The following is a 45,559-nucleotide window of genomic DNA, read 5'->3' on the forward strand; positions in this document are numbered from 1 at the left end:
GGTGGTTTCGCCGGCCGGTTCGTCGTCTGGGCCGCCAGTGTCGTGAAGACCACCGTCGAGATCGTCCGGAAGAAGGAAGGCCAGAAAGGCTTCCAGCCACTCCCGAGACGCTGGGTGGTGGAACGCACCCTGGCGTGGATCACCGCACATCGCCGCCTCGCCCGTGACTACGAACGCGACCCGGCCAGCTCCACGGCCTTCGTCCACTGGGCCATGATCCGCACCATGGCCCGCCGCCTCGCCCGCCACGCTCCCGTCCCACGCTGGACCCCCCGAAAGACAACCGAGAGCTAAACAACATCAAGATTCAGGACAGGCACTGAGACCGACCGCTGAGACCGGCCGCGGCGACCGCTGAAGCCCGCCGCGGCCCCGGGGCCCGCGGAGACCCCGCCGCGGAGCCACCCACCGCCGAGCCTTCGCCTCGAGGACCATCACTCCTCGACGGCTGCTGCCGGGTCCGCTGACCGGCAGCGGAGCGGGCCCGGGACCAGTCCGGTCCCGGGCCCGCTCCCTCTTCTCGACTCCGACCTTCTCGACCCTGGCCTCCGCGGCCCTGACCTTCGTGACCATGGTCTTCGTGAGGTGGTCCTCGCGGTCGTCCGCCGTCCCGGCTCGGCTGCTCGCTCTTTTGTTTCTTCCTCGCCGTTTCAGGCTCGATCTCGCCGAATTCCGACCCGGAAGGGCGAGCAGGCAATCAAACGGCGAGCAGGCCGCCCGACGCTTTGGGAAAATTCATTCGATAAATGACGGTTTGGCGATCAGGGGTGAGCCGACAGCGTGGGGCGGGCGTTGAGCTGCCGCAGCACCCGGTTCTCATGCTCGAACCCGAGCTCGGAGACTCCCGCCGGCTCGATCACGAAATGTGCCCCGGCCGTCGGGGGCAGACCCAGCCACCGCGCCACCAGTACCCGGAGCATGTGGCCGTGCCCGACCAACGCCACGTCCCCGTCCGCCAGCAGCGGCACCACCCGGCCGAGGACGAGGTCGGCGCGCCGCCCCACCTCCTCGGCCGTCTCCCCGCCCGGCACCTCGCCGGAGAAGACCGTCCAGCCGGGCTGGTCCTCACGGATCCGCGCCGTGGTGACGCCCTCGTAGTCCCCGTAGTCCCATTCGGCGAGCTCCGGCCAGACGACGCAGCCCTCAGCTCCCGACGGGCACAGGCCCGAGATCTCGGCGGTACGCGTCGCCCGGCGCCGCGGGCTCGTCGCGACCAGGGCGAACCGCCGGCCCGCCAGCACCGCCCGCAGCGCGGCGGCCTGACGCTCACCCGTGGCGGTGAGGGCGATGTCGGTGTGCCCGGTGTGCCGGCCGGTGCGACTCCACTCGGTCTCGCCGTGCCGAATCAGCGTGACCCGGCCGGCCGGAACCTCCGCCGGGGTCACCGCCGGGGTCACCGCCGCCGGCGCCGGCGCCGGCGCGCCCCCAGGAGCAGCACGACCACCCCGGTCACCAGCGCTACCCTCTCCCAGCGAACCGTCCGCACCACCTGGGTCGGGCCGCTCTCGGCCGCCGGCGCGCCGTCCGCGCCCGGTGCCGGGCCTGCCGGGCCCGGCAGGCCACCGCCGAGCGTGCCGCCTTCGATCACGCCGGCCTCGACCGCCCGGCGCCCGGTGAGCGCCGAACCGAGCGCGGACGGCGCCCCGCCGCCCGGGGCGAACCGCTCGCGCAGCTCAGCCACCTTGGCCCGGACCTGCTCGTTCGCTCGTTCGGCCACCCGCTTCGGACTGACGATCTCCGCGATCGCGTCAACGGTCTCGGCCAGCTCGGCGCGGGTCTGTTCGATCTGACGCTGGATGACGGCCGGATCCTGCGGCACCGATGTCGCCCTCTCGGTTCTCTTACTGGGTGGACGGGGCGGGCTGACGACCCGACTCGATCGTGCCAGACCAGCACCTCCGCAGCGCGACGAAACGGCGGACCATCTCCGCGGACCTGCGGGTTCCGGATGACCGGCGCCGCGCCGCCGGCGCTCACGGACCTGGTCAGCACTCCGGCCGGGCCGCCCCAACCGTTCCGTGTGAGTTGTGCCCGTCGGCCCCTTATCGGTCGACCCCCCTCGTGGGAGGACGACCCTCCCGCGGGACGACGTGCCGCCGGCCGGACAGACATGCGCCAACCCGGGCAGACGTCCGGCAGCCTGAGCAGACGTCCAGCGGGCTGGGCGCGGACCCGGACGGGCGTCAGGCCCGGTCCGGTCGGGCTGGGGCCGGCACTACGCTGGAACCGTGCACGTCGGCCGGTACGGGGCGCGGTTCACCGGCCTGGCCCACCGCCTCCGGTCCGCGGTGCTCCCAGGTCTCGCGTTCGCCGTGCCCATGGTCGCACTCGCCCTGCTGGCCCACCTGCCGACCGTGCACACCGGGGCACCCGCGCCCGCCGGCGTCGCGCTGTCCGTGGCCGCCCTCGTCGCGCTGTGCGCCGCGAGTGATCTCATTCGCACGGCCCGCACGGCCCGGTCACGGGGCGGCCCGCCTGACGCCACGGACCCGCGCACGGGCGGATGGCGCCGGGTCGGTGGTCCCCGTTCGTTCCCCGCGCTGCTCGGTATCCAGGCCGGGTTGCACATCGTGCTCCTCGCCGGACCCGGGCGCCCCGGGCCGCCCGGTGCCAGCTCACTCGGCGGCCTGCTCTGCGCGCCCGGTGGCACGCTCGCCTCCCCCGGCCAACTCGCGGCGGCACTCGCCGGCCGGCCACTCGGCGCCCCGCCGACCACCGGGAACGGCGACTGGGCCGCCGCGGCGGCCCGACTGTCCCGGTACGGCCTCCACCGCCACGAGCTGACCGGCCTTTATCCGCAGGGCCATGGCGTGGCGGTGCTGCTCGGCCACACCCTCGCCGCCGCCGCGGCCTCCTGGTGGACCAGCCGCGGCTGCCAGGTGCTGCGGGCGGCCTGCCTGGCACTCGGGTCCTGCCTGTCCGCGCCGCGGTCTCCCGTCTCCCCGGCGCCGTTCCCGCGCCGGATCGTCCGCGCACCGCGCCTACTCACGCTTCGGGTACTCGACCGCCCGTGGGCGGTGACACCCTCCCGAGGCCCGCCAGCCGTCGCGAACTGCTGAAACGGCGCAGGCCACGCGGCCTGTGCCGGATGCCGCGGGCCGGCCCTGATCCGTTCGCGATCCGTTCGCGATCCGTCATGGGCTCGGCCCCGAGTACTGGTGCGCCGTCGGCGGTGCCCGCGCGTCGACCGTTCCGACCCAGCCGCCCCAGCGGCATGGTTCGCGCCGGTATCACCCAGATCTTCGCAGGAATCAGGTGTCCGTGACCAGGAATTCATTCACTATCAGCCACCTAAAGACTACACTCCGCAGGCGACCGTCATCCGCACTGTTGATCGGGATCGTCGTCGCCATCAGCGCGACACTCGGCGCGTGCTCCAACGGCGGTGACGGTACCGGGGTGACGATCGTCGACGCCGGCGGAACCGACGGGGGCCTACACGGCGTTGTCCCAACCGAACGCTTCGCGAAGCCGGCGCTCAACCTGACCGATACCGACGGGCGCCCTTTCGACCTTCGCGCCCGAACGCAAGGGAAGATCACTCTGCTTTTCTTCGGCTACACGATGTGCCCGGACGTCTGTCCGACCACCATGGCCGACCTCGCCGCGGCCCTGGACGAGGTCGACCGGTCGGTGCGGGACCAGGTCTCGGTGGTGTTCGTCAGCACCGACCCGGACCGTGACACCGCCCCGGTCCTCGATCGCTGGCTCAACCAGTTCGACGCGAGCTTCGTCGGCGTACGCGGGCCGTTCGAGGACGTGCGGGCCGAGGCCGAGTCGATCGGCGTCCCGTTGGAGGCGCCGAAAGTCCAGGCGGACGGATCGGTCCTGGTCACCCACGGCAGCCAGGTCATCGCCTTCGGCCGGGACGCCCGCGCCCGCGTGCTCTACCTGGCCGGCACCCCGGTGGCCGACTACGTCGCGGACCTCCCCGTGCTCACAGCCGAGACCCTCGGTACCGACCAGCGCGACGCGACCGCGACGCCCGGGGTGACCAGCTCGCCCAGGATGACCACTTCACCCGGGGCGACCGCGACCCCGAGGACGACCGGGGCGACCGGGGCGACCGGCACCACGAACGCCGTCCAGCGAGCCGGTGTCAGCCGGCCGGCCCAGGCCGCCGCCGGATGACCGGAACCACCGGAACCACCGGAACCACCGCGGTCACAACGGCCACCGCCGCCACAGGGTCCGCCGTCGGCGGGGACGCCGGGCCGCCGCGCCCGCGCCGGTTCGCCCGCGTGGCCGGCACCGTGCTGCGGGTGGGCCTCGGGATCGTCTGGCTCACCGCGGGCGCACTGAAGATCAATGACCCGGACGGCATGGTGCGGTCCGTGCGGGCGTTCCGGATCCTGCCCGAGGCGCTGGTGGACCCGGTCGCCTACGCCGTGCCGTTCGTGGAGATCGCGCTCGGTGTGCTGCTGATCGTCGGCCTCGCCGTCCGGCTGGTCGCCGCCATCTCGGCGGTGCTGTTCGCCGTCTACATCGCGGCGATCGCGTCCGCGTCCGCCCGCGGCCTGCGCATCGACTGCGGCTGCTTCTCCTCGGGCGGCGATCTGACATCCGAGGCACCCACCCACTACACCCAGGAGATCGTTCGCGACAGCGTGCTGCTGCTGGCCAGCGGGCTGCTGGCACGGTGGCCCGCGGGCTACCTGTCGGTCGACCGGCTCCTGAACGGACCCGCACGACAGCCCCTCGACGACGAGGACGACCTTCTCGGGAGCACCCATGGCATCGCGGACGAGGAAGACAGCGCGGACGTCGGCGCCGACCGGCCGTAGTTCCGGCGACACCGACGCCGACAGGACCAACGCCGCCAGAACCCCACCCGGCGGGACTCCGCCGGGGAAGACCGCGGCCGGCGGCACACCCGGCACCCCGTCGGGGTCGGGGCAACGCATGACGGCCGCGGCTCGGCGGGAGAAGGTCGTGGCGGCCCGCGCGGCGACGGCCGCCCGGGAACGACGGCGCAGGCAGCTCATCATCGGCGCGGTCGTCGCCGCCGCGATCGTCCTGATCGGGGTGATCGGCTTCGCCGTGCAGAACTCACGGGAGGAGTCCAAGCCGGTCGTCCTCCCGGCGAGCGCGACGGGACCCGACAACGCGATCGTCGTCGGGCAGGCCAACGCGCCCGTCACCCTCGATCTCTACGAGGACTTCCAGTGCCCCGCCTGCGGGGCACTGGAGAGCACCACCGGCTCGACGATCAGCGACCTCGTCGACTCGGGCGACATAAAGATCAACTACCATGTCATGTCGTTCCTCGGCGACGAGTCGAAGCGGGCGGCGAACGCCGGCGCCGCCGCGGCCAACGAGGGCAGGTTCAAGGAGTTCCACGACGCCCTGTTCGCCGACCAGCCGGAGGAGCACACCGGCGGCTACCAGACCGACACCCTCATCCAGAAGGGCGCCTCGGTGGGCCTGACCTCGGCCGCCTTCGTCAACGCGGTGCGGGACGGCACGTACGACGGCTACGTCGCGAAGGTCGACGGGGACGCCTCCCGCAGCGGCGTCACCTCGACCCCGACCGTGCTCGTCGACGGCAAGCCGCTCTCCGCCGACCAGCTGACCCCCGACGGTCTGCGCGCCGCCGTGTCCGCGGCGGCCAAGGACTGACCGGGACCTCCGAACTCCTCGGCCGGCCAGCCGATCGGCTGGCCGGCCAGTGGTCTGCTGGAGGGTCAGTGGTCTGCTGGAGGGTCCGCCTCCCGGGTGGCCTGCCGGCCGTGGGGCCCGCTTCGCTCGCGATGCCACTGCCACGTTTGCCGGCCCGCCGGAGCCACGACTAGCTTCTCGGTCATGACCGAGACCGAGACCGCCACCGCCGCCCGGCTCTCCCCCGGCAACCCCGCCCCGGAATTCACCCTGCCCGACGCCGACGGCAAGGACATTTCGCTGGCGTCGTTGCGCGGACGCAAGGTCGTCGTCTACTTCTACCCGGCCGCGTCCACGCCCGGCTGCACGAAGCAGGCCTGCGACTTCCGCGACAACCTCGCGCTGCTCAACGACGCGGGTGTCGACGTCCTCGGGATCTCCCCGGACAAGCCGGCCAAGCTGGTCAGGTTCCGGGACAACGAGGGCCTGACCTTCCCGCTGCTCTCCGACCCGGAGCGGACCGTGCTCACGGCCTACGGAGCCTTCGGCGAGAAGACGATGTACGGCAAGAAGACCGTGGGCGTCATCCGCTCGACGTTCGTCATCGACGCCGAGGGCAAGATCGAGAAGGCGCAGTACAACGTGCGCGCCACCGGCCACGTCGCGAAGCTGCTGAAGGAGATCGGCCTCGCCGGCTGAAGTCGGCCGGCTGAAGTCGGCTCTCGCCGGCTGATCGCCGGTCCTCCCCCGTCACTCACGTCACTCAGCTCGCGACCCGCAGGTCCCATCGCAGCAGCACGTTGTCCGGGCGGGCGGGATCGACCAGGACGGGCACCCGGCGGCGGAGCTGGCTCGAAATACCGCCCCGGGCGTCACCCACCGGGCTCGGCCCCGCCTCGTCCGCGGGAACGACCGCCCGGCGCATGACCGGGTAGGGCTCCTGGCCCGGGCGCTCCACCAGCAGGTGCACCTCGGCGACGGTGCGCCCGTCGACGCGCACCCCGGTGTCGCTGACGGTGTCGATGACCGCCATGGTTGCCCGGCCGTTGTCGATCAGACGGCGGGCCCGGTCCCGTTCCTCCCGCACGGCGGCGGGAGACTGGTCGAGGCGATCCAGCGAGGCGTCCGCGATGGTCGTCATGAAGATCTTCCCCCAGAGGCATCCAGGCGCCCACCGGCGCAGGTACACCCTGCACCCGGACGGGGCTGCCTGTCGGTCGCGTCGGCGACACCCGCCCCCTGGGGGCACTGTTGGGTCGACGACACCTGGTCCGGCTCGTGCTCCGTGGCAGCACCGTGCGCTACTCCCTTGGGCCAAGCGGTCATCGGCGCTGGTCACAGTCCTGTCCAGCCCACGCCATCCCAAACCCGACGAAGCCTCCCAGATGCGACGAGGCAAACGTCGACCCCGATGAATGTGATCGAAGACATCGCCCCGGACCCCCACGGCAGTCAGCCGGAGCCGGCCATCTCCCCGCCCACTCCGTCCTGGCCTCCTCCGCCCTGGTCTCCATCAGGCCGGCGGCAGGATCCGACCCCCGCTCCCCCATCCCGTCCCGGGGACCGTCCCGCGACTCGCTAATCTGGAGGGACGCGGGAGTGGCGGAATGGTAGACGCAGCAGACTTAGGATCTGCCGCCCTAGGGCGTGGGGGTTCGAATCCCCCCTTCCGCACCCCCTTCCGCCCTCGGGGCTCCGGGCGGCGGTTTCCCTTTGTTCGCGGCGGTCAGGCGACCGGCGTGATCGTCCGTCGACCGCTTCGCGGTGTCCGACGGCGTCCGATCGTGTCCAGCGGGGTCCTGTAGTTCGCGGCACAGCCCCGGCATCCGTTCTGCCAGCGCCCGGCGCGCCCGGGACGACGGGACGTTCCGGAGCGCCCCCGCACGTGGATATTGGCGCTGTGTGGATGATTGCTCGCTATGAGCGTCAGCGGGGGACGTAGAGCGGCACAACGCCTGATCTGGCGGACAACCGGCGGCGCGGCCGTGGCCGACACGGCCGCCACCCGCTCCGGAGACCGGGGTATCGAGAAGGCCGCCGACCGGCTCGCCGACCTGGTCCGTGACCAGTGGGACACCGAAGCGACCCGTCTCGGCGTCGGCCACCCGCCGCTGGAGGTGTTCTGGCAGGCCGCCGACGCCGATCTGGTCCACACCTGGGCGGAACTGCAACAGCAGGCCGCCGGTGGACGAACCGGACCGGTGTCTGACCCCCCGGACAGCGGACCGGGCGACCTCGCCGGTAGTGGCGCGTTGCTCGCGGCCTACGACCGCAGCCCCTGCGGGCGCCTCGTCGTGCTCGGGGAACCCGGGGCCGGCAAGACGGTCCTGCTGGTGCGGTTCGTCCTGGATCTGATCGCCCGCCGCCAGGCCGGCGAGCCGGTGCCGCTGCTGGTCCCGCTGGCCTCCTGGAACCCCGACTGGCAAAGCCTGTACGACTGGCTGGAAGCCCAGATCCTGCGTGAGTACCCCCACCTGTCCGCCGTCGACGCGGCTACCGGTGACACCCGAGCTGGAGCGCTGCTGCGCGCCGGGCTGATCCTGCCGGTCCTCGACGGCCTGGACGAGATCCTCGCCGGCGGCAGTGACCAGGCCCTCGCCTCGATCAACGACGAACTCCGCAGCGACATCGGGCTCGTCCTGAGCTGCCGCACCGACGAGTTCCGCGCAGCCGTACATCCCGACCCCGACCGGCGACCGATCCACCTCGACGGCGCCGCCGGCATCCGCCTCACCCCCCTCACCTCGACGGCGATCAGGGGCTATCTGCTGGCCGGCGCCCGCGACGACGGCCCAACCCGATGGGCACAGACCCTGACCGCGCTGGCTGACCCGACGTCGTCCGTCGCCCAGGCGCTCACCACCCCGCTGACCGCCTTCCTCGCCAGCACCGCCTACAACCCGCGGCCCTGGGAATCCAGCCGGGGCCTGCCCAGTCCCACCGACCTGTGCGCCCTGCCCACCGCGGCCGCCGTCGAACAGCACCTGCTCGCCGGGTTCATCCCCGCCGCCTACCGGCCATACCCCGGGCAGCCGACCCGCTGGACCATCGAGCAGGCCACCCGCTACCTGACCTTCCTCGGCCATCACCTCGAACACCGCATGTACACCACCAGCCTCGCCTGGTGGGAAATCCCCGACGCGACCCCGGGCACCTACCGGATCCTCACGGGCGGGCTCACGGGCGGGCTCACGGCCGCACTCACGATCGCGCTTGTGGTCGGGCTTGTGACCGGGCCCAGGGACTGGCCCACGGCCGGGCTCATGTTCGGACTCCCGTTCGGACTCGTGGCCGGGTTCGCGGCCTGCCTCACGTTCGCGCTCGCGGGCGGGCTCGGGCTCGATGCCCCGGTGGGCACACGATCGAGCGTCGATCCCACGTACACCCTGAGCCAGGACCGCACGAGCGCCCTCGCGTTCGGACTCGCGTTCGCCCTCGCGATCGGACTCATAACCGGACTCATGACCGGACTCATGACCGGACTCGCGGCCGGGTCCGTGATCATGTTCGCGTTCATGCTCGCGATCGGACTCGCGGCCGGGCCCGCGTTCGTGCTCGCGATGGGGCTCGCTTCAGCATGGGGACGACTTGGGCTGGCCCGACTATGGCTGGCCGCCCGCCGCCAGCAACCCCTGCGCCTCATCGCCTTCCTCGAAGACACCCACGCCCGCGGCGTCCTGCGCCAGGCCGGCGCGGTATGGGAGTTCCGCCACGCCAGCCTCCAGCGCTACCTCGCCGGCCCGCCCTGAGCCGCGTCACATGCCCCCGCCGGCCCCGCACCGCGTGCGATGGGACATGAAGGCCCCCTCTCGCACTGCCTGACCAGGAGCGGAGGCCCCGCCCCTCATCTCGTCAGACGCCCGCCCACCGCCCCCCCCTTCCCGATCGTCCGGGCCGATTGGTCACGGATTGGTCACAGCGCCGCGGAAGCCGCGGCCGGGCCGGGGCCGGGGCCGGGGCCGACGGGCGCGGACGTCGCGGCCCGGTGGCCGGGCCGGCCGCCGGGCCCGGCGGCCAGCCCGTCACACCCCTCGTCCTGCCGGGTTGTTTATCGGGTCGGGATCGCCACGATCACGCTGGTGCCGGTGTGCTGCGCCGTCGGCTGTACCTGCGGTCCGGGGGCGGGCTGGCGCAGGCCGATGAAGTATGTGACCACGCCCTCGAAGTCGCCACCCGACCGCACCTGGACGACATTGGTGGTCGCGCGGACCGGGAACAGGTTGCGCGGAGCCGTGGCCCTGCCCTCCTCGTCATGGGCCGCCGCGTTGCGGAAGACCACCTTGACGAAGGACCGGCCCCGCACGGCGACGGGAAGGCCGGAGCCATCCTGTAGCAGTTCCGAGGCCGGCACGTACTGGACGGTGACCTCGGCGGGGGCGGCCGGCTGGAAGTGGAACCGGACGAGGTCCACGCGGGCACTGGCCGCGTGTGCCGCGCTGATGCCTGTCAGGACCGGCGTGACCGGTGTGACCGGTGTGACCGGAGACACCGGTGCGGCCGGAGTTACCGTTGGCCCTCCGGCTCGCGCCGGAACCGCCACGAACAGCAGACCCAGGACCAGTGCGACTGTCGCACCAGAAATCGCGTGTGCCATCCTCATGATGCACCACCCATTCCTTTTTCCTGGAGCGGAGAACACTGCTCTGGTGTGCGGACGGGCCGATCGGGTTGTCGGGCCGTCCGGCTGATCCTGATTGCCACGAGAAATCCGCGGAGGACAAGGCCGGTCGGATCGGAGGAAGTCGGTTTCAGCTCGCTGGCCGGAAGTCGGATGGATGGCGAGTGGTGATGGATGTCGGCATGGGCCCACCCCCGTTCGTTGCCGACCAAGCATGCGCGAGCGCCGGGCGGCGCGCCATCGCTGCCGACCTTCGGCGGCCACCCCACCGGCTTCTCGCCAGCCAGATCACCCGCACCGGGGCTTTACGTACGCGGAGTCGGCGCACGTGGTCGGCGACTGCTTCAGTCGAACTCGTTGTCCACGTCCGGGGGCCTAAAGGGATCCGAACCATTGCCCCACCTGTACTCTGCGGCAGATATCGTGAACCCCGTATGGCAGCGCCTCGCCCGGGTCCCGGGAACCGCAGCGTTCGCGTATCCGCCGCTTCGAACGCGTGGTTGGCGGAGCCCGGCACCGGGATCCCCCTCCCGCGCCCTTCGACCAGGCGCGTTCCCGCGGGTCGGGGCCGTCCGGGGGCGAGGCGGCGCGGGTGGGATTCTGGGCGGGTGAACGCCCTCGCGATCCGGGTCGCTCGGCCGGACGACTACGACGCCATCGCGGCGGTCGCGGACGACTGGTGGGGCCGGCCCGGCGGCGCCGCGCTCTCGCGGCTCTTCCTCGACCACTTCCACGGTTCAAGCCGGGTCGTCGAGGACGACCACGGCCTGGCGGGCTTCCGCCGCCGCCTCGGCTTCGCCGTCGACGGTCCCGTCCCTGACTACAACGGCCCAGGACGACCCATGATGGTTTTCCGGCGCTTTCTGACGGATGATTCGTAGCCCGGCAAGGGACGCCCACTCACATCCAGGCCGAGAACTGGAGCTTCTCCAGGATGCTCCTGGCATGGTTTTTCACCGTGTTCTCGCTGATCAACAGGCGGCGCGAGATCTCCTGGTTCGCGCACCCCTCGACCATGAGCCTGAGAACGTCCAACTCACGGACGGTAAGGCCTGGGATCACCGACGGCTTGTCCGAGCGTGCCACGGCGGCGAATTCGCTCATGATCCGCGATGCCACGCTCGGACCGATGATGCTCGCCCCGTTGTGAACCGACTGGACGGACGCGGTGAGCTCGTCCATCGACCGCGGTTTCAACAGGTAGCCCATGGCACCCGCCCTGACGGCACCGAAAAGGTGGTCCTCATCGTCACTCGCCGTCAATATCAGGATCCGCACGGACCAAAGAGCACGCTTGAGCACGCTCACCGCCCGAATGCCACCTTCGTAGGGTGCCTCGACGCCCACCAGCGCGACATCCGGGCGGGATTCGGCGGCGAGTGTCACGGCCGCCGGGCTGTTCGCCGTGCCGCCCACGACCTCGATGTCGGCCTCGGCGTCCAGCGCCGCCTCCATCTCGCGGCGGGAAAGGACGTGGTCGTCGACGACAAGCACATGAATCGGCACGGACACGGGAGCATTCTAAAACAGGTAGTCGGGCGAGTCGGCGCGTTCGACACGCGCCCGACACGCGCGCCCGGTCAGGTCGACGCAGACGGGCAATGGCGACTCAGCCCACCACCTGGACGTCGACCGTGTGGCCTTCCGGGTCCTGGAGCACATGACGACCCGGCGCGAATCGCGGATCGCCCAGGTCCGCTCGCCGTATCGTGAGCCCGATCCGGACCCGTCCCGTCGACCCCCGGGTTCCTGCCGGGTAGAGCTCGAGAACAGTTCCGTCAGCGAAGGTGGCGGCGTAGTGGTCGGGGCCGGTCCCATGACGCTCCCGGCTGAACTCCAGACCGAGATCTCGGTAGAACCCGTGACAGGCGGGGAGGTCGGAGCAGTACAGGACGATCAGATTCATCCTTGCGGCCGGGGAGAGTCGCCGCTGCCAGGGGTGGGTGGCGGCGAGTGCGTCACTGAGCCAGCGTCGCCGATCTGTCGCCAGCAGCGGAAGCACGGCGGCGAAGTCAGTCTCGTCTTTCGGGCGTGACGCCTGGGACTTGTAAAGGAGCTGCACCTCCGGCGCGACATAGGGGATGCCCGTGGGGCCGGCGTGCCCGAACGAGGAGACCGGACGGCGGATCCGGGGGTCACGCCGCGACACCCAGTCCGTCCCGGCGGCTTCCTCCAGCATGACCTGGATCCGCCACGGCCCATCGGGAGTTTGCCGGCACCAGATGTCGTGGATGCCGAACGGCAGCGTCTCGCCCGGTTCCCAGCGCCGCAGTGTGCCGGGAGGATCGGCGGCCCACCATTCCCACCCGGCCAGAACCCGCTGGACGGCCAGGTGGTCCCGGCGGAGCACGGCGACGTCGATATCGGAGTGCCCGCGGAACCGGTGGCCTACCGCGAGTTCGATCGCGTATCCGCCGGCGATCCACCATGGGGCGGGAAAGGCGGCGAAGACAGCGGACGTCTCGGTCAGGCTCGCGGGTTCCCAGTGGCCCGGGGGGCTGCCGGCCCTTGTCACAGGTCGTCGCCTTCTTTCCGGGTCTTCCCGGGTCCGGGCTTCCCCTGCCTTCCCGTGTCCGGGCGTCTGCGCCCCGACAGGGCGTAGTCTGCCCCGATGAAGTTCGGACTGCACCTCGGCGGGGTCAATCCCCGGTTATGGAACGAGGTCACGGAGGAGGCCGATCGGCTCGGGTACGAGTCGATCTGGGTACCTGAGCATCTCGTCGTGCCGATCTCCTCGGCGGGCAGCCCGCACCAGGGCTCGGATCATCCGCCGGTCCCGTCCAACGTCCCGATCTTCGACGCGTTGGCGCTTCTCAGCCACCTGGCGGCGCGGACGACGCGGATCCTGCTCGGCACGAACGTCTACAACATCGGCCTGCGGCATCCGTTCGTGACGGCGCGGGCGGCGACGACCGTGGACGTCCTCTCCGGCGGGCGGCTCGCGCTCGGGATCGGCGCCAGTTGGCTTCGTTCGGAGTGGGAGGCGATCGGCCTCGACTTCGACCGTCGCGGCCCGCGGGTGGACGAGGCCATCGAGGTGTGCCGGCGGCTGTGGAGCGAGGACGTCGTCGAGCACCACGGCGAGTTCTTCGACTTCGGGGCGGTCGCGTTCGAGCCGAAGCCGATCCAGCGGCCGGGCCCGGCGCTGCACATCGGTGGGGACGGGCCGGCGGCGCTGCGCCGCGCCGCGACCGTCGGCACCGGCTGGATGCCGATGAACCACAAGTTCGCCGACCTGCCCGGCTCGCTGGCCCGGCTCGCGGAGCTGGCCGAGCGCGCGGGGCGCACCACCCCCGTCGAGGTCACGTTCAACGGCGAGGTGAGCCGTCCGTCCGACGTCGCGCCCTACGCCGAGGCCGGCGTCACCCGCCTGATCGTCCGGCCGTGGACCCGTTCCCGCGAGGCGATCGACGGGATGCGACGATTCGCCGACGAGGTTCTCGCCCCACTCCAGACCGCCGACTGACCGGGCGACGGATGCGCGGGGCCGGCGGCCGCGCGGCGAAGTGAGAAGTGAGTTGTCGCAGCCTCCCCATACACCGCTGGGACAACTCACTTCGGCCGAGACACCTGAACGGGGACCCCGGGGCCTGGCCGAGGGCCGAGGGCGGGGGCTGGGGCGGCTGGCCGGGACGTCGAGGCGTGAGGGACGTCGAGGCGTGAGGGACGGGGAGGCAGATGGCCGAGGAAGCCTCCGGCGGGGTGACGGCGGAGGAACGGGAGTGGCTGCGGGTCCGCGGCGAGCTGAAGCGGCGGCGGTACCCGCTGGCCGTCCTGGCGGCCCGGGAGTACCCGCCGACCGCGCGGGTCGTCGGCACGCCGCTGCTGGCGGCACCGGGGTGGATCCCGCCCGAACCGGTGCCGATCGACGCGGTGATGATCGATCTTGACCCGGGTCGGGAGCCGCCCGCGGGGATGACCGGGCGGGAGCCGGTGAGTGCGGGCGTCCGGCCGCTGCGCGCGGACGGCAGCCGCTACGGCGGCTACGCGGCGGCGGTGGCCCAGCTGGACCCGCCGGCGCTGTTCGTCGATCTTCCCACCTACCGGCTGTACGACGCCGACCTGTCGCTGCCGGGGGCGCGCGGCACCCTGCGGTTCGGGCTCGGCCGCTATTTCGACGGACTCGACGTCGGCGAGGCCTGCGCGCACGAGTACGCGGCCGCCACGCGGGATTCGGCCGGGACGTCACCCGGCCGCCGGGGTGACCTTCCGCTGCGGCGGGCGGTGGGCCTGCCGTGGGAGCTGCACCGGCGGCCGGCGAGCATGGCCATCAGCACTCTGACAGTCCGCTGTGACCGCCGCTCTGGGACGGCCACTGTGCTCCTCCACCGCCGGGACCCGGCGAAGGTCGGGCATGCCGGTGGCCTGCTGCAGGTGGTTCCGGTCGGAGTGTTCCAGCCTTCCGCGCCGGCGGAGTGGAACATCCGCAACGACTTCGGCCTGTGGCGGTCGATCACCCGCGAGTACGCCGAGGAGCTGCTGGGCACGGCCGAGGAGTACGGCAGCGACACCCGGCCTATCGACTACGGGCGCTGGCCGTTCGCGGCGGAGTTGGCCGCGGCCCGGCAGTCGGGCGCGGTGCGGGTGTCGGTGCTCGGGCTCGGTGTCGACCCGCTGACCTTCGCCACCGATCTTCTGACTGTCGCGGTCTTCGACGCGCCGGCCTTCGACGAGCTGTTCGCCGACCTCGTCAGCACGAACGCGGAGGGCGAGAACCTCGCCCGGTTGGACGCCGCCGGGCCTGACGGCACCGACACCCGCACCGACACCGACACCGACACGCGAGCCGAACGCCGGGCACCGGGGATTCCCTTCACCGAGCGGACCGTCGACCGGCTGGTCCACCACGAACCGATGCAGGCCGCCGGCGCCGCCCTCGTCGCTCTCGCCTGGCGCCACCGGCGCCATCTGCTGGGCTGACTCCGCCGCCGAGCCGGGCCAGTCTCACAGCCGGGACCGTCTCACCAGCCGGGCTGGTGGCTCACCAACTGGACACGCCGAAGCCGTACAGGCCGGTGCCGCCGGTCGACGAGGAGCCGTCATGCCCGCGCACGCGCCGGCGCCCCTGCTCGCTGCCGGGCGGGCCGACGGGCCAGTCCTCGTCGGCGCCGTCACCGTCGCCCGTGTCGGGGCCGTCCCCGCCGGCGTAGTCCCAGCTCGACGACCACGCCTCCGACTGCCACTCCGAGGACCCCGACCACTCCGTGGACGACGACCGCTCCGCGGACGACCGCTTCGTGGACGACGACCGCTCCGCGTCGAGGTCGTGGTCGAACACGCCCCAGCCGGCCGGAAGCGGACGGATGGACGCGACGACGGACCCGATGACCCGCGGGACCACAAGCCAGGCAGTGATGTTGACCCCCAGGACGACGACGAAGATCATTGCGACCGACCACACCCATGCCGACGGCATCGGGACGGCATGCGCCAACATCCCCCCGAGAGCGATGCCGAAAACACCGGCCACCGCCACTCTCAACCGCGTCACGATGCCTTCCTACGCTCCGGACGGGGCCGGTGGGGTGGATCGACGCCAAGCCGACAGTGCCACCGAGAGCCGACGTCGCAGGTCAGCGGCAATACGGACCAAAATCGCCAGGCCTACGGACGGTGGGCCGACCGGCCGCCCGCACCGGGCCGATCGGGCATCCCACCGCCGGGCCGACCGGCCGGTCGCACTCCAGGCCGACCGACTGTCGCGCCCCGGGCCTGTCGGGCCCGACGCGCAGGTCAGTGACCACCCGGGGCCAGGGCCGGCCCCCGGGCCGCCACCGCGCCCGGCGCGGGCCCGGCCCGGAGCCGCCGCGGAGCCGACCGCCACTCCCGGGGTACCGGGGCATGATCGAGGATGCGACTGGGGTGTCACGGGCCGGGGACGGATTGGAACGACCCGGACACCTCAGTCGCGTCCTCAACCTACCTGCTCGATAGCTTTTAGTCACTGATCGATTACAGGCAGTTTTAGCCTACACCCCGTTTGCTGCCCCTGTCCCTGTATGGCGTACCCACCTGGACGCTCCGGGCGACCCTTGGGAGGGGCCCGGCGTCGGAGGGCTGCCGACCGGGAGAGATCGGTCACGATGACACGTCGAACGGTTCGTCCTTACGCTGTCCGGTGAGGCACCACCGGGCCGGCACAGCGCCGGCACGGGCCGGCGGCGCGGCCCGCGGCCCGGCCGTCCCAACAGGCCCGGCTCGGCGAGATGCCGGCGGACGCGAAGGTCGCCCAACGGCGACGTGCATGTCCGGGACGAGTCGTCTGTCCGGGATCGGACATCGGTTTCGTGATGACAGCCACAGGGTGAGCAGCAGGTTTCCGGCTTAGTCTCATCGCTCATGAGCGGCGCGCCCATCGGGGTGTTCGACAGTGGAGTCGGTGGTCTCACCGTCGCGCGCGCGATCCTGGATCAGTTGCCGGGAGAGTCGCTGCTTTACATCGGCGACACCGCGCATGCCCCTTACGGACCGCGGCCGATCGCCGAGGTGCGCCGGTACGCCCTCGCCGCCCTGGACGAACTCGTCGCCGCGGGTGTGAAGCTTCTCGTCATCGCATGTAATTCCGCCAGCGCGGCATGCCTGCGCGATGCCCGGGAACGCTACGACGTACCGGTGGTCGAGGTCATCGTGCCCGCGACCCGCCGTGCCGTCGCGGCAACACGGAGTGGTCGAGTGGGAGTCATCGGAACGGTCGCCACGATCACCAGTCGGGCCTACGAGGACGCCTTCGCGGCGGCCGCGGGCACCGAGCTGGTCAGCGTGGCCTGCCCGGCCTTCGTCGACTTCGTCGAGCGCGGCATCACGTCCGGCCGGCAGCTGCTGGGACTGACCGAGGCGTATCTGGCACCGTTGCAGGAAGCCGATGTGGACACAGTGATTCTCGGATGCACCCACTATCCACTGTTGACCGGCGTCATCGGTCTCGTCATGGGAGAGGGCGTCACACTCGTGAGCAGCGCCGAGGAGACGGCCAAGGACACCTACCGGGTGCTCGCCCGTGACGGTCTCTTCCGCGACCCCGACCTGCCACCCCCGGCGCACAGCTTCCGCACCACCGGTGATCCCGCCGCGTTCGCGCGGGTGGGCCGCCGTTTCCTGGGCCCCGAGATCACGGCGGTGAACATCGCGCCGGCGACGGCGCCCCGGCAGGCTCAGGCGGTGGGACGATGAAACTGACGATCCTGGGCTGTTCCGGCACCTACCCGGGCCCGACCTCGGCCTGCTCGTCCTACCTGATCGAGGACGAGGGCTTCCGGCTCGTCCTGGACGCCGGCAACGGCTCCATGGGTGAGCTGCAACGGCACTGCGACCTCCGGGACGTCGACGCGGTGCTGCTGAGCCACCTGCACGGCGACCACTGCCTCGACCTGGTCGCGACGTCCTACGCGCGGCGCTACCACCCGGAGGGGATGCCGCCCAAGCTCCCGGTGTACGGGCCGATCAACACCCAGGAGCGGCTGTGCGGCGCGTTCGAGCGCTGGCCGGACGACTCCCTCGCCGACATCTACGACTTCCGCACGATCGGCCCCGGCCGGCTGCACGTCGGGCCGTTCGCCATCGACCTGGCCCGGGTCGCGCACCCGATCGAGGCGTACGGGGTGCGGGTGGCGGCCGGCGGGAAGACGCTCACCTACTCCGGCGACACCGGTGTGTGCGACCGGCTCGTCCGGCTGGCCCGCGACAGCGACCTGTTCCTGTGCGAAGCGTCGTTCCTCGACGGCGAGGACAACCCGCCCGACCTGCACCTGACGGGAAAGGACGCCGGCGAGCACGCGACCCGCGCCGGTGTCGGGCGGCTGGTGCTCACCCATCTCGTGCCCTGGGGCGACGTGGAACGCACCCACGCCGAGGCCGCAGGCGCGTTCGACGGCGATCTGACGCTCGCGAGCACCGGCACCTCCTACGAGATCTGACCCGTCCGAGCAGGTCCGAGCAGGTCCGGGCGGGTCCGAACGTGCTCGCGGGCCGTCCGCCGTAACCTGGGCCGGCCTGCGCCGATAGGGTCTCCTCCCGTGATCAGAGTCGATGGCAGAACCACGGACCAGCTCCGGGACGTGACGATCGAGCGGGGCTGGCAGGAGCACGCGGAGGGGTCCGCGCTGATCTCCGCCGGCCGGACCAGGGTGCTGTGCGCCGCCTCCGTCACCGAGGGGGTGCCCCGGTGGCGCAAGGGCAGCGGCCTGGGCTGGGTGACGGCCGAGTACTCGATGCTGCCGCGGGCCACGCACACCCGCAACGACCGGGAGTCCGTCCGCGGGCGGATCGGCGGGCGGACCCATGAGATCTCCCGACTGATCGGGCGCAGCCTGCGGGCCGCGATCGACCTGAAGGCCCTCGGTGAGAACACGATCGCCATCGACTGCGACGTGCTGCTCGCCGACGGCGGCACCCGCACGGCCGCGATCACCGGTGCCTACGTGGCGCTCGCCGACGCCTGCCGGTGGCTGGGACGTCCCGCGGCGATCGTCACCAGTGTCTGCGCGGTCAGCGTCGGCGTGGTCGGCGGGGTACCGATGCTGGACCTCGCCTACACCGAGGACTCGACCGCCGACACGGACATGAACGTGGTCCGCACCGGCGCGGGTGGCTTCGTCGAGGTCCAGGGGACGGCCGAGGGCATCCCGTTCGAGCGGTCGACGCTCGACGAGCTGCTCGACCTCGCCGTGGCCGGCTGCACCCGCCTCACCGAGCTCCAGAACGCCGCGCTGGCCACCCCGCCCGCCGCCGGTCCGCCCGCCCCGGCCCGCGCCGGCGCCGGCGCCGGCAAGGGCACGGGCGCGGGGTCGCGGTGACCTCGGTGGGCGCGGCACCGCGCCAGGTCGTGCTGGCCAGCCGCAACGAGGCGAAACTGGTCGAGCTGCGTCGCATCCTCACCGCGACCGGGCTGGACGTCGACGTCGTCGCGCTGCCCGACGGCCCCGAGGTGCCCGAGACCGGTACGACCTTCGCCGAGAACGCCCTGATCAAGGCACGCGCCGCCGTGGCTGAGACGGGTCTCGCGGCGATCGCCGACGACTCCGGGCTCACCGTGGACGAGCTCGCCGGGATGCCCGGGGTGCGCTCGGCGCGCTGGGCGGGCCTGCGCGGCGGGAGCCGGGCCGACCGGGACGCCGCCAACAACGCCCTGCTGCTGGCCCAGCTCGACGACGTCGGCGAGGAGCGGCGCGGCGCGGCGTTCGTGTGCGCCGCGGCGCTGGTCACCCCGGACGGCGTCGAGCACGTCGTCTACGGCACCCTGCGGGGGCGGCTGCTCACCAAGGCACAGGGTACGGGGGGCTTCGGCTACGACCCGTTGTTCGTCGCGGAGGGCTCGACCCGGACCAACGCCGAGCTCACCGCGGACGAGAAGGACCTGATCAGCCACCGGGGCCGGGCGCTACGCAGCCTCGCCGCGTTCATCGGGACGATGGCGCCGCCCGCGCGCTGAGGCGCTGGGCGACCGCGGGGCCCCGGGCGGCCCGGGGCCCCGCGGCTCCACGTACGGCGCTCAGGCCCAGAGCTGCCCCTCCAGCGCGGCCTCGGCCTCGGCGAGCGTGCCGGCGTAGGCGCCGGTCGACAGGTACTTCCAGCCGCCGTCACAGACGATGAAGGCGATGTCGGCCGCCCGCCCCTCCCGCACCGCACGGTCGGCCTGGGCGAGGGCGGCGTGCAGGATCGCCCCCGTCGAGATCCCGGCGAAGATCCCCTCCTGCTGGACGAGCTCGCGGGTGCGGCGCACCGCGTCCCGGGGACCGACCGAGTACCGCGAGGTCAGCACCGAGGGGTCGTAGAGCTCCGGGACGAAGCCCTCGTCGATGTTGCGCAGCCCGTAGACGAGTTCGCCGTAGCGCGGCTCGGCCGCGACGATCACGACGTCGGGCTTGTGCTCCCGCAGGTAGCGACCGGTACCCATCAGCGTCCCGGTGGTGCCGAGCCCCGCCACGAAGTGGGTGATGCCCGGCAGGTCCGCCAGGATCTCCGGGCCGGTCGTCTCGTAGTGCGCCTGCGCGTTCGCCGGGTTGCCGTACTGGTAGAGCATCACCCAGTCCGGGTTCTCCGCCGCGAGCCGCTTGGCCACCGCGACCGCCTCGTTCGAGCCGCCGGCCGCCGGGGACGAGACGATCTCGGCCCCCCACATCTGGAGCAGCTGGCGGCGCTCCACCGAGGTGTTCTCCGGCATCACGCAGATCAGCCGGTACCCCTTCTGGCTGCAGACCATCGCCAGCGAGATCCCGGTGTTGCCAGAGGTGGGCTCGAGGACGGTCGCGCCCGGGGTGAGCAGGCCGCGCTTCTCCCCGTCCGCGATCATCCACAGTGCCGCCCGGTCCTTGATCGAACCGGTGGGGTTGTCCTGTTCCAGCTTCGCCCAGAGTCGGACCTCCGCAGAGGGAGACAACCGGGGTAGTCCGACCAGCGGGGTACGGCCTACCGAGTCCACCAGGGAGTCGTAACGCATGAGTAGGGACCTGCCGCCCTGTTCAGAGGAGCCGGGTGGCCATGCGGGACGAGATCGGCACCCGAGCGCACCCGCCGGCCAGATCCTCGGTGGCCGAGCCGACCGAACCGGCCGCGGCGGAGCCACCGGCGACGGCGGGGAGAATCGTGACCTTGTCGCCGTCGCTGAGCTTGGTGTCGAGGCTGCCCAGGAAGCGGACGTCCTCGTCGTTGACGTAGATGTTGACGAAACGGTGGAGCTCGCCGTCACCCTCGCCGGAGATCAGCCGCCCGCGCAGCCCGGGGTGCCGGGAGTCGAGGTCGTGGAAGAGCGCCGCGAGCGTGTCGCCCGTGCCCTCGACCAGCTTGGCGCCTCCCGTGTAGCTGCGCAGGATCGTCGGCACACGGACCTGGACTGCCATGGTGCTCCTTCCTCGGGTGCCGCCGGCGGGTCCGCCGCGGCACGCCGCCCGGCCTGGGCGGCGGTGGTACTGCGTCCTGGGTGTTGCACATCGTGGGTACTGCAACATCGTGGGTGCTGCGTCACGGGTACTGCGTCGTGAGTGCTGCGGGACGGCTCGCGGGCCGGCGTGGCCGGGTGCCCATGCTGGCAGGCAGCCCGCTCCGCGCGCATCCCCCGTCACTCCAGGAGAACGTCACGGGGGCGTCAGAGGATTTCCACGGGTTCTTCGGTGACCTCACCGTCCACGATCCGGAACGACCGGAACTCGATCGTCTCGGGATCCCGCGTCGAGGCCAGGACGTAGTGCGCCTCGGGGTACCCCGCGATGGAGACGTCGGTGCGCGACGGGTACGCCTCCGTGGCGGTGTGGGAGTGGTAGATCACGACCGGATCCTCGTCGCGGTCGAACATCTCGTTCCACACCTTGATCTGCTCGGCGGCGTCGAACTCGTAGAAGGTCGGTGAGCGCGCGGCGTTGACCATCGGGATGTGCCGCTCCGGCCGGTCCGAGCCCTCGGGCCCGGCGATGACGCCGCACGCCTCGTCGGGATGGTCGCGGCGGGCATGGGCGACGATCGCCTCGTAGTGGGTTCGGTCGATGCGCAGCACGCGACAACCGTACGACGCGAACGGGCCGGATCGGGCGTCCATGTGAACACAGACCCGGCCACGGCCGGCCCGCACCAGGTAAGGACGCCGGAGAAACGCCCCACTTCGGGACCGGACGCACCGATCCGCCCCCGCCCCGGGGCCGGGCTAGAGCAGGGTCCGGGTGAGCTCGTCGAGCAGCTCGGTCAGGAAGGCGTAGACGGCGGCGATCGGCCGGCGCGGGTCCTCCGGCGGGAGGCTCTCCAGCTCGGCGGTCGACTCGTCGTCGGTGAGGCCGAGCCGCGTGCCCAGCACCAGCCTGAGATCGTTGAGGACGGTCAGCCAGTCCTGGGCCGCCTCCTCGTCGAGCACCAGGACGGCTCCGGGCTCCGGGACGGCCGCCAGGACGCGCCGGGCCGCGTCGCGCTTGCGGGCCAGTGCCTCGTCGGTGCGCCGGCGCCGGTAGTCACCGGAGGCCAGCGGGTCGTCCGGGTAGGGGTCGGGCAGCAGCCGCGCCACCGCGGGATCCTCGGGGGGCGGCGGGGCGGTGTCACGCAGGCCGACGAGCGCCTCCAGCGGATCGTCGACCGGCGGGGCCTCGAGCAACGTGTCCACCTGGCCCAACAGCTCGGTGAGCAGGGACGACTCGAGCCGGGGCAGCCGCAGCTCGATCCCGGCCCTGGTGCGCCGGAACCCGTTCACGCGCCTCCGCTCCCGATCATCCTGTTCCCGATCAACCGTCGTTCCCGATCATCCGTGGTGCCCGGTCATGCGTGGTTCCCGGTCCTGTGTGGTGCCCGGCCGCGCGCTCCCGCTCGTGCCGCGTGGCTCAGTCCTGGGCGATGGTGGCCCACAGGCCATAGGTGTGCAGCCGCTCCGCGGCGGCCTCCATCTCCTCCCGGGTGCCGGACGCGACCGTCGCCCGCCCCTTGTGATGGACGTCGAGCATGAGCGTGGTCGCCTTGCGCTCGCTGTACCCGAAGAGCTTGCGGAAGACGTATGTCACGTAGGACATGAGGTTGATCGGGTCGTTCCAGACGATGGTCACCCAGGGGCGATCGTCTTCGAGGGACTCCTCGACATCCTCGACGTCAACCGGAGACACGGCAGTGACGGACACGACGTCTATTGTTACGCCTCCCGATCGGGACTTCACGGGGACGGGCCCCGCGTCGCGCACGGTGACAACGGACACCGCTGTGATCTCCGGGGCGACGGGCACCGTCGTCCCCGGCCGGGGCGGGCCGTCAGACCGAGCGGCGCAGCAGTGGGGGGTGCAGGGCGGTCGCGGAGCCGAGGCGGTAGAGCTCGGCCGGGCGGCCGCCGCCGCGCGGGGAGGCCCGCTGGCCGACCGCTACGACGAAGCCCGGGGTGGAGAGCACCTTGCGCCGGAAGTTGGGCGGGTCCAGCACCACGCCCCACGCCGCCTCGTAGACCCGGCGCAGGTCAGCCAGGGTGAACGGCTCCTCGCAGAACGCGGCCGCCAGCGACGTGTACTCGAGTTTGCCCCGTGCCCGCTCGACTCCGTCCGAGACGATCCGCGGATGGTCGAAGGCCAGGGTCGGACCGTCCGCGGAGCCCAGATCCTCGACCGGCCACCAGCGGGCCTGCGGCCCGTCCCCGCCGGCGGTGGGCTGCGGGAGGTTCGGCAGCAGGGCCAGGTAGGCGACGCTGACGACCCTGGTCCGCGGGTCCCGGGTCGGGCAGCCGTAGGTACGCAGCTGCTCGAGGTGACCGGCGGTGGTCACCCCCGTCTCCTCGGCGAGCTGGCGCAACGCGGAGGAGTCGAGGTCCTCGTCCGGTCCGACGAAGCCGCCGGGCAGCGCCCAGCACCCGCGGAAGGGCTCGCTGTCCCGCTGGATGACGAGAACGCACAGCCGGCCGGCGCGCAGGGTCAGCAGGACGACGTCGACGCTGACGGCGACGGCCGGTATCCGGGCCTGGTCGCCGTCAGCGGCGCCGGGCGTCGCGTTCGCCGACGAGACGGAGGCCACCGGTCAAGTCTGGCCGTCCGCCCCGGCACCCGTGCCGGCACCCCCACGGGGCGCCGGCGGACCGGTCCGCCGGCGCCCCGGCCGCGCCCGGTCGGGAAGTACTGGCCGTACCCGACGGGGAGTCCTGGCCGTACCCGGTCAGTGGGAGGCCCGTGGCCGCGCCGCCGCCACCACGACCGGCAGGCAGGGACGTCCGAAGGAGACCGCGCGCGCGCCGGCCGGCAGGGTCTCCAGGGCGAGCCGGTGGTGTTCCCGGGCCCGGGCGGTTCCGGCCGCCCCGACGAGGGTGTCCGCGACGAGCTGGCCGCCGCGCATCAGCGGGACGAGGAGGCGGCGGTCCCGGCGCCCGGCGGCCCCGTCCAGCGCCGCCCCGTCCAGTCCCGGCCCGCTCGACGCCGACCCGGCCAGCCCCGGCCCGGCCGGTCCGGCCCCGCCGGGGACGCCGGCTGGCAACGCCCCGCTCGGCCCGACGGCCCGGCCGCGGGGCGCGCTGTCGAGGGGTGCGCTGTCCAGGGGTGCTCTGGGGATGACCAGGTCGGCGACGGCCAGTCCGTTCGGGCCCAGGCGGCGCACGACGTCCTTGCGCCCGCCGCGGCCGCGCTTGCCCACGGAGGTCTTGACGACCGGACCGCCGTCGACCTCGACCAGCTTGTAGACGAAGCCGGCGGTGGGGGCGCCCGACCCGGTCACCAGGCTGGTGCCCACGCCGTAACCGTCGACGGGGGCCGCGGCCAGGCGGGCGATCGAGTGCTCGTCGAGGTCGCCGGTGACGATGATCCGGGTCGTCTCGGCGCCGAGCTGGTCAAGCTGGGCACGGGCCGCCCGGGCACCGCCGGCGAGGTCCCCGCTGTCGATGCGGATCGCCCCCAGCCCACCGCCCGCCGCCGCCACGGCGTTGGCGATCCCGGTCGGGATGTCGTAGGTGTCCACCAGCAGGGTCGTGTCGGCGCCGAGCGCCGCGACCTGGGCGGCGAACGCCGCCGCCTCGCTGTCGTGCGCGAGGGTGAAGGCGTGCGCGCTCGTGCCGGCGCTGGGCACCCCGTAGCGGCGCGCCGCCTCCAGGTTGGACGTCGCGGCGAAGCCGACGAGGTAGGCCGCCCGCGCGGCGGCGACCGCGGCCTGCTCGTGGGTGCGCCGGCCGCCCATCTCTATGCACGGCCGGTCGCCGGCGGCGGCGACCATGCGGCTGCCGGCGGCGGCGACGGCGCTGTCGTGGTTGAGCACCGACAGGACGAGGGTCTCCAGCAGCACGCACTCGGCGAACGTGCCCTCCACCACCAGGACGGGGGTGTCGGGCAGGAAGGGCTCGCCCTCGGCGAACCCGTCGACGTCGCCGCGGAACCGGTAGGAGGCCAGCCAGTCGGCCGTGTCGGGATCCACGACGCCGGTCGCGGACAGGTGGTCGATCTCGGCCGGGCCGAACCGGAAGTCGGCGAGCGCGGCGAGCAGGCGCCCGGTTCCGGCCATGACTCCGAAGCGACGGCCGGCGGGCAGGGACCGGGTGAAGACCTCGAAGACCGCGCTGCGTTCGGCCGCGCCGGAACGCAGAGCCGCCCGCAGCATGGTCAACTCGTAGTGATCGGTCAGAAGCGCCGTGGACATCCGGAACAGGGTAGGGACGACTGGCTTCCGGCGCACCACATCGGCTGAACCCGCGTGGGTGGCGGCAGGTGACGGGCCGGAACCCGCGCAAGGCCTTGGGGTGGGGACGGAGTAGCCCTCGGGGTGACCACGGGGTGGTCCGAAGGGCCCGGCGGGGTGGTCCACCCCGCCGGGGTGGGGTAGTCCTCAGGTACGTGACCGGGCGAACGGCGGTGCGGTGCGGCCGGGCGGACGCCCGTCCGCCGCCGGGCGGCTGACCCGGGCCGCCGAGCGCGGGGCCCTATGTACCCCGCCGGGCAGGTGGGTATGCCTGACAGCGGCCCCGAACACCCAAGAGGCTATGTGTTTCACGTCACGTAGCCTACTTACTCAGCGTTACCAAGAACGCCCGAGCAGGGTCGCCGTGATCGGCGCCGGGACACCGAATCGACCCGTTACGCGCGACATCGCGAGTACCCACCCCGTTACTGTCCCGAGAACCCCTCGACCATGAGATCGTCCTGGGCGTGGATCGTAGCTATGCCGGGGTTTTCCTCGTTGTCGTCGGCGGCGCGCTACTCGCGCTTCTGGTGATCGGCGGGCGCGCGGGGCGCGGCCTGCTCCGCGACGTATGGGGGCGAATGGGCCTGCTGCGCTGGGTCTTTGCGTTGATCGTCGTGGTCGTCTTCCTTGATCTGGCGGACGGGATCCCGAACCGGTGATCGCCGAGGAGCACTTCGGGGGCGGCAGGAAGTGCCCCCGGTGGCCAAGATGTGCTCCCCCAGGATTTCCCGGCGGACGCCCGCCGCGGCGGCGCGACGTCGCGCTACGAGTTCGCCGTGTCCGCGAGTCATTGACAGCAAGTACAGGCGACGTCGCGGTCAGCTATAAAACTCGGCTAATAGACACAGTTCGATTTATGTGTGTGCGCTCCTAGATGCCCGACTCGTTATGCTCACTTCGCGTTACTCCGACGCCGGACGAGAGGACAGCGGGTGACTGGACAAACCTGGCTGTGGACCCCACCGCGACCAACTCCGACAAGCGTTGGAATTGGATCGCTGCTTCGGGCGTATCGGCAGGCCCATGGCCTGACCCAGCAGCAACTCGCCGATCTCCTCGGCTTCGACCAGTCCTATGTGTCGAAGGTCGAGAGCGGGCGGCGGGCGATCCACGACATCTCCACGCTGCGCCACATCGCACGCAACCTCGGTCTGTCACCCGAGGACGTCGGACTCGCCCCGGGCGGTCTGGCCGACCGGCGTCGTGAGCCACCGCGCGGCTCCGCGGTCGAGAAGGTCGCCGGCAGCCAGCGCGCCTGGCGGCTGACCCGGGACCACCTCAACCACCACCGGATCAGCCTGGCCCGTGCCGCGGCCCGGCTCTACCCGGAGGCCTACCGGCTCGGCAACGGGCTGCTGGCCCGTCCCGGCTGGGTGTGGGACAGCCCGGTGGACATCAACGACATCGGCCTGCGTTGGGAGCAGTCGGCGAGCGAGCCGGCGCTCACCGGGGCCGAGCCGGAGGCCGACGCCACCCGCCCGCTCGTCGGCGACGGCGGCGCGCAGTCGCGCTACCAGCGCTACACCCGGGCGATGCGCGACCTCGACCGGCCGACCCTGTTCGAGAACCGGCTCAGCTTCCGGCTCCTGGACGTCGCCGAGGCCGAGGGTGCCCCCCCTACCCTCACCTTCGGCCACACCACCTACTTCGACGCCGTCGACGTCTGCGAGACCGTGGCGCACGAGACCGCGGCGGCGATGATGGGCGGCGAGCTCGCCTGGCCCGCGCTGCCGTTCCGGCGCCGCATCGGCGACCCGTTCGACCTGGCCGGCCGGGTCGCGCTGCCCTCCATCAACACCCTGACGATCCGGCTCGACCGGGGCAGCGCCAGCTTCGTCCTGCACCGGCGCAGCGCCGGCTCGGTGGCGACGGCGGGCGGGGTCTACCACGTGCTGCCCGCGGGGGTGTTCCAGCCGTCCGGCATCACCCCGTTCCACCACGAGGCCGACTTCGACCTGTGGCGCAACGTCATGCGCGAGCTCAGCGAGGAACTGCTGGGCAACGCCGAGCACGACGGCAGCTCGTCCCGGCCGATCGACTACGACACCGACGAGCCGTTCCGCTCCTTCGAGCAGGCGCGCCGCGCGGGCACGCTGCGGGTCTTCTGCTTCGGCATGGGCCTTGACGCGCTCACGCTGTTCGGCGAGATCCTCACCGTCCTGGTCGTGGAGGCCGACACGTTCGACACTCTGTTCGCCGACATGGTCCGGACGAACGCCGAGGGGTCGGTCGTCTCGACGGGGCCGGGCCGACAGGCGCATGAGGGGATCCCGTTCACCCAGGCCTCCCTGCGCCGGCTCGTCGACACCGAGCCGCTCGCTCCCTCCGCCGCCGCCTGCCTGGAACTCGCCTGGCGCCACCGGGAGACCCTCCTGCCCGGGCTGCGCACGCGGGCATCGGTCTGATCAGGCCACTGTGCGCATCCTCGTCACCGGCGCGTCCGGGTTCGTCGGCGGCGTCACCGCCGACCTGCTCTCAGCCGCCGGCCACCAGGTGACCGCGCTCGTCCGGGACGCGACGGCCCGGACGAGGCTGTCGAGGATGATCGAGGTGGTCCAGGCCGACCTGCTCGAACCACGCCAGCTCGCCGCGGCGGGCGTCAGCCGCGGGTTCGACGGGGTGTGCCACCTCGCCGCGCTGACCAGGGTGCGGGAGTCCCGCGAGACGCCGCTGCGGTACTTCGCGGCGAACGTCACGGGCACGACCAATCTCCTGGCGGCCCTCGACGCGGGCACCCGGGCCACCGGGGTGGCCCCGCGGTTCGTCTTCGGCTCGAGCTGCGCCGTCTACGGGGACACCGGCACCTCGCCGATCCCGGAGACGCGCGCACCCGCGCCGACGAATCCCTACGGCGCCTCGAAACTGGCCGCCGAACAGGCGGTGGCCTACCAGGCTGCCACCGGGCGGCTGGGCGCCGTCGTACTGCGCTCGTTCAACGTGGCGGGGGCGGTCGGCTCGCACGCCGACCGGGACAGCAGCCGGATCATCCCGGCCGCGCTCGGTGTCGCCACGGGCCGACGCGACGCCTTCCGGGTGAACGGGGACGGCGCGTCGATCCGCGAGTACGTCCATGTCGTCGACATGGCGCGGGCGTACCTGACCGCGCTGCGGGCGACCGTGCCGGGCCGCTGCACCGTCTACAACGTCGGCAGCGGCCTGGGCGTGAGCGTGACCGACGTGCTGCGGACGGTGGAGAGCGTGACGGGCCGGGACGTGCCGCGGGTGACCCTGCCCCCGGTGCCCGAGCCCCGGGCGCTCATCGCCGACAGCCGCCGGATCCGGGCCGACCTGGGCTGGACCTCCCCGTCCTCGACCATCGAGAAGATCGTCACGGACGCCTGGCACTCGACGGCGGTGCCCGAGCCGGTCGCGGCGCGCCGTGGCGACGTCCCGATCGTCTCGTGACGGCGCGATCGTCCCGTGACCACGATCGTCCCGTGACCACGATCGTCGCGGACCGGAGTGTACGCCGGCCCGTCGGCGATTTTCCGGCGGGGCTTTCGCCGGTATGCCCGATCGGCTCCGGGCCGGCGTGACACGATGACTGCGGCCGAGGCCCGTCCGATGCCTGTTCAGGCACCGGCCGCAGCGCAGGCAGTTACGTGACCGCGAGCGGGCGAGGACGGTCCGGGCTACGGACCGTCCCCGGCCGGAGAGGGGAGCAGGTGAGCCGTCCCTTCCATGTCTACGACTACGAGGGTGAGCACCTCGGGTCGTTCGCGACCTGGGACCTGGCGCACGAATGGGCGCACCTGCAGGCGATGCTGAACGGCGTGCCCACGCCGCTTCAGGTCGAGGACAGGGCGACCACCGGCCGGCGCCGGGTGTGGGCGGACCGCTGCGAGCCGCTCGGCGTCGGCCCGGTCAGCGCCGGCGCGCTCAGCGGCGACCTGCTCGCCGGGGGGCCGTGCTCGGTGGCCGTCACCGCGGCCACCGCCACCACCCCGGTGTTCGCGCCGCCGATCCCGCGCCAGCCCAGCGAGCCCGCCGACGGCGGGCTCGCCGAGGCCGATCTCCCCGAGACCCGGCTGGTCGAGGCCCGGCTCGGCGACGGCTGAGGCACCGGTCCGCGGGCCCACCTGGTCCGCGGGCCCATCGACCCACCGGCTTACCGGATCGGCGGCCTCACGCCAGCCCGGTCCGAGACCGGCACTTTGGGGCCATCTTCACCAACGGTCACGCATGTGTTGCCGTCCGCCCGGAAAAAACACCGGACGGACGGTGACCGATTGCCGACAGGCCCTGGGCTGGTAGGCCTTGATAAGGCGGTTTGAAGCGGGACATATCCTCCCAGAGCGGTATCCGCGTGGATGCCGCGTGCCCGCCAACACCTGGCCGGGAACTGCCCTCGCCCAACCTGACACTCCACCTGGTGAGCTCAGCGCACTAATCTGGCGGCTGTCGTCGGGGATTCACAGCGAGGCACGCTGGACGTGCTCCGCGGCGCGTCACGGCGACGGGCACAGCCGACACGCTCCTTGGGGGAGACGAAGTGGACGAGCAGACCGCAGCCGCCGCCGGAGCGCGACCTACGTCGCGCCTCGTCGTCGATGTCGTGCGAGCGCTGCGGGGGTGGGTGGTCGCGGCGGCGGGCGGAGTCCTCCTGCTGGGGTGCTACCTGGGAGTCTCCAAGGAGACCGACGTCGCCTACCAGCTGCCGTACGTCGTGTCCGGTGGATTCGGCGGGCTCGCGCTCGTCCTCGTGGGCAGCGCCCTGCTGATCGCCGACCGGGTGGACGCCACGCAGGCCGCGCAGAACCGGCTCGCCGGCCAGGTCGACGACCTGCACACGCTGATCATCGCGGCCGCCGCCAGCGGAGCGGCGAGCGGGGAGCACACCGGTGCGGGTGGCTATCCCGGCCAGCCCGCCATGTCGAACCACACCGGCGCCACCGAGGTCAGCACCGCCGCGCCCGGCCAGCGGTACTGACCGGGCCCGGGGCGACACCATGGGCACCAACACCATGGGCACCCACGCCGTGGCCACTCACCGCATGGGCACCGTCGGCATCCTCCCCAGGGTGACCCGATGACCAGTATCGATCTTGCTCTCGCCGGCATCTCCATCGGGGCCATCGCGGCCCTCTCCGGCATCGGCCTGCTCGTCACCTACCGCACCAACGGCGTTCTCAACCTCGCGCAGGGCGGCATCGCGACCCTGGTCGCGTACGTGTTCCGCGAGATGGTCGTCGAGTGGGACCTGCCGATCTGGCTGGCCGCGGTGATCGCCCTCGGCGTCCTCTCCCCCGGCATCGGGCTCCTCCTCGAACGGCTGGTGTTCCGCCCGCTCGCCCGCCGGCGCGCCTCCGCCGCCGAGTCGCTGGTCGCGAGCCTCGGTGTCCTGGTGCTCACGCTCGGCATGACCGCCGGCATCTGGGGCCTGGGCTCCCGCAGCGACGCGCCGAGCATCTTCCCGAACGAGTCGGTCACGATCTTCGGTGACACCCGCATCGGTGTCGACGCCCTGGCCGAGCTGGCCATGGTCGTCGTGTTCTGCGTCGTGCTCGGGCTCATCGCGGCGAAGACTAAGTTCGGCCGCCAGATCCGGGCCGTCGTCGACGACCGCCAGCTCGCCGAGCTCTCCGGTGTGCCCGCCGACCGGGTCGCCGCCGCCGGATGGGCGCTGGGAACCACGATGGCCGGCCTCACCGGCATCCTGCTGGCACCCCGGTTCCAGCTCAACCCGTACGGGCTGACGCTGCTCGTCCTGGAGACGTTCGCCGTCGTCGTCGCCGCCCGGCTGTCGAGCATGCCGGTGGCGGTGCTGACCGCGCTGGGCATCGCCGTGCTGCAGAGCGAGCTCAAGCAGTTCACCCTCGAGGGCGACGCCGGCCAGATCCTCATCGTCCTGCAGTCCAACCTGTTCATCTTCGCGCTGCTCGTGCTGCTGCTCGTGGTGCCCAGGCTGCGCGAGCTCGGCAACGGCGACTCCGGCTCGACCGGGAGCTTCTCCAGCCGCGGCGCGCCGCCGTCCGGCCCGGTCAGCCGGCACGACGCCCGGCGCGACATCTTCGGCAAGCTCGGCGGCGCCGCGCTGCTGCTGGCCCCGCTGACCTTCGCCCCGGCCGACCTGCGCTCGGCCTTCATGGTGCCCGCGCTGGCCCTGATCTTCCTCTCGCTGGTGATCCTCACCGGCTACAGCGGCCAGCTCTCCCTCGGCGTCGCCGGCTACGCCGGGCTGGGCGCCCTGCTCACCCTCAAGCTCGCCAACGGCGACCTGTTCGGCCTGCCGGCCGTCCCCGGCATGTGGGCGATGTTCCTCGGCGCGCTGCTGGTCGCGCCGATCGGACTGATCACCGGGTGGCCGGCGATCCGCCGGCGCGGGCTGACCCTCGCGCTGACCACCTTCGCGGTCGGCGCGGTCGTGAGCCGCTTCGTCTTCGAGCAGCCGACCTTCGCGACCGGCCTGTACGTCGACCCGCTGACGTTCTTCGGCTCCCAGCTGACCGACGAGGCCTTCTACATCTTCGAGCTGGTCTGCCTGGGCATCGGCCTGCTGGTCGTGCGCAACCTGCACCACGGACGGCTCGGCCGGGCCCTGCTCGCCGTCCGCGACCACACCGAGGGCGCCGCGGCGGTCGGGGTGGACGTCCGCAACCTCAAGCTGCTCGCGTTCACCGTCTCCTCGGTCGTGGCCGGCCTCGGCGGCGGGCTGCTGACCTTCAGCTCCTCCTCGTTCGCCGCGGACGACTTCGCGCCGCTGCAGAGCCTGCTGTGGTTCACCGCGGTGATCGTCTTCGGTGCCGACAGCGCCGCCGGCGCGATCATGGCCGCGGCGTTCATCGTCACCATCGACGTGCTGGCCCCGGCCGGCTCGTCGATCCTCGCGGTCGGCATCCTCGCCCTCGCGCTGGGCTGGATGCCCGGTGGCCTCGCCTCCGCGGTCCGGGCCGGGTTCGCGCTGGTCGCCCGAACGCTGGCCGACGAGTTCGTCCCCGCGCCGCGGCCCACCCACCAGGCCAGCGCCCGCCTCGCCGCGGGTGCCGGAGTGGGCGTGCCCGGTGCCCCGGGCGCGGGCGGCGCGGCGGCCGTCGGCGAGCCGCGGGTCGTGCTGCCACCGGGCGCGCCGGCACCGACCGCCTTCGGCGCGGCGCTGCTGGGCGCGGTCGCCACGCATGCCGCCCGCACCGGGCTGAGCCTGGACGCGCTACCGAGCGCCCGCCCGGCGGCGGACGACTCCACAGACGGCCGGGAGCTGGTCGGACACCGACCACACCTGCCCGGATACCCGGTCGAGAGAGGCGCGTCATGAGCCGCGACGATCTGCGGGCCCGTGGCCTGGTCCGCCGCTACGGCGGCCTGACCGCTGTCGAGCACGTCGACATGGACGTGCCCAGCGGCCAGGTCACCGGCCTGATCGGCCCGAACGGTGCCGGCAAGTCCACCCTGTTCAGCCTGCTCACCGGGGTGGAGCAGCCCGACGAGGGGAAGGTGCACCTCGGCCGGCGCGACATCACCAGAATGCGCCCGGACGCCCGCTCCCGGCGTGGCCTGGTGCAGACCTTCCAGGTGCCGTCACTGTTCCCGAGCCTCACCGTCGCCGACAACCTCCTCGTCGCCGCGGAGAACCGACGCCGTGACTACGCGGGCGGCCTGCTCGGGATGGGCTCGCGCGGCCGGGAGAAGTCGCTCGGGATCGTCGAGGAGGTCCTGGGCTCGCTCGGCCTCGAGGACATCCGCGGCACCGTCGCCGGGACCCTGCCCACCGGGGCGCTGCGGCTCGTCGAGTTCGCCCGCGCGCTGTGCGCCCGTCCCGACGTGCTGCTGCTGGACGAGCCGGCGAGCGGGCTCGACGCCGCCGAGACCGAGAAGCTGTCGGTACTGGTCCGCCGGATCGCCGACGACGGTGTGGCGATCCTGCTCGTCGACCACGACGTGGACCTGGTGTTCCGCGTCGTCGACCGGGTCTACGCGATGGTCGGCGGCCGCGTGGTCGCCGAGGGCGCGCCCGAGGCGGTGCGTGCCGATCCGACCGTCCGCTCGGTGTACCTGGCGCAGGGACCACTGACCTCGCAGGCCACGACCTCCCTCGGCCCCGGTGTCACCGCGGCCGGCCCGTCGGCGGCCGGTTCGCCCGAGGCCAGCTCCCAGGCCATGTCCCCGGCCGGGCGATGATCCGCCCGCCGCACCTCTACCGCGCCCTCCTGGAGAACCGGTGACCTCCCACAGCGACCCCGACCGGTATGGGCAGCACGGGCAGCCTGGCGGCGGCGGCCGGTTCGAGCCCGCCAGCTCATTCGAGCCCGGCGGCTCATCCGGGCTCGCCGGTCCGCCCGAGCAGCGCGACCCGCGGTCCGGCCCGCAGGCCGGCCCGGCCGCCGACACCGGACAGCAGGAGCAGGTCGGCGTGGGTGAACTGCCGGCCGTCGAGCTGAGGCTGGAGAACGCGCGGGCCGGATACCGGACCATCGAGGTGCTGCACGGCATCACCATGGCGATCCCCTCGGGCGCGGTGACCGCGCTGCTCGGCGCGAACGGCGCCGGCAAGAGCACGACCCTGCGGGTCATCGCCGGGCTCATCCCCCTGCGCAGCGGCACACTCTCCTGGCGTGACGAGCAGATCACGAAGATGACCACGGTGAACCGGGCGCGACGCGGACTGATGCTGGTACCGGACGAGCGTGCCGTGTTCGCGACGCTGTCCGTCCGCGACAACCTGCAGATCATCGCCGAGGCGAGTGGGAACCCGGACATCTCGCCCGCCCTGGACGCCTTCCCCCGGCTACGGGAGCGGCTGGGCCAGCGGGCCGGATCGATGTCGGGCGGTGAGCGCCGGATGCTGGCGCTGGCCCGCGCCCTGCTGGCGCGCCCGTCCGTGCTCATGGTGGACGAGCTCTCGCTCGGCCTGTCCCCGAAGGTCGCCAGCGAGCTGTTCGCCTGGCTGGGCACGGTCGCCGACGCCGGTACCACCGTGATCCTGGCCGACCAGTACACCGAGGAGGCGCTCGCCCTCGCCGACATGGTGTACGTGCTGCACCGTGGTGAGGTCACCTTCGCCGGCACACCGGCGGAGCTCGGCGCGAGCGAACTGCTCGCCGCCGGCGCCTGATCCTCTTCTGACCCTGCCTGCCGGCTCTGCCGGTCCTGCCGGCTCTCCGGGTGCGGGTCCGGGGCCGTCCGGAGTGCTTCCGGACGGCCCCGGCCGGCGTCAGGCCGCCGGGTACGGCAGGTTGCGCACCGTGAAGCAGGTGCTGTTCAGAGCACCGCTCTGGGTGACCCAACCGCCCTTGCCGCCGTTCGCCGAATCCTGCCAGCGGGCGACGTTCACGCAGTTCTTCGACTCCGCCGGCGCCTGGGCCAGCTTGCTGAAGCCGCGCGGGATGAGCAGCCCGTCACCGTCGTAGGGCTCGGAGCGGTTCATGAACTTCTCGACGCAAGCACGGGTCAGGTCCGCCCCGCAGGACTCCATCGCGTCGCCCAGCCACTGCGCCGAGGCGTAGCCCTCGAGCATCCACTGGTTCATCTTCGCGACGCGGTCCGCCGGCACGTGCGCCGCCACCGCGTCCCGGAACGCCTTGACCGCGGGGATCGACTCGTCGGAGAAGGTCGCCGACGTGCTGGTCGCGAAGATGGTGTTCCGGCACTGCGGCGAGTTCGCGTAGATCTGCGCGATGTTGCCCGCCATGCCCTGCGCGGTGGTCACCTTCGCCTGCACGGTCAGGTCCTGGCGCTGCATCGCCTGGCAGAGCTGGCCGTTGCCGCCGTCGTCCATCGCGTCGAAGACGACCTGGGCGCCGCGCCGCTTCATGTCCTGCACGGCGGCGTCCCAGTTCGGCGCGCCGAGGTTGATCTGCTCCTCGATGACCTCGTAGCCCTCGGCACGCAGGCCGTCAGCGATCGAGGTCGCGTAGCGCTGTGACGGGGCGACGTTGTAGTAGACGACACCGGCCACCCGGGCGCCGAGCTTCTCCTTGAACCAGCGGTAGTTCTCGGTGCCCGCGTACAGCGTCCCATCGAAGCCCGGCCGGTGGCCGTCCCGCGGGTAGTAGCTGCCGTAGATCGAGTACAGGTGCGGGTACTGGTCGTACGCCGCCGACACCGGCTGGCCGCCGATGTCCGGCACACCCTTCGAGTTCACGTACTGGGCGCCGGCGTAGTCGAAGGCCGTCACCCCGGCGAGTGCGAACACCTCGTCGTCGTCGATCAGCTTGCGCACACAGGCGACGTTGCCGTCACCGGAGCCCTTGTCGTCGCAGTCGACGACGTCGACCTTGCGACCGTTGATCCCGCCGCGAGCGTTGAGCGCCTCGAAGTAGGCGGTCGCGCCGTAGAGCGAGGCGGAGAACGTGTCCGGGCCGAGGCCGCTACTCAGCCCCGCGATGACACCCACCTTGACCTCGGTCGGCGACACCCCGGTGTCGGATGCGGTGTTGGTCGACGTGCCACCGGTCGGCGTGTTGTCGGACGAACCGGAATCACTCGCGCGACTACCGCAGGCGACGAGCGCCAACGACGACAGCACGACGGCAGCGACGAGCGATCTCGCTCGCATGAACATGCACTCCTCATGATTGGTGGATGACGCTCGCACGCGACGAGCTCCGCGCGACCCCCGCACGTCAGGCTACCGACAGTGAGCATGTCGCTACTGACGGCTAATTGCTCGTCATCCGGCGCCGCGCACGAACAGCCGGCGCCACCAGGTTCGCCGAACCGCGGGCGCGGTCGGGCCGGCCTCCGCAGTCAGGCCGGCCTCGGCCGCCGGATCTTCGGCCGCCGAATCCTTGGCCGCTGAATCCGCGCCGGACGACGGATCGTCCGCCGCGGGCTCGGCCACTGCGGGCTCTTCGACGGTGGGCTCTTCGACGGTGGGCGCGGACCGGTCGGGCGCGGTCGCGTCCGAGGCGGCAAAACCTGGCACCGCCGCCAGCTCGTTCCGCGGACGATCGGTCCGCGGCGCTGTGGCCTGGGCGTCTCCGGTGGACGGTGTGGCGAGCGCGAGAGCATCGGATTCCGACTGGGCGGCACGTGGCGCCGGCACCGCGGCGGCCGCCACGCTGGTGATCGCCGCGACCGCCTCGTCAAGCGCCGCCATCGCCTTGCTCAGCGCCGCGACAGGGTCCTCGTCCCGGGCCGCCGCGACATCCGCCGCGACCTGGTCGGCGGAACCGTCCAGGCCAGCCGGCCCGCTCGCGCTGTCCGGATCGCTCACGCTGTCCGGCTCCCCTGCCTCGGACGGGTCGGCGGCGACCGGCGTCACAGGCACGTCGGGACGGACGACCACCGGCTCGGTGACCTCGACGACCGGCGCGGGCTCGTCGACCACCACGGGTACGGTCACCACCGCCACGACCACTTCAGCCAGGTCCGTCTCAGCCAGGTCCGTGGCCTCCGCCTCGACGGCAGCGTCGTCAGCCGCGGCGACGTCGGCGACCTCGACGACCTCAACCAGGGCCACCTCGGCCGAGGTCACCTCGGCCAGGGCGCCGGCGGCCTGATCCGAGGTCACCTCGTGCGGGGCGGTCCCGTCGGCGTCGACCGCCCTGGCTTCAGCCGGCGCCAGGTCAGCGGGAGTCACCGGTTCCGCTGGCTCGGCGGACACCGCCGGTTCCGCCTCGGGGGCGGCGACGGCGACCGGCCCGGGAGGGCCGGTTCGCTCAGGTGTCGCGGCATTCTCGGGGACGTCCACGAGACGATTGACGATCAGCCCGCCAGGACCCGGCGATCGGTCCAACCGGCCCTGCGCGGCGAGCCGGCGGCACACCTGGTTCACCGTTGCGCGATTGGCACTGATCGCCGCGGCCAGACTGCCGTCGTCCAGACCGTCGGGAATGCACGCGAGCTGCCCGAGAATCCGCTCAGCAACAGTAGCCACATTTGGGGACGCTATACGGTATTGCCGCGGCTTCCGTCAGCGGGGGTCGAAGACCGACCGGGCTACTCGTCGGATGACCCGGTTAGCCCACTCGCTCCCGGGAAGGGCCATGGTCAGAGACGGTGCGGGTGGCGACCGGCCACCTACGCTCCGCCCTTCAGGAGCAGCCCTTCACCGGGCAGCCGTTCACGGAACAACTCGGCCGTTCACGCCGGAACAGGAGGCAGCGATGACATGGCCCGCCTCGGACCCCGAACAGCTCGACCGGGACGTCCGCGATCCCATGGACGGCAACGGCCCACTGGAACGCGCTGAGATCACCGACAGCGACGATCTCGGATCCACCGACGCCGGCCTCGATCCCCTCGATGACAGCTGGGATCCGCCGGACCGGCCGAGTGGGCTGATCAGCAATCCGATCACTCCGCGCGAAGAACGCTCCTCGTCGTTCGACCGGCAGCTCGCGGCCGAGATCCCGGACCCGGATCCCTACGCCGAGGCTGAAAGGAACGGCTCCGGCTCGACGGACGGTCCCGATATCTACCCCGACGGGCCGTCCGGCGATTCCGAGTACGACGACTCGGAGCTCGATCAGGTCGTGGAGAGCACCGACGGCGCCCACCGCGCACGCACGCCGACCGACCACGAGGCGTGGCGGCGCACCGCCGAAGAGGACGCGCTCCACCTCGATCCACGTTCCTGAGCCCGGGCGATACCGCGTCGTCGTTCCGGGACGGCCCTTCCCACGCCGATACCGCCCGGATGTTCCCGAACTCGTCACCCGGTGGACGTTCCCGCGCCGCATCACCCGCCGATCAATCACCTCCCGCCCAACGGCACTCCATCCGCAGACGCTCGACATCCCGCGGATTGCGGGGCGGCCGGTCGCATCCGACGCCGGGGTGAGACTGTCGTTCCCGCCCGGTACGCACCACGGCGGGCCGGGAGATCTGGGGGTGAGCATGGCGGACAGCGGTCGTCGGGGCGGACAGATCGAAATGGTCGGGCTGAGCCGACAGTTCGGGGATGTGGCTGCCGTTGACGGCGTCGATCTGACGGTCCGGGCGGGCGAGTACTTCTGCCTTCTCGGTCCGTCCGGATCCGGCAAGACCACGGCACTCCGGCTGATCGCGGGGCTGGACACGCCGTCGTCCGGGCACGTCCACCTCGACGGCGAGGACCTCGCCGCGCTGCCGGCCCATCGCCGCCCCGTCAGCGCGGTCTTCGGCGGGTACGCCCTCTTCCCCTTCCTCGACGTGGCCGCGAACGTCGCCTTCGGCCTGCGGCACGCGCGGGGCGTGACCATGCCGGGCCGGGCCGAGACCTCGGCGCGGGTCCGCTCCGCCCTCGCCGTCGTCCAGATGTCGGAGTACGCCCGCCGCCGCCCGCCACAGCTCTCCGCCGTGCAGCAGCAACGGGTCGTACTGGCCCGGGCGCTCGTGCTGCGTCCCAGGGTGCTGCTGCTCGACGATCCCCTCGGTGCCCAGGACGAGCGGCTGCGCCGCGCGCTACGTGACGAACTCAAGGCCTTGCAGCGGCAGGTCGGGGTGACCGTGCTGCACGCCACCGTCGACCGGGAGGAGGCCCTGGCGCTGGCCGACCGGCTGGCCGTGCTGAGCGGCGGACGGATCCTCCAGGTGGGCACGGCCGGCGAGCTCCATCAGGAGCCGACAGCCGCCTGAACTCGACAACACCCGCCTGAGCTCGACCCCGCCTGAGCTCGACGTCCGCCTCCGCCTCCCGGCGGACCTACCCGGGTTCCTGGACCTCCGGCGACTGGACATCCCGGGGCTGGACATCCCGGGAGCGCGCTTCCAGGGGTCGCACCTCCCGCGGCGGCTCCGCGAGCCCCGCGGGCAGGCCGGCCGTGCCACCGGCCGCGCTACGGCGGCGATGCGCGAGCGCCGCGAAGATCTCCATCGCGACCCGGTGCGCGCTGTTAACCGTTGTCTCCGCGTGGTCGTACGGGGGCGAGACCTCGACGATGTCCGCGGCGACGATCGGCGTGTCCAGCGCGATCTGCCTCACCGCCCGCAGCAGGTCGGCCGGGTTCATACCGCCCGGCTCGGGAGTTCCCGTCCCAGGCGCGAACCCCGGGTCGAGGACGTCGATGTCGACCGAGAGGTAGAGCGCGCGGCAGCCGTCCACCGCCTGCGCGATCGCCTCGGCGACCACCTCACGGCTCCCCCGCTCCCAGATCTCGTGCATCAGATGCCAGCGCATGCCCTGCTCACGCATCCACGCGAACACGTCCGGCGGAGGCCAGTACCCGCGCAGCCCCACCTGGACGAAGTTGCGCCCGCGCACCGCCCCCGACTCGATGAGCCGCCGCATGGGCGTCCCATGCGAGGCCAGGTTCCCGTCGATGATGTCGGCTGTGTCGGCGTGCGCGTCGAAGTGCAGCAGGCCGACCTCGCCCCAGCCCACCGCCTCGGCCACCCCGCTCGCCGCCGGCCAGGTGATCGAGTGGTCACCTCCGATGATCACCGGGATGACGTCGAGCCGCGCGATATCGCCGACCTTCGCCCGGATGTTGCGGTGTGAGACCTCGGTCAGCCCGTGCGGGCAGTGCGCGTCCCCCGCGTCGACGACGTCGAGCCAGTCGAAGATCTCGATACCGAGATCAAGATGATAGGTACCGGGGTTGTACGCCTGAGCGCGCAGCGCCCGCGGGCCGAAACGCGCACCCGGCCGGTGCGTGGTCGCGATGTCGAACGGGGCCCCGACCACGGCGACGTCGGGCTGGCGTGCCCGCAGATCCTCGAGTCCCGGCAGCCAGGGCAGACCGGCGAAGGTCGCCAGGCCGGCGTAGCCCGGGGCGTCCCCGCCGGGATCGTCCGCGCCCGCGGCCCGCCCCGCGTACGGGGGCACCGGACCGGCGCCCGCCTGCTCACGTGCCGCGTCCCGATCTCCAGCCCCTGCCATGCACGTCACTCCGCTCCGCTGCCGCACTCGTCCGCTCCGCCGCCGCACTCGCCAAGCCGCCGTCACGGTCGCCGAGCCGCCGTCACGCTCACCAGGTCGCCGCCACGGTCACCAGGTCGCCGCCACGCTCCGCCACCAGTGCGGCATCCCGACTCCAGCATCCTCCGCGGACCTCGACCGGGCCGCCGCGACGGCCGGCGACAGCACGTTGGAGAAGTTTCTCCTCGTCTACGCTGCACTCGTGGGAACCCGCGCGGCTCGGTCCGAACCGCCTCCCGCGGTTGGCCGCCCGCACCGACCCGGACGGCTCTTCGCGCCGCACCTGAACCGGTCACCGCGGGCACGGCTGGCGGGGTTCAGCGCCGTGGGCGCGCTGGCGGTCGTCGTCTGTGTCCGCGTGTACCTGGTCGACCCGGCCGAGCCGGGCCACTATCCGAGCTGCCCGTTCCGGGCCCTCACAACCTGGGACTGCCCGGGTTGTGGCAGCCTGCGCGGACTGCACCAGCTCCTGCACGGCCATCCGCTCGTCGCTGCCGACCACAACCTGTTTCTCGTCCTCGCCGTGCCGGGCCTCGTCCTCGGCTGGCTGATCGCGATGGCACGGTGCGCGGGATGGCGCCGCCGGGTTCCCATGCTCCCAGCCCGCCTGCTGCCCTTGCTGCCCACGTTGATCGCCGTCTTCTGGGTCGCCAGGAATCTTCCCGGGCCGGTGGGAAGCTGGCTGGCGTCACCGGCCTGAGTGGTCGTCAGGAGCGAACGCCCAGCACGTAACAGGCGATCGCCGCCGTCGCCGCCACATTCAGCGAATCCACGCCGTGGGCCATCGGTATCCGCACCCGCCGGGTCGCCGTGGCCAGGACCTCGCCGGTCAGCCCCTGACCCTCCGTCCCCAGCAGCAGGGCGACGCGATCATCAGGATCGACCATGGCGACCGTCAGTTCGTCAGCGTCAGGCGCGGGCGTCAGCGCGAGTACCTCGAACCCGGCCGCACCGAGCAGGGACAACGCCCCCGGCCAGGGATCAAGTCGGGCGTAGGGAACCGCGAAGACCTCTCCCATCGACACCCGTACCGAGCGCCGGTAGAGCGGATCCGCGCACCGTGGGCTCAACAGGACGGCGTCCATACCGAGCCCCGCCGCTGATCGGAAGATCGCGCCGAGGTTGGTGTGGCTGACCAGGTCCTCGCAGACCAGTACCCGCCTCGCGACGCGAAGCAGTTCCACCGGGTCGAGCAGCGGACGACGGCACATCGACGCCAGCGCACCCCGGTGCACCTCAAAGCCGGTGATCTCGGCGAGCAGGGCTGGCCCCGCGACGTAGACCGGCGCGTCATGCCGGCCCGACCGCTCATCACGACCGCCGTCCCCCTCGCGTCCGACGTGCCCGGCATGCCTTTCGTACCCGACATGCCCCTCTTGCCCGCCAAGCCCCTCTTGCCCCTCGTGCCCGCCGAGCCCCGGCGTCGACCAGAAGCGTTCCGGAACTCCCCCGAGCCGTGCCGGCGAGACCAGAACCGAGCGGGGCCGGTAGCCCGCACGCAGCGCGCGGTCGATCACCCTCTCGCCCTCCGCGATGAACAACCCCTCCGCGGGTTCACGCCGCCGGCGCAGCGCCACGTCGGTCAGCGCCACATAGTCCGCGACACGCGGATCGGCGGGGTCGTCGATCATCACGATCCGCCGCTCGCGCTCCTCAAGCACGCCGGACCTGTCCAACACGCCACCCGCCCCACATGTCATCCGTGTGTAACGCCGGAACAGCACAATCAGCGCCCATGACCGCATCCGGCTCCGTGACCAGCAGCCCAGGTGGCCCAGGCAGCCCGGAAAGCCCAGCCCGGTCCGGCCACACGGCCGCACCCGGTGCCGCACCAGCGGGGCAACGCCCGGGTCATCGTCCCGCCGACCTCCTGGTGGTCGGCGCGGAGCTTGTCGCCACCGTGGACGCCGACCGCCGGGAGATCCCGGGCGGCTGGATAGCGATCACCGACGGCCTGGTCAGTGCGCTCGGCGGCCAGTCCGACCCACCCCCGGCCGCGACCCGAGTCCTGCGTGCCGACGGCTGTCTCATAACGCCGGGCCTGGTGAACACACATCATCACATCTACCAGAACCTCACCCGTTCCTTCGCTCCGGCGCTCGGCGGCACCCTCTTCACCTGGCTGACGACGCTCTATCCACTCTGGTCACGGCTGGACGAGGAAGCGGTCCACACCTCCGCCTACGTGGGCCTGACCGAACTGGCGCTCGGCGGCTGCACCACATCGACCGACCATCTGTACGTACACCCGCGCGGCGGCGGCGATCTCATCTCCGCCGAGGTCGCCGCGGCACGGACGCTGGGCATGCGGTTCCACCCGACCCGCGGCTCGATGTCACTTTCGGTCAAGGACGGTGGGCTCCCTCCTGACTCGGTCGTCCAGGACGCGGATGAGATCCTCTCCGACTCCGCCCGTCTCGTGGCCCAGCATCACGACCCGTCCTACGGCGCGATGATTCGGATCGCGCTGGCACCCTGCTCGCCGTTCTCTGTCAGTCCGGAGCTCATGCGGGCCACCGCGGAACTGGCCGAGTCCCTGGACGTCCGGCTGCACACGCATCTGGCCGAGGACCCAGAAGAGGACGACTACTGCCTGGCGGTGTTCGGACGGCGCCCGATCGACCAGTTCGAGGAGGTCGGCTGGGGCGGCGACCGGGCGTGGGTCGCGCACTGCATCTGCCCCGACGAGGAGGAGATCAAGCGGCTCGGCCGGTGGGGCACCGGGGTGGCCCACTGCCCGAGCAGCAACATGATCCTCGGCGGCGGCCTCGCGCCCGTGGCGGAGCTCCGTTCGGCCGGCGTCCCGGTCGGCCTGGGCTGCGACGGGTCGTCATCCGCCGATTCGGCCTCGCTGTGGCTGGAGGCTCGGACCGCCATGCTGCTGGGTCGGCTGCGACACGGAGCCGCGGCGATGTCCGCCCGGGACGCACTGGAGATCGCCACCCGGGGTGGCGCGGGCTGTCTAGGCCGGACCGGTGAAATCGGCGAACTCTCCGTCGGGTCTGTCGGCGACCTCGTCGTCTGGCCGTTGGACGGGATCGCGTACGCGGGAGCTCTCTCCGACCCGATCGACGCCTGGCTGCGCTGCGGGCCCACCGCGGCCCGGCACACGATCGTGGCCGGCAGGCTCGTGGTGGAGAACGGAGTGCCGACCCATCCCGATCTCGACGAGATGCTCGTCCGGCACCGCCGGATCGCCGGCGGCATCCAGGCGGCGTTCGACGATGCCGGCATCGACCCGACCGTTCCCGTCAATGCAGGCGGCAGTGCCGGATCGACGAAATAGCGTTGCACGTCTCCGGTCCGGGGACGACCCCTCGACGCGCCAACGCCGAAGGTGTCGCCCCTTGAGACGGGCCCAGGTACACCGCACCCGACAAGGAAAATTGCGACCCGGGTCCGAATCTTATTTCGGGTGTTGACGTACGCGGGGATGGCCCAAGGAAGACGTCTTCCTGTCGTGCGAGACATTCTATCCCGAGGCGGTCTCGTTCGACGCATCGCCACTCACTCCCATCGCACCGGACTTGTTCCGCGGTTCGATATATGAATTCGGGTGGGTGCGCGGCATCGCACCGAACGGACCCTCCCAGACGAAGGCTCCTTCCTCCGGCTGCGTCACCCGCCAATTCAGGGAATGCTTCATGCGATGATGTTTGCGGCACATCGGTCCGAGGTTCCGCGTGAGCGTCGACCCACCGGCGGAATGTGCAACCGTATGGTCGATATCGGCCCACCGCGACGAACGCACACACCCCGGAAAAACACAGCTGCGGTTTCGTGCCCGCACATGGCGGGCCTGCGCCGCGGTCGGCAACCGCCGATCCGCGACCTCCACCAGCGCCCCCCTCTGGCCGGTGAGGATCCGTCGCCACGTCGACCCCGGTCGTGCGGCCATCTCCCGAGCCACCTCGGCGGGAACCGGACCGTATCCGAGAATCTCCCCAGGATCCTCCGCCAGGCCCAGCAGTACCGTCACCGGCACCACCACCTGCACCTCGCAGGCGAGCGGCGCGGCGTGCTCGGCGCGACCGCAGAGCAGATCGACGAGGACGTCCGCGCGGATCTCATCACGGCTACGGCCGCCCCTGGCCACACGATCCGCGGCGATCCCCTGCGCGATCCGGTCGACCCGCTGGTAGCAGGCGGTCGCCTCCTCCGCAGGCAGCACCGCCGACAGGGCGCTGACCCCGTCCTCACCCGCGGACACCCACACCCGCCGTTCCTTCCTTCGTGCCCGCGCCCGCTCCGCCGCCCCCGCCGGATCCAGCCGGTGCACGGCACGACGGCACGCGTCCGTGAACGCCCCCCGGTTCACCCGCGCCCCACCCGCCAGCACCCGCTCCTCAACCCGCGCCGCGAGCTCGGCGCCCAACGGGCGCACCGCGTTCTCCAACGACCGCAAGCGCTGCACATCCAGCACGCCGGAGTGCAACGCCTTCAGCGCGTGCGGCAGACGACGTGTCACCGTGCAGGCGAACAGCAACTGACCAGCGGCGGACCGCGGGGACACACCCAGCACCGCCGCGACATCCTCCGCGGCGAACTCCTCGAACGGCTCATCCCGGCCGGCTTCCGGTGGCCGCAGCTCAGCAAACCGTGCCAGCAACCGCAGCAGGTCGGCGTTCCCCGCCGCTATCGACCTCACCGCCGCACCAATCTCCAAAAGCAGCGCCCGCACCTCGACTGCCGCCTCCTTTTCCAAGAGCTCACCAGGGCTCGGGACGACCGCGTCACCCTCCACGCTCTTTGCGGCATTCATGACACAGACACCCACCTCATTTTTACTTCGAACATACGTTCGACAATAAGGGCTGGGTGTCACTCCAGACAAGGGTGGGCTCGAGGAGACCACATCGCGTCCACATTCACCCTCCCCCTCAAAATCCACGACACATCGAGCACGAGAGCGGGTAAAGTGCTCCCACCGGACAACCACCACTCGACTCGCCCACAGTCAACGCCATCCACACACACGCCAGACGACAGCGGCAGCGATCCCGGCAGCCTATAATCAGCGCGCTACCACGCAATCATAAACCTTATTTAAATTAATTTTGCAAATTGGAAAAATTGCTGGCAGGTCAGCCTCGGACCGTCGGATCCGGAACACGAACAGCTCAATCCTAAATGGCACCCATCGCCGGGTGATCCAGTCGTCGGCGAGCTCAACCCGTCAGTGCATCAACCGCTCTGCGAGAGTAGCAGGTGATTGAGTCTTTCGGCGGGTGTATCCCAGTCCAGGGTCTGACGCGGGCGGCGATTCAACAGGTCGGCGACACGGTCGAGTTCCGCCTGTGTGTGATCCGACAGGTCGGTGCCCTTAGGGAAATACTGGCGGAGCAGCCCGTTGGTATTCTCGTTGCTCCCACGCTGCCATGGTGAATGCGGGTCGCAGAAGTAGACAGGGATACCGGTCGTGACGGTGAATCGGGCGTGCTCGGCCATCTCGGTGCCCTGGT

The 45,559-nt window shown here is 71.9% G+C and carries 46 protein-coding genes and 1 tRNA gene; 27 read left to right on the forward strand and 20 right to left on the reverse strand.

The window, feature by feature from the left end; all coding sequences use genetic code 11:
• A partial coding sequence (locus B056_RS0123040; protein WP_018504217.1) for a transposase occupies positions 1-294 on the forward strand: 294 nt, incomplete at its 5' end.
• A 467-nt stretch (positions 295-761) separates the two neighbouring features.
• Here B056_RS0123040 and B056_RS0123045 read toward each other — a convergent pair.
• Positions 762-1,385 (reverse strand): histidine phosphatase family protein, encoded by a 624-nt coding sequence (locus tag B056_RS0123045; RefSeq protein ID WP_026240037.1) that lies wholly within the window; start codon positions 1,383-1,385, stop codon positions 762-764.
• A gap of 8 nt (positions 1,386-1,393) precedes the next feature.
• The gene (locus tag B056_RS0123050; RefSeq protein ID WP_018504219.1) at positions 1,394-1,819 is read right to left on the reverse strand and encodes a DUF3618 domain-containing protein; all 426 of its coding nucleotides are present in this window, start codon (positions 1,817-1,819) and stop codon (positions 1,394-1,396) included.
• A 409-nt stretch (positions 1,820-2,228) separates the two neighbouring features.
• On the opposite strand from B056_RS0123050, the gene B056_RS0123055 reads away from it, so the two are divergent.
• From B056_RS0123055 to bcp, 5 genes are all read left to right on the forward strand, one after another.
• On the forward strand, positions 2,229-3,059 hold the full coding sequence (locus B056_RS0123055) for a hypothetical protein (RefSeq protein ID WP_018504220.1): 831 nt from the start codon (positions 2,229-2,231) through the stop codon (positions 3,057-3,059).
• Positions 3,060-3,399: 340 nt separating this feature from the next.
• Positions 3,400-4,131, forward strand: a complete 732-nt coding sequence (locus B056_RS0123060; RefSeq protein WP_230203138.1) for an SCO family protein — start codon at positions 3,400-3,402, stop codon at positions 4,129-4,131.
• Positions 4,128-4,784 (forward strand): DoxX family protein, encoded by a 657-nt coding sequence (locus tag B056_RS0123065; protein ID WP_018504222.1) that lies wholly within the window; start codon positions 4,128-4,130, stop codon positions 4,782-4,784. Before B056_RS0123060 ends, B056_RS0123065 begins: the two co-directional genes overlap by 4 nt.
• Positions 4,785-4,902: 118 nt before the next feature.
• Positions 4,903-5,619 carry a DsbA family protein gene (locus B056_RS0123070; RefSeq protein WP_018504223.1) on the forward strand — a complete coding sequence of 239 codons (717 nt, stop codon included), beginning with the start codon at positions 4,903-4,905 and terminating at the stop codon, positions 5,617-5,619.
• A 183-nt stretch (positions 5,620-5,802) separates the two neighbouring features.
• Entirely contained in the window at positions 5,803-6,297 is a 495-nt protein-coding gene (gene bcp, locus B056_RS0123075; RefSeq protein WP_018504224.1) for a thioredoxin-dependent thiol peroxidase, read from the forward strand.
• Positions 6,298-6,361: 64 nt separating this feature from the next.
• Here the strand turns inward: bcp and B056_RS0123080 are convergent, their stop codons facing one another.
• On the reverse strand, positions 6,362-6,739 hold the full coding sequence (locus B056_RS0123080; RefSeq protein ID WP_020572650.1) for a hypothetical protein: 378 nt from the start codon (positions 6,737-6,739) through the stop codon (positions 6,362-6,364).
• A 452-nt stretch (positions 6,740-7,191) separates the two neighbouring features.
• Between B056_RS0123080 and B056_RS0123085 the strand changes: the two genes are divergently transcribed.
• Both B056_RS0123085 and B056_RS0123090 read left to right on the forward strand, forming a co-directional pair.
• A tRNA-Leu gene (locus B056_RS0123085) sits at positions 7,192-7,272 on the forward strand.
• A gap of 245 nt (positions 7,273-7,517) precedes the next feature.
• Complete coding sequence (locus tag B056_RS0123090) at positions 7,518-9,347, forward strand: NACHT domain-containing protein (protein ID WP_063826655.1); 1,830 nt, start codon at positions 7,518-7,520, stop codon at positions 9,345-9,347.
• 299 nt (positions 9,348-9,646) lie between these two features.
• Here B056_RS0123090 and B056_RS0123095 read toward each other — a convergent pair whose 3' ends face one another.
• A complete protein-coding gene (locus tag B056_RS0123095; RefSeq protein WP_026240040.1) occupies positions 9,647-10,198 on the reverse strand; it encodes an AMIN-like domain-containing (lipo)protein in 552 nt (183 codons plus the stop codon).
• A 626-nt stretch (positions 10,199-10,824) separates the two neighbouring features.
• On the opposite strand from B056_RS0123095, the gene B056_RS0123100 reads away from it, so the two are divergent.
• The gene (locus B056_RS0123100; protein WP_018504228.1) at positions 10,825-11,097 is read left to right on the forward strand and encodes a hypothetical protein; all 273 of its coding nucleotides are present in this window, start codon (positions 10,825-10,827) and stop codon (positions 11,095-11,097) included.
• 19 nt (positions 11,098-11,116) lie between these two features.
• Here B056_RS0123100 and B056_RS0123105 read toward each other — a convergent pair whose 3' ends face one another.
• Positions 11,117-11,728 (reverse strand): response regulator, encoded by a 612-nt coding sequence (locus B056_RS0123105; RefSeq protein ID WP_026240041.1) that lies wholly within the window; start codon positions 11,726-11,728, stop codon positions 11,117-11,119.
• A gap of 97 nt (positions 11,729-11,825) precedes the next feature.
• Positions 11,826-12,731, reverse strand: a complete 906-nt coding sequence (locus B056_RS0123110) for a nucleotidyltransferase domain-containing protein (RefSeq protein ID WP_018504230.1) — start codon at positions 12,729-12,731, stop codon at positions 11,826-11,828.
• 96 nt (positions 12,732-12,827) lie between these two features.
• Between B056_RS0123110 and B056_RS0123115 the strand changes: the two genes are divergently transcribed.
• Positions 12,828-13,682 (forward strand): TIGR03619 family F420-dependent LLM class oxidoreductase, encoded by an 855-nt coding sequence (locus tag B056_RS0123115; RefSeq protein ID WP_018504231.1) that lies wholly within the window; start codon positions 12,828-12,830, stop codon positions 13,680-13,682.
• 212 nt (positions 13,683-13,894) lie between these two features.
• Positions 13,895-15,136, forward strand: coding sequence for a hypothetical protein (locus B056_RS0123120; protein ID WP_018504232.1), 1,242 nt, complete (start codon positions 13,895-13,897; stop codon positions 15,134-15,136).
• A gap of 61 nt (positions 15,137-15,197) precedes the next feature.
• On the opposite strand, the gene B056_RS0123125 is transcribed toward B056_RS0123120, so the two are convergent.
• Positions 15,198-15,707 (reverse strand): hypothetical protein, encoded by a 510-nt coding sequence (locus B056_RS0123125; protein WP_026240042.1) that lies wholly within the window; start codon positions 15,705-15,707, stop codon positions 15,198-15,200.
• 848 nt (positions 15,708-16,555) lie between these two features.
• On the opposite strand from B056_RS0123125, the gene murI reads away from it, so the two are divergent.
• The 4 genes from murI to rdgB all read left to right on the forward strand — a co-directional run bounded on the left by murI (position 16,556) and on the right by rdgB (position 19,643).
• Entirely contained in the window at positions 16,556-17,386 is an 831-nt protein-coding gene (gene murI, locus B056_RS0123130; RefSeq protein ID WP_018504234.1) for a glutamate racemase, read from the forward strand.
• Entirely contained in the window at positions 17,383-18,129 is a 747-nt protein-coding gene (locus B056_RS0123135; protein ID WP_018504235.1) for an MBL fold metallo-hydrolase, read from the forward strand. The genes murI and B056_RS0123135 overlap by 4 nt, the downstream gene beginning before the upstream one ends.
• Positions 18,130-18,228: 99 nt before the next feature.
• Complete coding sequence (gene rph / locus B056_RS0123140) at positions 18,229-19,008, forward strand: ribonuclease PH (RefSeq protein ID WP_026240043.1); 780 nt, start codon at positions 18,229-18,231, stop codon at positions 19,006-19,008.
• A 5-nt stretch (positions 19,009-19,013) separates the two neighbouring features.
• Complete coding sequence (gene rdgB / locus B056_RS0123145) at positions 19,014-19,643, forward strand: RdgB/HAM1 family non-canonical purine NTP pyrophosphatase (RefSeq protein WP_154677197.1); 630 nt, start codon at positions 19,014-19,016, stop codon at positions 19,641-19,643.
• A 60-nt stretch (positions 19,644-19,703) separates the two neighbouring features.
• Here rdgB and B056_RS0123150 read toward each other — a convergent pair whose 3' ends face one another.
• The 7 genes from B056_RS0123150 to B056_RS0123180 all read right to left on the reverse strand — a co-directional run bounded on the left by B056_RS0123150 (position 19,704) and on the right by B056_RS0123180 (position 25,315).
• Entirely contained in the window at positions 19,704-20,651 is a 948-nt protein-coding gene (locus B056_RS0123150) for a PLP-dependent cysteine synthase family protein (RefSeq protein ID WP_018504238.1), read from the reverse strand.
• A 22-nt stretch (positions 20,652-20,673) separates the two neighbouring features.
• Positions 20,674-21,051, reverse strand: coding sequence for a MoaD/ThiS family protein (locus tag B056_RS0123155; protein ID WP_020572651.1), 378 nt, complete (start codon positions 21,049-21,051; stop codon positions 20,674-20,676).
• Positions 21,052-21,296: 245 nt separating this feature from the next.
• Complete coding sequence (locus tag B056_RS0123160; protein ID WP_026240044.1) at positions 21,297-21,701, reverse strand: Mov34/MPN/PAD-1 family protein; 405 nt, start codon at positions 21,699-21,701, stop codon at positions 21,297-21,299.
• 147 nt (positions 21,702-21,848) lie between these two features.
• Positions 21,849-22,382 (reverse strand): DUF2017 domain-containing protein, encoded by a 534-nt coding sequence (locus B056_RS0123165; protein WP_018504241.1) that lies wholly within the window; start codon positions 22,380-22,382, stop codon positions 21,849-21,851.
• 127 nt (positions 22,383-22,509) lie between these two features.
• Entirely contained in the window at positions 22,510-22,800 is a 291-nt protein-coding gene (clpS, locus tag B056_RS0123170; RefSeq protein WP_026240045.1) for an ATP-dependent Clp protease adapter ClpS, read from the reverse strand.
• Positions 22,801-22,927: 127 nt separating this feature from the next.
• Positions 22,928-23,674: an NUDIX hydrolase gene (locus tag B056_RS0123175; RefSeq protein WP_018504243.1), complete on the reverse strand. Its 747-nt coding sequence runs from the start codon at positions 23,672-23,674 to the stop codon at positions 22,928-22,930.
• Between the two features lie 138 nt (positions 23,675-23,812).
• A complete protein-coding gene (locus B056_RS0123180; protein ID WP_020572652.1) occupies positions 23,813-25,315 on the reverse strand; it encodes a nicotinate phosphoribosyltransferase in 1,503 nt (500 codons plus the stop codon).
• A gap of 467 nt (positions 25,316-25,782) precedes the next feature.
• On the opposite strand from B056_RS0123180, the gene B056_RS0123185 reads away from it, so the two are divergent.
• The 8 genes from B056_RS0123185 (at position 25,783) to B056_RS0123220 (ending at position 34,367) form a co-directional block, all read left to right on the forward strand.
• The gene (locus tag B056_RS0123185; RefSeq protein ID WP_018504245.1) at positions 25,783-25,977 is read left to right on the forward strand and encodes a hypothetical protein; all 195 of its coding nucleotides are present in this window, start codon (positions 25,783-25,785) and stop codon (positions 25,975-25,977) included.
• A gap of 273 nt (positions 25,978-26,250) precedes the next feature.
• Positions 26,251-27,723, forward strand: a complete 1,473-nt coding sequence (locus tag B056_RS0123190) for a helix-turn-helix domain-containing protein (protein ID WP_018504246.1) — start codon at positions 26,251-26,253, stop codon at positions 27,721-27,723.
• Between the two features lie 10 nt (positions 27,724-27,733).
• Positions 27,734-28,723, forward strand: coding sequence for an NAD-dependent epimerase/dehydratase family protein (locus B056_RS0123195; RefSeq protein ID WP_018504247.1), 990 nt, complete (start codon positions 27,734-27,736; stop codon positions 28,721-28,723).
• A gap of 260 nt (positions 28,724-28,983) precedes the next feature.
• Complete coding sequence (locus B056_RS0123200; RefSeq protein WP_018504248.1) at positions 28,984-29,376, forward strand: hypothetical protein; 393 nt, start codon at positions 28,984-28,986, stop codon at positions 29,374-29,376.
• A gap of 434 nt (positions 29,377-29,810) precedes the next feature.
• The gene (locus tag B056_RS0123205) at positions 29,811-30,248 is read left to right on the forward strand and encodes a hypothetical protein (protein ID WP_018504249.1); all 438 of its coding nucleotides are present in this window, start codon (positions 29,811-29,813) and stop codon (positions 30,246-30,248) included.
• Between the two features lie 99 nt (positions 30,249-30,347).
• Positions 30,348-32,570 (forward strand): ABC transporter permease, encoded by a 2,223-nt coding sequence (locus B056_RS0123210; protein ID WP_018504250.1) that lies wholly within the window; start codon positions 30,348-30,350, stop codon positions 32,568-32,570.
• Positions 32,567-33,433 (forward strand): ABC transporter ATP-binding protein, encoded by an 867-nt coding sequence (locus B056_RS0123215; RefSeq protein WP_018504251.1) that lies wholly within the window; start codon positions 32,567-32,569, stop codon positions 33,431-33,433. Before B056_RS0123210 ends, B056_RS0123215 begins: the two co-directional genes overlap by 4 nt.
• A 241-nt stretch (positions 33,434-33,674) precedes the next feature.
• Positions 33,675-34,367 (forward strand): ABC transporter ATP-binding protein, encoded by a 693-nt coding sequence (locus B056_RS0123220; RefSeq protein WP_154677198.1) that lies wholly within the window; start codon positions 33,675-33,677, stop codon positions 34,365-34,367.
• A 99-nt stretch (positions 34,368-34,466) separates the two neighbouring features.
• On the opposite strand, the gene B056_RS0123225 is transcribed toward B056_RS0123220, so the two are convergent.
• Entirely contained in the window at positions 34,467-35,810 is a 1,344-nt protein-coding gene (locus B056_RS0123225) for an ABC transporter substrate-binding protein (protein WP_026240046.1), read from the reverse strand.
• 114 nt (positions 35,811-35,924) lie between these two features.
• Entirely contained in the window at positions 35,925-37,133 is a 1,209-nt protein-coding gene (locus tag B056_RS0123230) for a hypothetical protein (protein ID WP_026240047.1), read from the reverse strand.
• Positions 37,134-37,362: 229 nt separating this feature from the next.
• Here B056_RS0123230 and B056_RS0123235 point away from each other — a divergent pair, with 229 nt between their 5' ends.
• On the forward strand, positions 37,363-37,836 hold the full coding sequence (locus B056_RS0123235; RefSeq protein WP_018504255.1) for a hypothetical protein: 474 nt from the start codon (positions 37,363-37,365) through the stop codon (positions 37,834-37,836).
• A gap of 325 nt (positions 37,837-38,161) precedes the next feature.
• On the forward strand, positions 38,162-38,815 hold the full coding sequence (locus tag B056_RS0123240; protein ID WP_230203141.1) for an ABC transporter ATP-binding protein: 654 nt from the start codon (positions 38,162-38,164) through the stop codon (positions 38,813-38,815).
• Between the two features lie 67 nt (positions 38,816-38,882).
• On the opposite strand, the gene speB is transcribed toward B056_RS0123240, so the two are convergent.
• The gene (gene speB, locus B056_RS0123245; RefSeq protein ID WP_230203142.1) at positions 38,883-40,058 is read right to left on the reverse strand and encodes an agmatinase; all 1,176 of its coding nucleotides are present in this window, start codon (positions 40,056-40,058) and stop codon (positions 38,883-38,885) included.
• Between the two features lie 364 nt (positions 40,059-40,422).
• Between speB and B056_RS0123250 the strand changes: the two genes are divergently transcribed.
• Positions 40,423-40,797: a DUF2752 domain-containing protein gene (locus tag B056_RS0123250; RefSeq protein ID WP_026240049.1), complete on the forward strand. Its 375-nt coding sequence runs from the start codon at positions 40,423-40,425 to the stop codon at positions 40,795-40,797.
• Between the two features lie 7 nt (positions 40,798-40,804).
• Here B056_RS0123250 and B056_RS0123255 read toward each other — a convergent pair whose 3' ends face one another.
• Positions 40,805-41,728 (reverse strand): TrmH family RNA methyltransferase, encoded by a 924-nt coding sequence (locus tag B056_RS0123255; protein WP_051105721.1) that lies wholly within the window; start codon positions 41,726-41,728, stop codon positions 40,805-40,807.
• A 242-nt stretch (positions 41,729-41,970) separates the two neighbouring features.
• On the opposite strand from B056_RS0123255, the gene B056_RS0123260 reads away from it, so the two are divergent.
• Positions 41,971-43,383, forward strand: a complete 1,413-nt coding sequence (locus tag B056_RS0123260; protein WP_018504260.1) for an 8-oxoguanine deaminase — start codon at positions 41,971-41,973, stop codon at positions 43,381-43,383.
• Between the two features lie 186 nt (positions 43,384-43,569).
• On the opposite strand, the gene B056_RS0123265 is transcribed toward B056_RS0123260, so the two are convergent.
• Both B056_RS0123265 and B056_RS42080 read right to left on the reverse strand, forming a co-directional pair.
• Positions 43,570-44,859 (reverse strand): HNH endonuclease signature motif containing protein, encoded by a 1,290-nt coding sequence (locus B056_RS0123265; RefSeq protein WP_018504261.1) that lies wholly within the window; start codon positions 44,857-44,859, stop codon positions 43,570-43,572.
• A gap of 422 nt (positions 44,860-45,281) precedes the next feature.
• Positions 45,282-45,559 (reverse strand): IS30 family transposase (locus B056_RS42080; RefSeq protein ID WP_018504262.1); only part of this gene is annotated, 278 nt, incomplete at its 5' end.

The organism is Parafrankia discariae, from assembly GCF_000373365.1.
GTDB classification, from domain to species: domain Bacteria; phylum Actinomycetota; class Actinomycetes; order Frankiales; family Frankiaceae; genus Parafrankia; species Parafrankia discariae.

What these genes read in the sequence shown, in the direction of transcription:
- B056_RS0123065 (WP_018504222.1), top strand. Translation starts at nt 4,128, where the DNA reads ATGACCGGAACCACCGGAACCACCGGAACCACCGCGGTCACAACGGCC.
- B056_RS0123070 (WP_018504223.1), top strand. Translation starts at nt 4,903, where the DNA reads ATGACGGCCGCGGCTCGGCGGGAGAAGGTCGTGGCGGCCCGCGCGGCG.
- bcp (WP_018504224.1), top strand. Translation starts at nt 5,803, where the DNA reads ATGACCGAGACCGAGACCGCCACCGCCGCCCGGCTCTCCCCCGGCAAC.
- B056_RS0123080 (WP_020572650.1), bottom strand. Translation starts at nt 6,739, where the DNA reads ATGACGACCATCGCGGACGCCTCGCTGGATCGCCTCGACCAGTCTCCC.
- B056_RS0123090 (WP_063826655.1), top strand. Translation starts at nt 7,518, where the DNA reads ATGAGCGTCAGCGGGGGACGTAGAGCGGCACAACGCCTGATCTGGCGG.
- B056_RS0123095 (WP_026240040.1), bottom strand. Translation starts at nt 10,198, where the DNA reads ATGAGGATGGCACACGCGATTTCTGGTGCGACAGTCGCACTGGTCCTG.
- B056_RS0123115 (WP_018504231.1), top strand. Translation starts at nt 12,828, where the DNA reads ATGAAGTTCGGACTGCACCTCGGCGGGGTCAATCCCCGGTTATGGAAC.
- B056_RS0123120 (WP_018504232.1), top strand. Translation starts at nt 13,895, where the DNA reads ATGGCCGAGGAAGCCTCCGGCGGGGTGACGGCGGAGGAACGGGAGTGG.
- murI (WP_018504234.1), top strand. Translation starts at nt 16,556, where the DNA reads ATGAGCGGCGCGCCCATCGGGGTGTTCGACAGTGGAGTCGGTGGTCTC.
- B056_RS0123135 (WP_018504235.1), top strand. Translation starts at nt 17,383, where the DNA reads ATGAAACTGACGATCCTGGGCTGTTCCGGCACCTACCCGGGCCCGACC.
- B056_RS0123150 (WP_018504238.1), bottom strand. Translation starts at nt 20,651, where the DNA reads ATGCGTTACGACTCCCTGGTGGACTCGGTAGGCCGTACCCCGCTGGTC.
- B056_RS0123155 (WP_020572651.1), bottom strand. Translation starts at nt 21,051, where the DNA reads ATGGCAGTCCAGGTCCGTGTGCCGACGATCCTGCGCAGCTACACGGGA.
- B056_RS0123210 (WP_018504250.1), top strand. Translation starts at nt 30,348, where the DNA reads ATGACCAGTATCGATCTTGCTCTCGCCGGCATCTCCATCGGGGCCATC.
- B056_RS0123215 (WP_018504251.1), top strand. Translation starts at nt 32,567, where the DNA reads ATGAGCCGCGACGATCTGCGGGCCCGTGGCCTGGTCCGCCGCTACGGC.
- B056_RS0123225 (WP_026240046.1), bottom strand. Translation starts at nt 35,810, where the DNA reads ATGCGAGCGAGATCGCTCGTCGCTGCCGTCGTGCTGTCGTCGTTGGCG.
- B056_RS0123235 (WP_018504255.1), top strand. Translation starts at nt 37,363, where the DNA reads ATGACATGGCCCGCCTCGGACCCCGAACAGCTCGACCGGGACGTCCGC.
- speB (WP_230203142.1), bottom strand. Translation starts at nt 40,058, where the DNA reads ATGGCAGGGGCTGGAGATCGGGACGCGGCACGTGAGCAGGCGGGCGCC.
- B056_RS0123255 (WP_051105721.1), bottom strand. Translation starts at nt 41,728, where the DNA reads ATGATCGACGACCCCGCCGATCCGCGTGTCGCGGACTATGTGGCGCTG.
- B056_RS0123265 (WP_018504261.1), bottom strand. Translation starts at nt 44,859, where the DNA reads ATGAATGCCGCAAAGAGCGTGGAGGGTGACGCGGTCGTCCCGAGCCCT.